The following is a 57,671-nucleotide window of genomic DNA, read 5'->3' as shown; positions in this document are numbered from 1 at the left end:
CGTGTTTCTGAACAGCCTGCATTAGAGGCGCATCCTCTAAAAAACTCAAATTCCTATGGTATGTAAACAAGTTGTCGCCGGAATAAATGCCTTGTTGTCCCTGAATGTTATTTACACATTGTTGTATGCCTTTGACGAACTCAGTCTGGTTGGATATTCCAAAAAACATTGTGGTCAGGTGGTTGAGCACTGCTGGAGGCGGCGGAGTTTTTGAGTGACTGGACATCTCAGCTTTCTAGGTTTGTGATGGGGGGGTCATTGTGCAAAGTGCTTCCAGTGTGGCCCGGGGTTGGAAGTCAAATTCATCGCGAATGCGCTCGACGTGGATTGGCATATAAGCGTGATGCGGTGCGCTTGGCACCACCTCATACTCGCAGCCTGTTGCCTGCACAATGCGCTGCAACCACTGGGCGTGGGTGACCTGCACACCGCTGGCGAAGTTGTAGATGCGCTGTTTGCTGCCCTGCGCAACGCGTTGCAACAAGCCCACCACATCGTCAATGTGAATATAGTCCTTGGCGGTCTGTGGATCACTGCGCAACACCACGCGACCCTGGTAAGCATCTTTTAGCAGACTGTAAACAAAACTCTCTGCATTGCCAGCATTACCACCCACCACGTTGGACAGGCGAGCCACCACGCAGGGCCGGCCTGAGTTCAGGGCCAGACTCTCACCCATGAGTTTGGAAAGCTTGTAAATGTCGTCTGGGTCTTGCGGTAGCACGTGCAACGCCTGGTCTTCATCGGTGTTTGCGGCAGCCAGATACACCCGTGTACTGGACAGATACACCAACCGTTCAAAGTGTGCCTCACGCAAAACCCGCTGCAGCAAGCCCACGTGCGCCTCAACCGTATCCATGGGTCGTGTCCGAAAATCAGCCGTCAGGCCCACGCAATAGAACACGGTGCCCAATTCCCCAAGCAAATAGGTTTCGTCCCCGCGTTTGGGCACATGGCATGTCCAACCCTGGGCTAGCAAATGCTGAACCAAGTGGCGTCCAATGTACCCCTGCCCGCCCAGAACAGTGCACTGTTTCACTGGCGTAGCCCGACTTGGCGCGGTGGTTCACCGGCCCACACGGTGTAGGCGGGAATTTCACCACGCACGACGGTACCGGCGGCCAGCACGCAACCCCGGCGCAGCACCGCGCCATCCAGTAACACGCAGTTGGCACCGATCCACACGTCGTCCTCCACCACAACGCCTCCGCGGCTGGGCAAAAAGCCTTGCTCGCGGATCAAGCGGGATTTGTCTTGGTAAGCGTGGTTGACCGGCGCAAAGGTGCAATTGGCGGCGATGGCAACGTGGTCGCCAATGTGAATGCCGTTGCCGGTATAGATCACGCACCCGGAGTTGATGGCGCAGTGCGAGCCGATGATCAGATCCCCCGAGCCACCCGCCGGCTTGACCTTAACGAAGCTGTCGATCACCGAATGCGCGCCCACCACGATGCGCGTACCGCGCACCGAGTCTTCCAAATCAGCCAACCGAGATACCTGGGCGCTGGGGTGTATCTCGATCACAGCAGCTCCAAACTAGGGACCATCGTGACAAACGTGCCACCCCATTCCCGCACGTAATGCAACTGCTCCATGACTTCGGTTTTCAGGTTCCAAGGAAGAATCAGCACATGGCTGGGGCGGTTGGCCTTCAGGTGCGCCTCATTCACGATGGGGATGCGGCTGCCGGGCAGGTACTTGTTCTGTTTAGCTGGATTCATGTCCACCACATAGGGCAGCAGGTGGGGTCGCACCCCGGCATAGTTGAGCAATGTGTTGCCTTTGGCTGCGGCGCCATAAGCCGCTACACGCCCTCCTTGATCGACTTGATTTACCAAAAATGATAGCAACTCACGTACTATTCGCGAGGGCTGGAGCTGGAATTGACTATAGAACTCTGGCCGTGTCATGCCTGCACCGCTTTCCACTGCCAGCAGCTCGGCAACTGCTGGCTGCACCAGGGCGCGCCCACTGTCCGCGCGCTGGGCAAACACGCGCAAGCTGCCACCGTGTGTAGGCAGCTCCTGTACGTCAAACACGCGCAAACCGTTGGCGGCAAAAATGCGGGTGACCGCTGTGAGCGACAAGTAGGAATAGTGTTCGTGGTAGGCAGTGTCAAACTGGCAGCCCTGTACCATGCGCAGCAGGTGCGGAAACTCAAAGGTGGCCACACCCTGGGGCTTGAGCAACAGGGCAAAGCCCGCCACAAAGTCGTTGATGTCGGGCACATGGGCCAGCACGTTGTTGGCAACGGTCAAATCAGCCTGGTGGCCCGCAGCAGCCAGTTCGGTTGCGAGTTCCACACCAAAAAAACGTTCGATGCTTTCAATGCCTTTGCCTCTGGCCGCTTGGGCGGTGCTGGCTGTGGGCTCCACGCCGTAACAGGGAATGCCGGCGGCTTGCACGTATTGCAACAGATACCCATCGTTGGACGCGACTTCCACCACGCAACTCGCGGCATCCAGTTGAAAGCGGCTGCGCATGGCCTGCACGTAGGCCTGCGCATGGGCTAGCCAACTGCTGGAGAACGAGCTGAAATAGGCGTAGTCTTCGGTAAACAGCGCCTCGCGCCCGGCATAGTCTTCGGTTTGTACCAGCCAGCAGCTTTCGCACGCCATCAACCGCAGGGGAAACCAGGTTTCGGCGGCCAGCAAGGCCTGCTCACTCAGGTAGGCGTTGGACGGCGGAGCACTCCCCAGGTCCAAAAAAGGCAAACGCAACGCGGCGTTGCAATGACGGCACTTCACGGGTGCACTCCTTCAAAATCAGCGGTCAGCCAGGCATGGGATGCGTCGCGGGACGACAAATCGGTTACCGGCAAAGGCCAGCCGATGGCCACCAGAGGCTCCAACGGGTGGATGCCAGCTTCGGCCAATGGGGCGTGGGCGGCAGAGTGGCAATACAGCAACTCCACGTCGTCGGTCAGCGCCTGGAAGCCATGGGCAAAACCCTGCGGTATGAGCATGGCGTCACCATGGTCAGCCACCAGGTGCTGGGCATGCCACTGCAAGAAGGTGACCGAATCCGGGCGCAGATCAACCGCCACATCCCACACCTCACCCTTGGTGCAGCTGACCAACTTGGCCTCTGCATGGGGTACGTTTTGATAATGTAAGCCGCGCACGGTGCCCCGCTTGACCGTGCGGGTGTGGGTGATCTGGGCAATGGGTTGGGTCCAGCCTATAGGCGCTAGCTCCCAGGCGCAAAAATGCGGCTCAATTCACCGCGACTATCGCTTAGCCGCTGGCGCTGGACCAGGTGCAGACCCGTCAGCGGAAGAGGCGTGAAGGTGAACCGACTCATGGCGGCCCCTCATAGGCGGCGATATCGGCTTCACACAGCGCGCGGGCATCTGCGCCTGCATGTTGCGCCTCGTACCACGCCATGGTGCGCTGCACCGCTTCGGTCAGCGTCCAGCGCGGATGAATCCCCAACTGGGTACGCGCCTTGGCGGTTTCCAGTGCCAGCCAGCCCGCTTCATGTGGTGAATTACTATCGATTTCATAGCTTACTGCGTATGTTTCACGAGGGCTACGGGCGAGTTCTACCACTGCTTTTACGGTAGCCGCTTCATCGGTGGGTGGGCCCAGGTTGTAGGCACCCGCCAAAGCGGGTTGTTGCCACAGTGCTTCAGCCAGGCGTAAATAGCCTGCTAGTGGTTCCAGCACATGTTGCCAAGGGCGAATGGCGTCGGGTCGTCGGATGACCAGGGTTTGCCCAGACTGCCACGCGCGTATGCAGTCGGGGATGAGCCGGTCTTGCGCCCAATCTCCGCCACCGATCACGTTGCCTGCTCGGGCGCTGGCCACGGCCAGGCCCTGCTGGGACAAAAAGGCATCGCGGTAGCTGGTAATGACCAGCTCGCTGGCTGCTTTGCTGGCACTGTAGGGGTCATGCCCCCCCAGCATGTCGTCTTCCCGGTAGGGATACGGATGCTCCAAATTGCGGTAAACCTTGTCGGTCGTGACCATAACCGCAACCCGCGTGCTATCGAGCCCCCGCAGGGCATCCAGCACGTGCGCCGTGCCCATAATGTTCGTAGAATAAGTCCGCAGGGGATCAAGATAGCTAGCACGCACGAGTGCTTGGGCAGCCAGGTGCAGCACAATATCTGGCTGGACATGGCGCGCCAGCGCTGCCAGCGCTTGGGCATCTCGGATATCACATACGTGGCTACGCATTGTGGACGCGAGCTTCGCCAGTTCAAACAAATTGGGTGTGGTCGGAGGTGCAAGTGCTATCCCGGTGACATCGGCCCCCAGACACTGCAACCACAATGCCAACCATGCACCTTTAAACCCGGTGTGCCCTGTCAGCAAGACGCGCTTGCCTTGCCAAAAAGACGCATTTGGTTGCATCACCACACTTTCCAGGGCGCATTGCCAGACTGCCACAACTCTTCCAGCAGATTCTTTTCACGTAGTGTGTCCATCGGTTGCCAAAAACCCTGGTGCTCAAACGCCATCAGCTGATTCTGGCTCGCCAGGGATTGCAAGGGAGTGGACTCCCATGGGGTGCTGTCCCCGTCAATCAGTGACAACACTTGGGGCGACAACACAAAAAATCCGCCGTTGATCAAACCACCCTCACCGTGCGGCTTTTCGCTAAAACCGCGCACTGCTGAACCCGTGAGTTGCAAGGCCCCATAGCGGCCCGGCGGCAGCACGGCCGTCACCGTGGCCAGCTTGCCGTGCGTTCTATGGAACTGAATCTGGGCGCTGATATCGACATCGGCCACACCATCTCCGTAGGTAAAGCAGAACGCTGTCTCGTCCTGAACATAAGGCGCCACACGTTTGAGCCGACCACCCGTCATGGTGTCTTCCCCTGTGTCCACCAGTGTGACACGCCAAGGCTCGGCATGGCGCTCGTGCACTTGCATCTGGTTGTTGGCCATGTCAAACGTGACGTCGGACATATGCAGAAAGTAGTTGGCAAAGTACTCTTTGATCAGGTAGCCCTTGTAGCCGCAGCAAATCACAAAATCATTCACACCATGGGCTGAGTAGCTCTTCATGATGTGCCACAAAATGGGCTTGCCGCCGATTTCTATCATGGGCTTGGGCTTGAGGTGGGTTTCCTCAGAGATACGGGTACCCAACCCACCGGCAAGAATGACCGCTTTCATCGAACATGCTCTCCAGAATTATGGGATCGGTCGAATATACGCGGAAAAATCGCAAATGAAGGAGGCCAACTGAAGCCCATTGCCCAAACATTTCATTCGTTGCAACTTCTTGTGTAAGGCCTCTGATAATTAAGGTCCAATGCCAGAGGGGCTGAAACCGACCTCCCCGTTTACACAAAATTGGGGACATCTTTCAGCCCTAATGCGCTCAAACGTTTCCCAAAACTTGGCATCCTGGGTGGTGGCGAAGTTGATGCGCATCAGCGTGCTGGGTTGGCGTTCCGCATGGAACAGGGCACCCGGCGCCAACAGGTAACCAACGTCAAGCATGCGCTGGGCCAGCGCATCGGTATCTACACCCGTCTCTACCCAGCCAAACAGGCCCGCCGGGGGTGTGGCAAAACTGCAGCCGTGGGCCAGCGCCAGCTGCACACAGCGCCCACGGGCCTGGTCCAGCCGGGTGCGGATACGCTCGGCGTGGCGGCGCAGCTGGCCCTGCTCAATGCAACCGGCCAGCGCTTTCTCCAATAAGGCAGGTGTGGTGAGTGTGGCCAGCAACTTGGTATCGATGAAGGCTTCCACCAAAGCGGGCGGCGCTGCCAGAAAACCGACACGCCAGCCCGGCGCCAAAATCTTGGAAAACCCCCCCACGTAAATGGTGCGCTGCAGGCCGTCCAGCGCACACAGGCGTGTGGCGTGGTCGGGCGCAATGTGGCTGTAGGTGTCGTCTTCAACAATGTGGAAGTTGTGCGCGTTGGCCAGTTGCAGCACGCGGTGCGCGCTGCCCGGCGACAGGCAGTACCCAGTGGGGTTGTGGAACACACTCACGCTAACAAACAGCTTGGGGGCATGCAACCCGCAGTAACGGGCCATTACATCCAGGTCGGGCCCATCTGCGCGGCGCGGCACCGGCAGTATGCGCATCCCCAGGGCAGTCAGACGGGCGAACTCAATGGCCCAGCCGGGCTCTTCTACCATCACGTAGTCACCAGCGCGCAGCAAGGTGCGGCTCACAATGTCCAGCGCATGGGTAGCGCCCACCGTGGTTACGATTTGCGCAGGGGTCGCGTGCACGTTGTAGGCCGCCAGCTTGTGCGACAGGGCCTGGCGCAGACTGGCGTCACCCGCCGGGTCACCGTATTGCAGTGACAACGACTGCAACGCCCAGCTATTGGTGACCTTGCGCACCGCCGCTGCCATGAAGCTGGTTTCCAGCCAGTCCGGCGGAAATACGCCAAGACCAGGTTGGGGTAAATCCGAAACACGGTGGAACATACCGCGAATCAAGGCGGTGGCGTTGATGGGCACATGCTGCGCTCCAAAGCCAGCATGTGCTGGCTCTTGTGCTATTGAATTTATAGCTTGCTGTGTAGGTTTGACGAGGGCTAGAGCCATTTCTCGTACATAGAAACCCCGGTTCTTACGGGCCTCCACCAGCCCGTGGGCCAGCAACTGGTCATACGCCGCCACCACGGTGGACGGGCTCACACCCTGCTGCTGCGCACACTGGCGTACCGACGGCAGACGCGCCCCCGGCGCCAGCAGCCGGGTACGGATGCGCTCGGCAAAGCGGGTGTAGAGCTGCTCGGTGAGCGTTTGTGACGCGGCTCTCATCAACATGGTGGCTCCTGGCTGTGTTGCCCAAGACAGCAATACAGATAAACTTTTTGACCGCTAAACTGTACTGCATCTGTGCTGGCTTCAACTATAAAGTGCGAACCATGAACTGGCAAGAGTTATCCGCGTTACTGGTGCTGGCAACGGCTATGAGCTTCACGCCGGGCCCTAACACGACTCTCGCAACCGCATTGGCCGCAAACCAGGGCTTTCGCCATGCGCTGCCGTTCGTCTGCGCAGTGCCAGTTGGCTGGGGCGCTCTGCTGCTGGTGTGCGCTTTGGGACTGGGTGCCTTGGTGCTGGCGCTGCCTTGGCTGGGCTGGGCCGTGCGGATCGGCGGCGTAGCTTACCTGTTGTGGCTGGCCAGCAAGTTGACCCGCGCACGCCAGTTGGGTGAGGCCAATGCGGAGTTGCTGCACGTTGGCTTCTGGCAGGGTGTGACGCTGCAATTTGTCAACATCAAAGCCTGGATGCTGGCCTTGGCCATTGTGGGTGGCTGGATTGCCGGGCGCGCCGACGCAACCCAGCGTCTGGTCCTGGTGCTCCCCATCCTGCTGGGCTTCGCCTTTGCCAGCAACTGCTGCTACGCACTGGTGGGCTCGGCGCTGCGGACCTGGCTGACTGGCCCCAACGGCGACGGCCAACGCCTGGTCTGGTTCAACCGTGGAATGGCTGTGGTGCTGCTGGTCACCGCGCTGTGGATGCTGGTTCTATGACAACAAGCACCAACACCCATTCAATCACCAAGGGGCTGTGGCTGGGTCTTTTGGGCATTGTCATTTTTTCTGTGACCTTACCCATGACCCGCCTGGCAGTGGGCACAGCGGCTGCGCCGCAAATGTCGGGCTTCTTCATTGCCTATGGCCGGGCCGTGGTGGCCGGCGTGTTGTCTGCTGGGTTACTGGTCGCCACCCGAGCCCCGTGGCCTCAACGCCCCGACTGGCTGCCACTGGCCATTACCGCAGCCGGCGTGGTTTTTGGATTTCCGTTATTTACCTCAGTGGCCATGCGTTATGTGGAAGCTGTGCATGCCAGCGTGATTGTGGGCGTGCTGCCACTGGCCACCGCTGCGGTGGGTGCCCTGCTGCATCGCCAGCGCCCGTCCATGGGGTTTTGGCTGTGTGCCGTGTTGGGCAGTGCGCTGGTGGTGGCGTTTGCGTTGTTGCGCGCCTCCCCCCATGCCGATGGTTCCCACGGCGGCCTGGATTTGGCCGACTTGCTCTTGCTGGCCGCCATGCTGTGCGCGGCAGTAGGTTACGGGTATGGTGCGCGCCTGTCGCAACACATGCAGCCGGAACACGTAATTTGCTGGGCCTTAATAATATCCCTGCCCATCACGGTTCCCGCAGCACTTCTAACCTGGCCACAGGCCAGCCTGCACACCAGCGCCTGGCTGGGGTTTGCCTACCTGGCGGTGTTCTCCATGTGGCTAGGTTTTTTTGCCTGGTACCGTGGTATGGCATTGGGTGGCACCGTGCGCGTGAGCCAGGTGCAACTGGTACAACCCTTTTTGAGCATGCTGTTTGCCGTCCCGCTGCTGGGCGAGCGGCTCGACGCCGTCACCATGGGCTTTGGCCTGGCGGTGATTGCAACCGTCTTTATTGGCAAAAAAATGCCGGTGAAGTAGCCAATTTTCTATTCATCAACGACACTCCCGACTCACCACCACACGAGGGCACTTTTGACCATGAAACCCAACGACCTCCCCACAGCCACTCCCTGGACCATGGCGCGCCGCGCCGCCCGCATGAACCCCTCTGTGATCCGCGAAATCCTCAAGATCACCGAGAAGCCCGGCATCATCAGTTTTGCAGGCGGTCTGCCCTCTGCCAAAACCTTTCCCATTGCCGAGTTCACCGCTGCTTGCAACCAGGTGCTGACCACCGACCCGCAAGCCGCCCTGCAATACGCCGCCAGCGAGGGCTTTGCTCCGCTGCGCCAAATGGTGGCCGACCGCCTGCCCTGGGACGTGGACCCAGCCCAGGTGCTGATCACCACCGGCTCACAACAGGGCCTGGACCTGGTCGCCAAAATCCTCATTGACGCCGGCAGCCGCGTGCTGGTCGAAACCCCCACCTACCTGGGCGCGCTGCAGGCCTTCACGCCCATGGAGCCGGAAGTGCTTAGCGTCGGCAGTGACGACGAAGGTGTAGATATTGCGGATCTGGCCAGCAAGGTTGGAGAGGGCGCTAGCAAAGCGCGCTTCCTCTACGTGCTGCCCAATTTCCAGAACCCCACCGGGCGCACCATGACTGAGGCCCGTCGCGCCGCGCTGGTGGCCAAGGCGGCCGAACTGCGCCTGCCCCTGGTGGAAGACAACCCCTACGGCGACCTGTGGTTTGACAAGGCGCCTCCCGCGCCACTGACCGCACGCAACCCCGAGGGATGCATCTACCTGGGCTCGTTCTCCAAGGTGCTGGCGCCCGGTCTGCGCATGGGATTTTTGGTGGCGCCCAAGGCTATCTTCCCCAAGCTGCTACAGGCCAAACAGGCGGCGGACCTGCACAGTCCGGGCTTCAACCAGCGCATGATCACCGAGGTGATGAAAGGCGGTTTCCTGGACCGCCACATCCCCACCATCCGCGCCCTGTACAAAGCCCAGCGTGACGCTATGCTGGAGGCCCTGGTCAAGGACATGCCCAGCGATGTCACCTGGAACACGCCCGATGGCGGCATGTTCCTGTGGGCGCGCCTGCCCGAGGGCATGAACGCCCAAGAGCTGCTGCCTGTGGCCGTGGACAAGGGTGTGGCCTTTGTGCCAGGTGCTGCCTTCTACAACGACCATGGCGATGCGCGCACCATGCGCCTGTCGTTTGTCACGCCCAATGTGGACGAAATCCGCACCGGTGTAGCGGCATTGGCCGCTGCCATCCGCGAACACCGCAGCGCATGATGGCAGAGCACCATGTCGTGCGGTTGTGGGGGCGCATCAGTTCGCTGAACGTGCGCAAGGCCGTGTGGGCCGCACAAGAGGTAGGCCTGGACTTCCAACGCACCGATGCGGGCGCCGGCTTCGGCATCACCACCACGGCCGAGTACCGGCTTAAGAATCCCAACGCGTTGGTGCCTCTGCTGGAGATTGGCGACTTTACGCTGTGGGAGTCCAACGCCATCGTGCGCTACCTGTGCGCACGCTACGGTGCTGCGCTCAACTTATACCCCACCGAACTGGAAGCCCGGTTCGACGCCGAGCGCTGGATGGACTGGCAGCAAACCACGTTCAACCGTGCCGCCGGTCCGGCCTTCATCCAGTTGGTGCGCACCCCGGCGGATACGCGCAATGCCGATGCCATACAGCAATCGGTGGCAGCCACCGAACCCTTGCTGGCCTTGATGGACGCGCACCTGAAAGACCACGCCTTTATGGGTGGCGACAGCTTTGGCATGGCCGACATCCCGCTGGGCTGCGAAATGCACCGCTGGTGGGGCATGCGCACAGCGCAGTTCGACGCCTATGGCATCACGCGCCAAGAATTACAGGCCTTCCCCAACGTACAACGCTGGTTTGGCCAATTGCAACAACGCCCGGCCAGCTGTGGCGTGCTGGATGTCACGTTAAGCTGATTCCAAAAGACCACCATGCAACAACGCCCCTTCAAACAAGTTGACGTTTTCACGGACCAGGCCTACCTCGGCAATCCGCTTGCTGTGGTGCTGGACGGCTCGGGCCTCTGCACAGAAGACATGCAGCACTTTGCGCGCTGGACCAATTTGTCGGAAACCGCGTTCTTGCTGCCGCCCACCCCTGAGGCCGCAGCCCAGGGCGCGGACTACCAGGTGCGCATCTTCACCCCCGGCTACGAGATGCCGTTTGCTGGCCACCCCACCCTGGGCAGTTGCCATGCCTGGCTTGAGCATGGCGGCGTACCGCAAAAGCCCGGCTTGGTGGTGCAGCAATGCAAGGTAGGGCTTGTCCACATCAACCAATCCAGCGGCCGCCCGGCCTTTGCCGCACCACCGCTGCGCCGAAGCGACGCAGCCCTCGAGCTCGTGGCGGCGCTGGCTGATGCTTTGGGCCTGCCGCGCACCAACATCGTGGCCAGCCAGCACCTCAACAATGGCCCGACGCACTTTGGCCTGCTGATCAATGACCATGGTGTCTTGCTGGGGCTGAAACCGGATGCCGCCACGCTCAACACCGTTATCCGCGCTGCAGGCATCAGCGGCGTGGGTGTGGCCACGGTGCAGGCCGATGCGCCTGCGACCGGCCTCGTTCCAGGTCTCATTGGCCGCTCCAACCGCGAAGCGCGTGCCTTTTCAAGCAGTGGTTCAACCGCGTCCCGCATCGCAGACACGACTGAGCAACCCACGGTAGAAGTGCGCTTTTTCTTTGACCATGGCAAGGCCATTGGCGAAGACCCGGTCACCGGCAGCTTCAACGCCAGTCTGGCGCAGTGGCTGATTGCCGAGGGACATGCGCCTCAGCAGTACACGGCAGCGCAAGGCACTTGCCTGGGCGTGCAGGGCCGCCTGCACATCCGCCAAGATGGCAGCGGCCAGGTCTGGGTGGGTGGCGATGCGGTGACCTGCATCAACGGCAGCGTGCTGCTGTAAAACCGAGCTTTCCACCGTGGCCTCACTAGACCATCTGGTCATCATGGCAACCAGCCTGGAGCAAGGTGTGGCCTGGTGCGAAGCTACGCTGGGCGCCACACCCGGCCCTGGAGGCGAGCATCCCTTGATGGGCACGCACAACCGGCTGCTGAAGATCGCCAGCCCTGGCTTCGCGGGTGCCTATCTGGAGATAATTGCTATTAACTCGATAGCTATACCGTCAATATCGACAAGGGAGAGACGCTGGTTTGATATGGATGACTTGGCGCTGCGCGCCCATGTGGCGCAGCACGGTCCCACGCTCATCCATTTTGTCGCCAAGGTGCCGGACGTAACCGACGCCGTGGCCGCACTGGCTACGCAAGGCATAGACCGAGGCACCGTGGTGCAGGCCGCACGCCAGACTGCCACCGGGCTGTTGCGGTGGCAGATCAGCGTGCGTCAGGACGGTCAGCGCCTGTTCGATGGCTGCCTGCCCACACTGATCCTATGGGGCGATACCCACCCGACCGACACCATGCCCGATAGCGGCGTGTCACTGCAGCGGCTGCAGGTGCAACACCCGCAAGCCGCCGCGTTAAATGCCGCATACCAAACCATTGGCCTGCAGCTGGGGCCCACTGCAGTGACCACCGGCCCCGCGCGCCTCAGCGCACATATGCAAACGCCCAAAGGCCTCGTTGAGATCCACACACCATGAACCTGCCCAACTTGCAAGACATAGAAGAAAGTGCCCAAGTGGTATACCGCGCATTCGCCGCCACACCGCAGTACGCCTGGGGGCAGTTGGGTGCCCAGCTGGGCGCCACCTGCTGGGTCAAACACGAAAACCATACGCCGGTAGGGGCCTTCAAAATTCGCGGAGGGCTGACCTACTTTGACCAACTGGCCCGCAGCGCAACCCTGCCCAAAGCGGTATTCAGCGCCACGCGTGGCAACCACGGCCAGAGCATTGGCTGGGCCGCGCGAGCCCATGGTGTGGCCTGCACCATCGTCGTCCCGCTGGGCAATTCAGCCGAGAAGAACGCCGCCATGCGCGCCCTGGGTGTGACCCTGATCGAACACGGTGCCGACTTTCAGGAAAGCCGCGAGCACGCTATAGACTTGGCCGCCGAGCGTGGTGCCCACATGGTGCCCAGCTTTCACATTAACCTGCTGCGCGGCGTGGCCACCTACTGGTGGGAGTTGTTCAAGGCAGTGCCCGATCTGGACGTGGTGTACGTGCCCATTGGCCAGGGTTCGGGCGCCTGCTCGGCCATAGCCGCCAAGCTGGCATTGGGCCACCGCGCCCGCATCGTTGGTGTGGTCAGCGCCCACGCCACGACCTACGCCGACTCGCTGGCCGCCGGCCACGTGGTGGAAGCCCCGGTGACCACGCTGCTGGCCGACGGCATGGCCTGCCGCGTGGCCGACCCCGAGGCCCTTGCGATTTTGCAGGGGCAGATCGACCACATCGTCAAAGTGACCGACGCCGAGGTAGCCCAGGCTATGCGCGATATTTTTGCCTGCACCCACAACGTAGCCGAAGGCGCCGGCGCTGCCGCCTATGCCGCTGCGTGGCAGGAACGTGCGACGTTGCGAGGCCAGAGCGTGGGTATTTCCTTGAGCGGTGGCAATGTGGACAGTGCGATGTTTGCAGAAGTACTACAAAAACAATAGCGATATACGTAATAATGACGAGGGCTGGTGGGCGATTTTCTTCAAAGCCTGGGGCTTCAAGACCATCACGACCTGTCCAGCTAGAACCCGGTCAGCGCAGCAAGATCAGCGTCGTTCCGCACACCGTCAAACCAGCGCCTAACCAAGCCCCCCAGGCTGGTGCGCGGCCCAGGTGCCACCACAACAGCGGCAGCACCAGAACGGGTGACACCGATGACAGGATGGCGACCATGCCCACGTCGCCCTTGTTCAGCGCCATCAAAATGAATGTCATCCCCAGGCCCATACCAATAAAACCGTTAAGCGCCGTTTGCGCCAGCACGCCAGCCGTGGGATGCCGGTGGGCGCGGGCCGCACGCAATCCGCCCCACAGCAACAGGTAGTGCGCCGCGCAGGCCACCGAAACGCGCACCGCAGACGCTGCAATCGGGTCCACCACCGCGCCAACCGCCTGGTTTGACATCACCGGCTTGGCAATCAGCGTGCTTACCGCTTGCCCCAGTGCCGCCACCAGCCCCAGTGCCACACCCCAGCGCAGCGAGCCATGATTAGCCTCCCAGGCGTGTTGGTCATCCTTGCGACGCCCCAGTGCAATGGCGCACATCACCCCGGCAATGGTCAAGGCGCCACCCAGTGCCGCCTGCAAACCCATGCGCTCACCCAGCATGGCAAAACCCAAGGCGGCGCTGAAGGCTGCATGGGTGGAAAACAACACGCTGGCACGGCGCGGCCCCAGGCGCTGCACGGCACCATACAGGGCGGTGTCTCCGATGAAGATGCCGACGATACCGCTGACGGCCAGCGTCATGGTCGCGTCCCAGGAAAGGCTGCGCCACGACCCCAAAGCAGCGACCACGCCCCACAGCATGCAAGCCACCAGCGACATGCGCCAGCGGGTGAACGCAATGGCTCCCAAATGGCGTACTGGTGTAACGGCCAGCAAGCTCGAAGTGGCCCAACAGGCCGCCGCCGCCAGGGCCAGAAGGTCATACGCCGCAATCATGGCTTCATTGTCGCTGCAACACCCACGCCGCCGCTGCACCCAATTTGACCGCGCTGTCGCAACCACGACATCGCGCACACCCTGCTTGCCGTAGATTCCTTGCATGGGAAATCTCTATTGGGAGCGACACGGGCAGGCGTCTTTTGGCGCTGCCGACTATGACAACCTCAGCGCGCTGGGGCAACGCCAAAGCGTGCGTCTGGGCGAGTACCTGGCAGCACGTCAAATTCATTTTGATGCCGTGCTCACCGGCACCCTGAAGCGCCAAGTCCAGACCTGGGCCGGCATTGCCAAGGGCGCAGGATTGGATAACAAAGCCCTGCAATGGCCAGGCCTGAACGAATTCAACGGCGATGCGGTGATTGCCGCTATCCACCCCGAACCCCTGCCACCCACCAATACGCCCGCGTTGTACAAGCAACACTTTCGCCTGCTGCGCGATGGCCTTACCCAGTGGATGAACGGCGTGGTCTCCCCGGCCGGCATGTCCAGCTACAACGAGTTTGTGCAGGGTGTCACCAGCGCACTGGACCATGTTCGCAAGGAAACCACGGGCAACGTACTCATCGTCAGCAGCGGTGGCCCCATTGCCACCGCCGTGGGGCACGTGCTGGGTACCGCACCGGAAACCACCATTGCGCTGAACATGCGTATCCGCAACAGCTCGATCACCGAGTTCGTTTTCAATTCCAAACGCCACACGTTGCAGACCTTTAATACGCTTCCCCATCTGGACGGTGCAGAATATGCGCCATGGATCACCTACTCCTGAACCCGCAAGCATGAAGCCTGGCACCACCTGTCGGTTCGTGTGCACCCTGGGCGCTGTGGCACTGCAGCAAGGCGCTCTTGCCGCACCCCTGCTGCGCTGCGAGGTGACTTACGCCGGCGCCACACAACAGGTGCAAGCCCGCATGGTGGACGACCCCTACTCGGTACCTTCGGTGGACATTGGCGGGCGCTTCCACTTCAAGGCGGTGATGGTGGGTCGCGGGGAGCACATCGAATCCATTGCGCTGTACGCCTACCTGGACACCCGCCACCAACCAATTCTGGTGCAGGAGGCCAAATACTTGCCGCCCTACCACAGCGGCGTCACGCCCTATTTGCTAACAGGCGAACAACACATCTATGCCGGTGAGGTAGAGCGCGAGCTGATCTACCACTGCACGCTCGAAGGTGTGGCGCCATGATGCGCCGCATACTGCAAACCGCTGTCGCGCTGGTGTTGGCCTGTGGCTTAAACGCGCACGGTGCCGACGGCTCGGCAACCCACAAAAGCGTGCGCCTGCTGTTTGCCGGCGACGTGGTGCTGGACGACCACGCCGGTACCGCCATCACCCGGGGTGGCGACCCGTTTGCCGACTTTGCCTCGCTGTTCGCCGGTGCCGATATTCGCCTGGCTAATCTGGAATGCGTGGTGGCCACCACGGGTACACCGGCTGACAAAAATTACACCTTTCGCGCCCACCCACGCGTCCTCGCGGTGCTCAAACACCATTTCGATGCCGTAGCCCTGGCCAACAACCATTCCGGTGACTATGGACGCGAGGCCTTTTCCGAAATGCTGAACTTGCTAAAGCAGGCCAATCTGGGGGAATTTGGTGGCGGCCACAACCTGGCGCAGGCACACACCCCGCTGATTCTGGAGCGCAAGGGTCTGCGCATTGCCTTGCTGGGTTACAGCGAATTCATGCCGCGCAGCTTTGAGGCCGACTTTGACGCGCCCGGCGTGGCCTGGAGCGAAGACGAACAGGTGCGCAGCGACATCCACAAGGCCCGCACTGTATACCGGGCCGACATCGTGATCCCGGTTATGCACTGGGGCTGGGAAAACGAGCCCACAGCCAACACCCGGCAGCGGCAACTGGCCCGCCTTATGCTGGACGCCGGAGCCGACGCGGTGATCGGAGGCCACCCGCACGTCACGCAAGACATCGAGAACTACGACGGCAAACCCATTGTTTACAGCGTGGGCAACTTTGTGATGAAAGAGACCGACAACGCCAACCAGCGCCGGGGTTGGGTGCTGGAGCTGGAGATCGACAAGACCGGTGTGCAAGCGCTTCGCACCCACATGGCCAGCATCGATATGGATGGCATTCCCAGCCGCGACCGCACAACCACCAGCCCGTGCTGGCGCCGGGGACAAAACGGCCTGCAGGCCTGCACCAGCGACTAACGGAGCACTAGGGAATGGAGTCGCTGTGGGAGTCGCTGAGCGTACTCAGTGGCAACTGGTGCACCTCGCTCAGCAGGCGCGCCAGTGCGCGTGCTGCGGCATCGACCACCGCATGCCCCTTGTCGATTGACGCACCCAGCGCATTGCCAACGGCACCCGCCGGGTTGTAGTCCTGCATCTGCCAGCCCAGCTTGGCGCTCTTGCCATTGCCCAGAATCTCAAAGCGGTTGGCCCGGTCTTCAGAAGTGGATGCAAAGTTGCGTGCCTGCTCCATGTCCACCAAGTGTGGTGCCAGCGCCAGCATCATGGAGGTTTCCATTTCACCGGCGTGGATGCCAAAGCGGTGTTCATGCGCGCTAAACAGAGCATTCACATCCTCGCCTTGCGGGCCCAGCAGGGGCAGGCCAAACCAGTTCACGCTGTAGACCAACATCCCCAAGCGTGCGCGCAGGTCGCGCGCCACGATATCCATCACCCCGACCTGGCCACCGTGGGAGTTGAATAGCACCAGCTTCTTCACACCGCTGGCGGCGACGCTCTCGCCAATGTCGGTCCACAGGCGAATCACGGTTTCAGCCTTGAGCGTGAGCGTGCCGGCAAATCGCGCGTGCTCGGGGCTCAGCCCAATAGCCTGGGTGGGCAAAAACAGGGCTGGCACAGCCGCATCGAGGTGTGCCAAGGCGGCACTCACCACGCCATCCACCAAGGCACTGTCCACCCGCAGCGGCAGATGCGGCCCATGCTGCTCAGTGGCGGCCACCGGCAACACGGCAATGGTCTGCTCCAGCAGGCCGGCAGCGCGTGCCTGCGCGAAGTCACGCGTGCTGCAGTCTGCCCAGTAGCGCGAGGGATACGGATGGGGCGTGGTGGGTGGTCGGGCGGCGGGCATAGTGGTATCGGGCTTTGGGAATGCCCATGGTACCGCGCACTGGCAGCCAGCAACAAGTGCCGCAGTAACATGGCACCATGCCTGCTACGCCCCCGCAACGCCACTGGTGAGTCCTTCTTTGCCTGGGATGGCGACGTGCTCATCGTCAATGTGCTGGGCAAACCCTCCGCCGCCAAGGACGCCATCGGCAAACCCAAGGGCACCCAGCTCAAGATCAGCGTCACCGCTGCACCAAAGGGCGGTAAAGCCACCGACTACATGGTGCGCTTTCTGGCCCCGCTGTTTGGCGTGACGGTGGCCGACATCGAGGTGGTCTTCGGCCAGGAAAACGTGAACAAGCAGTTGCGCATCAAGGCCCCCAAGAAACTACCCGCCGTATTCAACCAGGCCAGTCTGGACCTGGAGTGAACGCCAAGCAGGGGCGTGAACTGTAGGGGTTTGGGCTCTGAATGGCCCTTGCGGTGCCACAATCGGGGCGCCACCAGACTCCCCCTTTTCAGCCGACAAAAGCTCTCATATTGCAATGATTTTCACCAACAGTCTTAACGGGCGCAGCCCGTATGCCTTGCGTCGGGTTTTCCGCAGCTTGCAAATTACTACAATTTTTGTAGCGCTCTACGTATCATTGACGGGGGCTAATGCCCAATTAATTCAAAAAAATTCGGCACAACCGGGCAATGCAACAGCCGTCGTCCAAACCGAGCAGGTGCGCGCCGAGCTGTTCGCCCACGCGCCAGACGGCGTGGCACCGGGCAAGTCCGTGTGGTTGGGCCTGCAGATCCAGCACCAGCCCAACTGGCACACCTACTGGAAAAACCCGGGCGACTCCGGACTACCCACCGTACTGCAGTGGACGCTACCCGCCGGTGTGACAGCGGGCGAAATCGCCTGGCCCACACCACAACGCATCACGGTTGGCAACCTGGCCAACTTCGGCTTTGACGGCACCGTGCTGCTCCCCACCCCCCTGACCATTGCACCCGCGTTCCAAGCGTCACCGTCTGGCGATCTGGAAGTGCATCTGACGGCCTCCTGGCTGGTGTGCCGCCAGGAATGCATTCCACAAGAAGGCAACTTTGTGCTGCGCATACCGGCGCAGGGCTCCACCGGATCGCATGGCGCAGACTTTGACGCCGGGCGCGCCGCAAGCCCCGCCGATTTGACCGGCACCGCAAAGGCCGTAGCGGGTGCCGACGGATTTACGCTCACCGTAACGGGCCTGCCCACCGCCTGGGCCGGCAAGGCGCTGCAACCCTTCCCCGAAACTGAAGCGGTGGCCGAGCCAGTCAGCTCGCCCCATAGCGGTGACATGGTGGATAGCAGTGGCGCAGCGCCACGTACTGGCACACAAAGCTGGGCCAACGGTGTCTGGAGCGCCCACTTTCCTTACTCTGCTATGCGGGAATCTGCACCCACCAGCCTGCCGGTTGTGCTGGCACTGGGCACGCAAAGCCTGCGCACCGTAGCCAGCGTTAGTGGCCAGTGGCCGGCGATTAGCGCCCCCGGCCCCCTGCCAACGGCGGCCACAAGTACGGCACTCGCCACGTCGACCCCGGTGAACGCCGCCGGCGGCGGCTGGGGTAGCTTGGGCTTGGCACTGGCGGCAGCGCTGCTGGGCGGGTTGATCCTGAACCTCATGCCCTGCGTGCTGCCGGTGCTGGCCATCAAGGTGCTGGGCTTTGCCAGCCACGGCCACCATGGCCACGCGTCCCACCGCGCCCAAGGCTTGGCCTACACCTTGGGCGTGGTGCTGTCATTCGTGGCACTGGGCGCCTTGATGCTGGGCCTGCGCGCCACCGGCGAGCAACTGGGCTGGGGCTTTCAGTTGCAGTCACCCGCCGTGCTGGCGGTGCTGGCAACCCTATTTACCTTGCTGGGCTTGAATCTGGCCGGGCTGTTTGAAGTGGGCATGCTGTTGCCCCACAAGCTGGCCAGCCTGCAGGCCCGCCACCCGGTGGTGGATGCCTTTTTGTCCGGCGTGCTGGCGGTGGCCATTGCCTCGCCCTGCACGGCGCCGTTCATGGGTGCCTCACTGGGTTACGCCATCGGTCTGCCTGCCGCACAAGCGCTGGCCATCTTTGCCACCTTGGGGCTGGGTCTGGCTCTGCCGTTTTTGGCGGCTAGCTGGGTGCCGGCGGTGGTGGGCTGGTTGCCCAAACCGGGCGCCTGGATGGACACCTTCCGCCGCTTCATGGCATTTCCCATGCTAGCCACCGTCGTCTGGCTGGTTTGGGTGCTGGGCCACCTGAGCGGCGTGGACGGTGCCGGCGCGCTGCTGGCCCTGCTGCTGGCCATGAGTTTAGTGATTTGGGCACTCGGCCTAGAAGGCCGCAGTCGCATTATGTTTGCTACGCTTTCAATAGCGATATGTGTCGTGTTGCTGAGGGCTATCGGCCCATTGGTTATCAAGATCGAAGATGCACCCAACCCGTTGACAACAGCCACCACTACCAGCGCTGGCGTCACTTGGCAGGCATGGGCGCCCGGCAAGGTTGAGTCCGAACTTGCAGCCGGGCGCCCGGTGTTTGTTGATTTCACTGCCGCCTGGTGTATCACCTGCCAATACAACAAGAAGACCACCCTGAGCAATACCGACGTGTTGGACGACATGCGCGCCCACCATGTCACGCTGATGCGCGCCGACTGGACCCGCCGCGACCCCGCCATTACCCAGGCGCTGGAGCAATTGGGGCGTAGCGGCGTTCCGGTCTATGTGCTGCACCAGGCTGGCAAACCACCGGTTGTATTTTCGGAAATCCTGGACGCGCAGACCCTGCGAGCCAGCCTGGCCCAGTTGTAGAAGAGCCCTGTGCCAGAACCTATGTCCTCCAACGAAACCGCAGCCGATACCGCTGCCACCATGGCCCACATCCTGGGGCACTGCCGCACGGTGGCCGTCGTCGGCCTGTCGCCCAAACCGCACCGCGACAGCTATGAGGTGTCGCAGTACATGCAGGAAAACGGCTGGCGCATCATTCCGGTCAACCCGGTGGCGGCTGCCAGCGGTCAGCCCATTCTGGGGGAGCGCGTGTACGCCACACTGACCGAAGCCGCTGCTGCGGAGTCAATCGATCTGGTGGATGTGTTTCGCAACAGCGCCGATGTGCCGCCCGTGGTGGACGAGGCCATTGCCATTGGCGCCAGGGCGGTGTGGATGCAACAGGGCATTGCCCACGAAGCAGCCGCACAACGGGCACGTGCGGCCGGGTTACAGGTGGTAGAAAATAAGTGCCTGATGGTGGAACACGCCCGACTGAGATAGCCCCCAAAGTGGGCGAGAGGTGCTGGCGAACTGCGACAATAGGGGCTATGAACGCACTGCACACTCCCACTGGCGCCCCTGCCACCACCGCCCTTACGCAAGACCCCACTTTCGCCAACTTGCAGAACCCCACGTTTCTGCAGGCTTGCCTGCGCCAAGCCACTGACCACACCCCCATGTGGCTGATGCGCCAGGCCGGTCGCTACCTGCCCGAATATGTTGCCACGCGTGCCAAGGCCGGCAGCTTCATGGGCCTGGCCACCAACCGCGACTACGCCACCGAGGTAACCCTGCAACCGCTGGAGCGCTACCCGCTGGATGCCGCCATTTTGTTCAGCGACATTCTCACCGTGCCCGACGCCATGGGACTGGGCCTGTCTTTCGCCCAGGGCGAAGGCCCACGCTTTGCCACCGCTGTGCGCGATGAAGCAACCGTGGCCAAGCTGGCGGTGCCCGACATGGCCAAACTGCAATATGTATTTGACGCCGTGTCGTCCATCCGCAAGGCCCTGACCCAGGCCGATGGCAAAGGCCGGGTGCCGCTGATCGGGTTCTCCGGCAGCCCCTGGACCCTGGCCTGCTACATGGTCGAAGGTGCGGGCTCGGACGACTACCGCAAGGTCAAGACCATGCTGTACAGCCGCCCCGACCTGATGCACCGCATCCTGGCCATCAACGCAGACAGCGTGGCCGCGTACCTGAACGCCCAGATCGACGCTGGCGCCCAGGCAGTGATGATTTTTGACAGCTGGGGCGGCGTGCTGGCCGACGGCGCATTCCAGGAGTTCAGCCTGGCCTACACCGCGCGTGTGCTGGCACAGCTCAAGACCACGCACACCGATGGCAAGGGCGTCACGGTGCGCATTCCCCGCATTGTGTTCACCAAGGGTGGCGGTATGTGGCTACAGGAAATGGGAACGCTGGATTGCGAGGTTTTGGGCCTGGATTGGACCGTCAATCTGGGCAAGGCCCGCGCGTTGGTCGGTGGCCAGGAAAACGGCCCCGGCAAGGTACTGCAAGGCAATATCGACCCCAATGTGTTGTTTGCACCACCGGCCCAGATTGCCAACCAGGTCAAACACGTGCTCGACAGCTTTGGCAAACCCTACCAAGGCACGGGCACCGGCCCCACCCACATCTTTAACCTAGGACACGGTATCAGCCAGTACACGCCGCCAGACCACGTGGCCGCGCTGGTGGAAGCGGTGCACAGCCATTCCCGCGCGATACGGGCCTGAATTGCGTACCACTTTTGGGGCCGCAATAGATGCATCCTGTTGCACTTATGCACAAATGCGGGTGATAGCCACTTTCGGCATCCCCTGAATAGGGGATATGCGCTATGAAAGCAATAGCGCTTGTAAGTACTTGATTTATAAGGAAACGAAACTTTGCTTTTTTTAAGGGCATTTCAGTCGAAGCCTTGATTTTCAAGGCTTTACAGAGCGCCGGAGGTAGATATCAACAAAGTTATCCACAGAAACTCTTAGTTATTCATAAAGCATTTTTAAATCAAGCACTTAGCGGTACTTCCTAAGAACAACCTTAACAAATTCCTCCAAGTGTGCGCCAAATCTCCTTCACGCCACCCCATGGCGTCAATTGAACCGTGAGCCACTGGTTGTGCGTGCTGGTGCAAACCCCGGCACATGCCGCAATGGGGTCGGTGCTGAGCTACCGAAGTGAGTCGGCACTGCCAAGCGGCACGCTGGTTCGTGTGCCACTGGGCTCGCGTGAGACCCTGGGCGTGGTGTGGGATGCCCAGTCTGCACAAGCCACTGGAGAGTTTGATCCAGCCAAGATCCGGTCCGTGGCGGGCACTTTGGAAGGAATTGCCCCACTGAGCGCAACGTGGCAACAATTGGTTACATTTACTGCGAATTATTACCAGCGATCTCTGGGTGAAGTCGCCCTGGCAGCCCTGCCGCCCCAATTGCGCGAACTGTCCCCTGCCCAGGTGCAACGCCGACTGAAACGCAGCAAACCCACTCCAGCCCCTGGGGTGACCAACGCAGGCGACAGCGGCCTACCCCAGACCGAACCATGCCAGCGGACCCAGCCTCACTGCAGAACAAACCGCTGCCCTGGACCAGATCGAGTCCCAACCCGGCCCTTTTTTGCTGTTCGGCGCCACCGGCAGCGGCAAAACCGAGGTGTATTTGCAGGCCGTGCAGACCCTGCTGTCGGCTTCCCCGCAAGCACAAGCGCTGATCATGGTGCCCGAGATCAACCTCACGCCGCAGCTCGAAGCCCGCTTCAGGGCACGTTTTGCACCACTCTATGGCGACGATGCCGTGGTGTCCCTGCACAGCGGCATGACTAACCCGCAGCGCCTCAAGAGCTGGCTGGCCGCCCACAGTGGGCAGGCCCGCATGGTTCTGGGCACGCGCATGGCCGTGTTTGCTTCGCTGCCCCACCTACGCCTTATCGTGGTGGACGAAGAACACGACCCCAGCTACAAAAGCAGCGAAGGCGCACGCTACTCGGCACGTGACCTGGCCGTGTACCGTGGCCGGCTCGAAAATGCCAAGGTGCTCTTGGGCTCGGCCACCCCCTCACTGGAAAGCTGGCACCACAGCCGCCCCGCAGAAGCGGGCGGACGCTATCTGCGCATCGCGATGCCCAGCCGCATTGGCACGCTGCCCCCAGGCCCCAACAACGAAGCCACCCGTGCGCACCAGACCACCCGCACCAACGCCGGTACGCCCGATGGCCTGCCCCTGGTGCGCCGGGTGGACATGAACCACCAGCCCCGCAACGCGGTGTTTTCCATTCCGCTGCTGGAGGCCATCAAGGAGCGGGTGGCACGCGGCGAGCAAAGCATGGTGTTCTTGAACCGGCGAGGCTATGCACCAGTGTTGCATTGCACCGACTGCGGCTGGAAGAGTGAATGCCCGCACTGCAGCGCCTTTCGGGTGTTCCACAAGATCGACCGCACCTTGCGCTGCCACCACTGTGGCTTTACCGAACGGGTTCCCCGCGCCTGCCCCAGCTGTGGCAACCCCGACATTGCCCCGCTGGGACGCGGTACCGAACGCCTGGAAGAACACCTGGCCGAGCTGCTGGCCGATGTGCGACGGCCCCACACGATCAGCGCCGAATTTCCCGAGGGCGAGCCGGTGCGCGTGGCCCGCATCGACGCCGACACCACCCGCCTAAAAGGTGAGCTGCAAAGCCAACTGGCGGCAGTCCACGCAGGCGATGTGGACGTGCTGGTGGGCACCCAGATGATTGCCAAAGGCCACGACTTTCGCCGCATCACACTGGTGGCGGCAGTCAATCCGGACGGCGCCCTGTTCTCCAGCGATTTTCGCGCACCTGAGCGCCTGTTTGGCCTGTTGATGCAGGCTGGTGGCCGCGCCGGGCGCGACGCGAACCTGGGGGAGCGCAGCGAGGTCTGGATTCAAACTTTCCAGCCGGCCCACGCTCTGTACGCAGCCCTCAAACGCCACGACTACCCGGCCTTTGCCAACGCACAGTTGCGCGAGCGCCTACAGGCGGGCCTGCCCCCCTTTACCGCCCAGGCCCTGGTACGGGCCGAGGCACGCGACCAAGAAGCAGCGCAGGCCTTTCTCAACGCCGCCAGTGCTTCAGCCCATAACGAGATGGCGCAGTGGGAGGGATGGGCTACCGTACTGGACCAAATCACGCTGTACCCAGCTGTGCCCATGAGCATTCAGCGGGTGGCCAACGTTGAACGCGCCCAGATGCTGGTGGAGAGCCCCTCACGAAACGCCCTGCAACAATTTCTGTCGGCATGGCAGTCGGTATTGCACACTACGCGCAAGCAACCCGTAGGCAAAGGTCTGTTCCGTTGGGCCATTGACGTGGATCCGCTGGCTATCTGACAGCCGCCCAAGACATCACACCATTGGACCTTCTATGTTGGCTGCCACACGGGGAAACACCACCCGAACGCGGGTACCCTCATCCGGGGCGCTGTCCACAGTGACTTGACCACCCAGCACGCGGGTGGCAATTCCGTGCACAATATTCATACCCAGGCCTGTGCCGCCACGCCCCATTCTGGTGGTGAAAAATGGATCAAAAATGCGCGAACGCACGGCGTCGGACATGCCCACACCGTTGTCCGCTACCACCAGCTCCACCGTGTCAACATCCACCGCCGCGATACTCACCGAAATGCGCCCGGTCTTGCCGGGCTCAAATGCATGGATGGATGCGTTCATCACCAGGTTGGTCAGTACCTGCCCATAGCGCCCAGGAAAGCTGTCGCACACCAGGCCACCACACAGATCCTTGTGCACCTCGCACCCCGACATGCGCATGCTGGGTTGCAACATGTTGAGAATTTCGGAGGTCACTTCGGCCAGATCGAATTCGCGGCGCTGGTCGCTGGTCTGGTCCACCGCCACCTGCTTGAAGTCCGAAATCAGGTGGGCCGCCCGCTGAAGATTGCTCATGGAAAGTGCCATGCCTTCTTCGGCCCGGTCAAAAAAGGCGGTCAGCGAGGATCGACGCAGTTTCCCAGCACCAAACTCAGCCTTCATCTCCTCCACTTCCGCCTGGATCGTGGATGCGACCGTCAGCGCATTGCCAAGGGGCGTATTGAGCTCGTGCGCCACACCCGCCACCACACGACCCAAAGACGCCAGCTTTTCGGTCTGGATGATTTCTTCCTGCGCGCGCTCCAGCGTACCCAGGGTTCGCTCCAGGGACTCGGTGCGTTCGGTGACACGCTGCTCCAGGTGCTCATTGGCGTCAGTCAACTCCAGATTACGACTTTCCAACTGTGTGATCAGGTCGATCAGCGCCAGCCGCGTGGCTTCCAGGCTGTCGGCCAACGCCCCCACTTCGTCGCGAAATACCCGCTTGATGGGCACGTCCAACTGGCCTTTTTCGAGGCGACCGGAGGCCTCAACCAAATACTCCAGCGGCCGCACCAGCCGCCAATGCATGATCAACAAAATAACCAGCAGCGCCCCGAAGGAAATTTCCAGACCTTGGCGCACATACTGCATGCGCACCTCGTTCACCTTGCGCACATAGCCGGCGGTGGACATTTGCAGCTCCAGCTTGCCCACAAGGGTCTTGTTGCGCTCCACCACACGGGTGACGCGCTCTACCAGATTGGCATCTACCGTGTCCCGGGTACGGGTCGCAAAGGGCGAACCCTTATCGTCCCAGATGGCAATGGAGACTACGTCCGGATTGATGAAGGCGGCCTCCATGATGGAGTTGGCCTGCTCGGCTTCAAACTGCCACAGTGGTTCGCGCAGTGCCAGCGCTGTCAGCGTGCTCAGATGGTCCATTTCGGTACGGATCTGGACAATGTGCTGTTCACGCAGATCGGACGTCTGCTCCAAATAGGAGAAGAACGAAGCCAGTAGTACGCCCACGACCACCGTCAATGCAATCACCACCCGCAGGGAGTGCAGACGCAACCACAGCGCGCCAAGTCTGCCAATCTGAGGGGGGGTGTTGGGCATGGTGGATGTAATCCTTTTAGCCACTGTAACGCAAAGGCAGTGGCGCCCAAATCCGGTCACAGCAACTTGCGCGAGGGTCGCTGTGGCAGCGATTAGGTGTGCAACGACACGCCATCCACCTAAGGCATGCGCGGGTAGCCGGTGATGTGCTGAATGGTGCGGTACAGCGGCTGCAACCTGCCATACATCTTTTGGTAGACACCGTGGTACAGCGCGTTGTATGTGGCATGGTGGGTGGCATTGGGCGTGAAGGTCTTGCCCATGCGGGTCATGGCTTTGACGGCGGTATCAAAGTCCGGGTGCAGGCCCAGCCCCACAGCCGCGTCAATGGCCGCGCCCAGGCCAGAAGTTTCGTAGATGTGGGGGCGTGCGGTGGGCAGGCCAAAGATATCGGCAGTGAGCTGCATGGCCGCATCGCTTTGCGAACCGCCACCGGAGATGCGCAATTCGGTAATCGGTACACCACTGCGCTTTTCAATGCGCTCTTTGCCTTCCCGCAAGGCATACGCCAGACCCTCCAGGATGGCGCGGTACACGTGGGCACGGGTGTGCACGTCGCCAAAACCGATGATGGCGCCCTTGGCCTCGGGGCCAGGGATTTTGATGCCGGGTGACCAATAGGGTTGCAGCATCAGTCCCATGGAGCCCGGTGGCACGGAGCTGACCAGTTCATCAAACAATACTTCGGGCGCTATTCCGGTTTGCAGCGACTGGCTTTGCTCGTGGTGGCCAAACTGCTGCTTGAACCAGTTGACCATCCAGTAGCCACGAAAAATCTGCACTTCGGTGCTGTAGGCACCCGGTATAGCAGAGGGGTACGGCGGGATAAAGGGCGTGACCTCCAGGTATTTGGCGCTGGTGGTGTTGATGGTGGCAGTCGTGCCGTAACTCAGGCAACCGATATGCGGTTGCTGGCAACCCGCACCAATCACCTCGCAGGCCTTGTCGGCCGCTGCCGCCATCAGCGGCGTGCCCTCGAGGATGCCAGTAGCCGCGCTAGCAGCAGCATGGATGCTGCCCATGCGTGTGCCGGGTGCCACCAGTTCAGGCAGCCATTCGGGTTTGACGGCCAGCGCCTGCCACTTCCAGTCCTTCTTGCCGGCCCAAGCCAGGCGTTTGTAGTCAAACGGCAGGTAGCCAACCTGCGAGCCAATGGAGTCGATAAAGCTGCCGCACAGGCGGTGGTTCAGGTAACCCGAGAGCATGACGTACTTGTGGGTCTGCGCCCAAACGTCTGGCTGGTGGGCCTGGATCCAATTGGCCTCGGCCTCACCGCGAAAGTAGTTGATGGTGTGGGATACCCCTGCCAACTTGAAAGCCAGCCGCCAGAAGGCACCTATGGGTGGCACGGTATCGGTTCGGCGCTGATCCAGCCAGGTGATGGCGGGACGCAGCGGCTGGCCGTCGGCACCTAGGTTGATCATGGTGCCACGCTGGGTGGTCACAGCCACGCCTTGCACCGTAGCCCGTGCCGCCGGATTCTCGGCCCACAGGCGCTGGCAGGCGGTGCACACAGCATTCCAGTAATCCAGTGGGTCGTGTTCGGCCCAGCCCGGGTGTTCTGAAAAATAGGCCTCCAGATGCACTTGTGTCTTGGCAACGATATTGCCCTGCAAATCAAACAACAGGGCCCGCACGCTTTGCGTGCCGTTGTCGATGGCCAGAATGGTGGCGTCAGACATGCTTGCTCCCAGAGTCGGTTGGGGTGTCCTGCGGCAAACTGTAATGCTGCTGCCACAGCGCCAGGTAGGCGGCTTGTTCCTGCACCCAGCGCGCATCGCTCCAACCCAATTCGCCTTGGCAGATAGCGCGAATCCGGGCCAGGTGCTCGATACCGCCGCCGCGCAGCAACAGGCCCAGGCGGGTACGGCGCAGCAGCAGGTCCTGCAAATGCACCACCGTCTCGGTGCGGGCCGCCCAGCGCAACTCCACCCACAGGGTTTCGGTGCCGGAGATGGCGCTCAATTCACCGGCTTGCGCGGCAGCGACCACCGCGCCAGCCAGCGAACCATAGTGGCCCTGCAAGCGCTGGCGCTGTTGCGTGGCCAGCCCACCTTGCACGGGCAGTGGCGAACTGGGTGCCAGCACGGGGGCGTCAGGCTGAGTGGGGTTAGGCGGCGGCAACAGGGATTCCAGGTGCCGCAAGGCATCCAACGCAATCAGCCGGAAGGTGGTGAGCTTGCCACCCGTTACGGTGAGCAGGCCTTGCTCCATCCAGACGGCGTGGTCGCGCCCCTCTTTGGACGGATCAGCCTTGCCGGTATCAATCACCGGGCGTACACCGGCATAGGTGGCGATCACATCGGCCCGCGTAAGCTGCAACTGCGGAAACTGAAAGTCCAGCGCGGCCAACAGATAGCGCACTTCCGCTTCGGTGATGCGGGCCTCTTGCTGCAAATCGGCGCCGTGGTCCACGTCGGTCGTGCCCACCAGTGTGGCGCCCTCCCACGAAAAGGCAAACACCGGGCGACCATCCTGCGGGTGCATCAGGCTGACGGCCTGCGCTACCGGCAATCGCCAGGCTGGCAGCACCAAGTGGCTGCCGCGCAAGGGCCGCAGCCGCCGTGGCGCGCCCTGCTGCTGGCGCAAAATATCGGCCCAGGCCCCGGTGGCGTTGACAACCACCTTGGCGTGAACCTGGTAGACCCCACCGCCCGCAGCGTCCCGCAATTGCACGCCGCTGACCCGACCGTCTGAGGAGTCATCGGCACGCAGAAGTTGCTCTGCCCCCAGGTAATTGATGGCCACACCGCCCAGGCCTCTGGCCTCCTGCAACACCCGCAGCACCAGGCGGGCGTCATCGGTCTTGGCGTCGGTGTAGCACAGGCCGCCCTTCAAGTCGGTGCGAGCGATGTGCGGGGCCAACATCAAAAATTCGTCCGCCGGGTAGTGGTGGCGGGCGCGCTGACCAGCCAGCCAGTCGTACACGGCCAAGCCGAGCTGGAATAACCAGCGACCGGGTTTGCGACCTTGGTAGTCGGCAAAGGCAAAACTCTGCGGCTCTACCAGGCCGCGCGCCTCGCGCAGCAGGTTTTGGCGCTCGCGCACCGAATCGCGGGTCAGACCCAACTGGCCTTCTTTGAGATAGCGCAGCCCGCCATGCACCAGCTTGGACGAACGACTGGAGGTTCCCCAAGCGAAGTCGCGCTGTTCCACCAACAAGGCCTTGTAGCCACGGCGAGCGGCCTCCAGCAGGATGCCGGCGCCGGTGATGCCACCACCGATGATGACCATGTCCCACTCTCGATGCGCCAGTGCTTGCAACGCCTGTGTGCGTTGTACGTCGGGCAGGGCTTTAGGGTCGAGGGTCATGGTGCTGCAGGGCCTACCAGCTTGCCGGGGTTCAACATGCCGTCGGGGTCAAAGTGGCGAAACAGGCTGCGCATGGCTGAAATCCCCAGACGCCCTTTTTCTGCTTCCAGGTAGGGCGCATGGTCCAGCCCCACGCCATGCTGGTGGCTGATGGTGCCACCGTGGGCCACGATGGCCTGGCTCACCGCTGCCTTCAGGCTGCGCCAGCGGGCCAGGTCCTGGGCATAGTCCCCCGCAAGCCGGAAGGCAAAGGTGGTGTACACACTGGCGCCCTGGGCGTAGATGTGCGAGAGGTGGGTGTAGGTATGCACCTTTTCGCCACTCTGCGCCAGCGCATGGGTTGCGGCATTTTCCAGCGCATGCATCATGGGCGTGACGCGGCTCCAATCACAGGCCGTTTCCACGGTATCGATGGCATAGCCTTTTTGCCACAAGGCGTTGCGCAAGTACACATTGCGAAACCGGTTGGCCTTCCACTTGTTGCCCATGGCCTGCCCTATGGCCACGCCCTTGTAGCCCCGGGCAATGCGCAGTGCACCACGCAGGGCGTGGGCCACGGTATCGCTCTGTCCGCTGGCACCCAGCATCAGCAGGCATTTTTGCTCATTGCAACCACGCCAGCCCAGGTAGGTTTCGAGCAGACCAATCAGGCGTACATGGCCCGCCATGGTGAGTGTGGTCAGGGTCTCGATCGGGTTGGCCAAGCGCAGCATGGACAGCGGCAACTTGGCCTGCGCCAACGCCCGTACTGCATCGTGCGCCTGCTCCCAAGTGGGGAAGAAAACCGCATGAAACTCCTCGCGCTGCGGCAGCGGTGACACGCGCACCGTGGCCTCCGTCAAGATGCCCAGACGGCCTTCCGAGCCCAACACCATCTCGCGCAGGTCGGTGCCCGCTGCAGAGGCCGGAAAGGTCGCAATCTGTAATGTGCCGCGCGGCGTTTCCACGGTGCCGCCAGCAAACAATTGTTCGATGCGGCCATAGCGCAAGGATTGCTGGCCAGAAGAGCGCGTCACCACCCAGCCGCCCAGCGTGGAATATTCAAACGACTGCGGAAAATGCCCCAGTGTGTAGCCGTGCGCGCGCAGTTGCGCTTCCAGATCCGGGCCAAGCACGCCGGCACCAAAGGTGGCCAACTGCGCCTCGCGGTCCAGGTTGATGAGCTGGCACAGGCGCGACAGATTGACAGTGAGCACCGGTTGCTGGCCTTCTGGCACGGTCAAATGCCCCACTACGCTGGTACCACCGCCCAGGGGAATGATGGCGACACCGCAGTCCCTTGCATAGTCCAGCAACTCACGCACCTGTTCACCGCTTTCGGGAAAGGCCACGCCGTCGGTCACCGTGCCGACCTGGCCGCTGCGCAGCTTCAACCAATCCGGCAGGCTTTGACCCAGGCTGTTGCGCAGGCGTATTTCGGCTGTGGTGTCCACCAGCCGATGGGGCGGCAGGCGGCTGGCCGGGATGCCTGCACAAGCTTGTTCCAAGGTGGCATCCACCGGTGCAACGCCTGCGCCCAAGCGCTGTTGCAAGAATTGCATGGCTTCTGCCGGAAGGTCCAGCTCTACCGCATCGTCACCCCAACCGTTCCAGCGCTTCATCGTCGACTCCTTGTGCATGGGTGCAGCGGGCCGTTGCTACACTGACCGCCACTGTAGTCTTGCAACTGTCTGGTGTCTTGCGCATTCATGCCAATGGATTTGTTCAATCATGCCAACCCGCTCTCCCGCGTCCGTTAAACCGACTGCGGGCCGGGTGGCAGGCGCCTATGTGCAGCCCCTGCTGGAACTCGCCGTGGAGCGGGGGGTGGCGCTACCGGCCCTGGCACTGGCGGCCGGTTTGCCAGAAACCTCCCTGTCCCCCGTACCCGAATCGTTGGCCGCTGCCGACTACGTGCGCCTGCTGGACGCTGGCGCCCAACTGGCCCAACACCCACACTTTGGTCTGCACGTGGGCGAGCGGGTGAAGCTGGGCACCTACAGCGTCTACGGCCTGATTCTGTTGAGCTGCCGCGACTTGGGTCAGGTGTTCCAGCAAACCCTGCGCTATGAGAGTCTGGCCCATGACCTGGGTCGATCAGCCCTGCAGGTTCAGGGCAGCATAGCCGAATACCAATGGCACAGCCATTTCCCCCAGGCCAGCCGGCATCTGGCCGAAAGCGTATTTGCCGGGGTGCGGGTGTTTGGTAACTGGCTGGCCGGCTCGCCCCTGCCGCCTGCCGCTGTGTCCTTCACCCATTCGGCACCAACGGACACCAGCGAATACCGGCGTATTTTTGGTACGGATGTCACCTTTAGTGCCAGTTTGAATGGCGCCAGGTTTAACGCAGCCTTGTTGGCGCTGCCAGTTCCCAATGCCGATGTGGGCTTGTACCCGGTGCTGCGACAGCACGCTGAACAGTTGTTGCAAGCAAAGCTGCGGTTGCAAGATAACGCCAGCATCACCACCCTGGTGCGCGCCAGCCTGTCCCGACATTTGGCGCAAGACCGGGCCAACCTGGCCAGTGTGGCGCAGGATTTGAATCTGACACAGCGGACGCTGCAGCGCAAACTCAGCGCAACAGGCACCAGCTTTCAGCAGGTGCGGGACCAAACCCGCCAGGAATTGGCCCTCAGCTATCTGGGCCAGCGTGACCTGAGCCTGACAGATATCGCGTTTTTACTTGGCTACCAGGACCAAAGCGCTTTCACCCACGCCTTCAAGGAGTGGACCGGGGGCACACCCGGCGGCTACCGGGACAAATTGGGCAAACCCTGAAACGGCAAGACGCTGCGGCCAGACTCCTGTTACTCAGGTCATCAAAGCCACTGCCCCGGAAAAGGTAAAAAATGCCGCCGCTGTCGACACCAAAATGATGCGCGCAATACGACCGTTGTCGGCATCAAAACGCTCGGCCAGCAGCGATACATTGCTGGCACTGGGCAGCGCGGCCAGCAACACCAGCACCGTAAGGGCGAAGCGGTCCATGGGCACACCCAATTGCACCGCCCCTGCGCCGACGAGCAACACCAACAAAGGGTGCAGGAACAACTTGATCGCCGCCACTGGCACCACTTCCAGCCAATGCACAGGGTGCGCTTCGCCCGAGCGGGCCATGATCTGCGAACGGGCCAGCACCGCGCCAATGGTAAAAAGCGCCACGGGAGATGCCGCATCCGCCAACAGGCCCACGGTCTGTTCCACGGGCTTGGGAAGTTCCAGTTGCACGGCCGAAGCCAGCGCACCCAACAATATGGACCAGGGCATGGGATTGGCGGCGACACCCTTGAGGGCATTTTTAGCCGCCCGGCCTGCCGAGGCGCCATCATGACCATCCAATCGGGAAAGGGCAATGCACAAGGAGGTGGTAATCACCATGTCCACCAATATCGTCACGATGGCCGGTCCTGCCGCCTTGGGCCCAAGCAGAGCCACCAACAACGGTACCCCCATGAAACCAGTGTTGGGAAAGGCTCCCACCAGCGCACCAAAGGAAGCATCATTCCAGCCAATGCGACCATGCAAGGTAACCGCCACCACAAAGCCAACCATGATCAGGGCGCACAGCAGGTAGGTCAGCGCCACACTCGGGTCCAGCAACTGGGCAATCGGGGTGCTGGCGCCAAACCGGTACAGCATGCACGGCAATGCAAAAAACAGCACAAAGGCGTTCAGACCGGGAATGGCTGGCATGGGCAACATGCCACGGTGGGCCGCGATAAAGCCACACAGGACCAAGGCGAAAAAGGGAAAGGTGATGATGAGAATGTGCAGCACATCTCCATTGTCGGGTCATTTCCACCGCCCGGCTGTCACCCGTTAAGATGGCGCGATTGTCCGCAAGCTTTGCCTGAATGTCTTCTACCTCCCCTTCTGCTGCTTCCATGTCCCACGGCCTCAACCTGGCACAACAGGAGGCAGTGAACTATATGCACGGCCCCTGCTTGGTGCTGGCTGGTGCCGGATCGGGCAAAACCCGGGTCATTACCCACAAGATTGGGCGTTTGATCCAGGCTGGATTGCCGCCTCAGCGTATCGCCGCCATCACCTTTACCAACAAGGCCGCCGCTGAAATGCGTGAACGCGCCAAGGGGCTGATTGGCAGGGCCGCCAAGGACGTGCTGGTGTGCACCTTTCACGCGCTGGGCGTGCGCATGCTGCGCCAGGACGGTGATGCACTGGGGCTTAAACCGCAGTTCAGCATTCTGGACACCAATGATGTCACCAGCGTTCTCAAGGACGCCGGCGGCAGCACGGATGCGGCCACCGCCCGCCAGTGGCAATGGACCATTAGCGGCTGGAAAAGCGCCGGCCTGAACGCTGCTCAGGCCCTTGCGCTGGCACAGGATGACAACGCCCGCATCACCGCAACGATCATGGCGCGCTACGAGGAATGCTTGACCGCCTACCAGAGCGTGGACTTTGACGATCTGATCAGCCTTCCCCTCAAATTGCTACAAAATTATGAGCATGTCAGACAGAAGTGGCAAGGGCTGATGGGCCATATTCTTGTAGACGAATACCAGGACACGAATGCCACGCAGTACGAAATGCTCAAGTTGTTGGTGGGCGGCAACCCGGCCGGCCAGGCCCGCTTTACCGCAGTGGGCGATGACGACCAATCCATTTACGGTTGGCGTGGCGCCACGTTGGACAACCTGCGCAGGCTGCCGGTGGATTTTCCAGCGCTCAAGGTCATCAAGCTGGAGCAAAACTACCGCTCCACCAGCGCCATCCTGCGCGCCGCCAACAATGTGATCGGGCCAAACCCCAAGCTGTTCCCCAAGAATTTGTGGAGTGATCTGGGCGAGGGCGAACCCGTGCGGGTAGTGGACGCTGACAACGAAGAACATGAGGCGGAACGCGCCGTGGCCCGTATCCAAAGCCTGCGATCTGGCGGTGCACTGGCACAGGCAGGGACGCAACACAGAGAGTTTCGGGATTTCGCCATTTTGTACCGGGCCAACCACCAGGCCAAGCCGTTCGAGAAGGCGCTGCGCAAGGCCGGCATTCCGTACAAGGTGTCGGGCGGACAGAGCTTTTTTGACCGCGCCGAAATACGCGACCTGTGCGCCTGGTTTCGCCTATGGGCCAACAACGATGACGACCCCGCGTTTTTGCGTGCCATTACCACCCCCAAACGCGGCATTGGGCACCAGACCCTGGGTACGCTGGGCGTGTTTGCCAGCCAGTTCAAGCTGAGTCTGTTCGAATCGTTGTTTTCCAGTTCCCTGGGCGCCATGTTGCCCAACCGCGCGCTGGGTAGCCTGCACGAATTTGGCCGCTATGTGAACGACCTGGAGTACCGCGCCCGCCAAACGGAAGGCGCCGAAGGCCGCCAAGGCATTCATACTGGCCTGGCTCAAGGAAATTGGCTATGAGAAGCATCTGCTTGACGGCGAGGACAGCGACAAGGTGGCTGCCGCCAAATGGGCCAATGTGCTGGAGTTTTGTGACTGGATGGCGCAGCGCTGCGGAGGTGAACTGGACGACGTCGCCGGCATATCCACGCGTGAGGTGAAGAATCTGCTAGAGGTGGCACAAACCATCGCCCTGCTGTCCACCATCAATGAGCGTGAGAAAGACCAGGACGTGGTGACACTCTCCACCCTGCACGCCTCCAAGGGTCTGGAGTGGCCCCACGTGCAATTGGTGGGGGTGACCGAGGGCATGCTGCCATTCAAGCTCAGCGATGGTGCTGAATCAATGGGCGGCTCCAGTCAGACACACGAATCAATTAATGAGGACCTGGCTGTGCGGCTGCAGGAAGAACGCCGGCTGATGTATGTGGGCATTACCCGTGCCCAGTGCAGTCTGGCGGTCAGTTGGACGCGTCGCCGCAAAAAAGGGCGCGATCTGGTGACGGCACTTCCCAGCCGTTTCATTGCTGAGATGGGCCTGAACCAAGCAACGGTGAAAGAAGATCCGCGCGAAAAACTCCGGGCACTGCGGGCTGAATTTGCCCAGAAAGCCGCCACTACCGCTGCGGCGGCAGCACAAATCCGCTAAAAGACGTCGGTTTTAGCGCAACGCATCGTATCCGGTTTTGACGGAAAACGCGGAGTTAGCAGACGGCCCCACAGCACCAAACAGTGCGTCATGCAGGTCGGCAAGCACCATCATGGCATCTGCCGCCTCTTGATTGAAGCCGATACGAGCCTTGCCCGTGTCATCACTACCGCTCAATATCAACTTGGAGATATAGACACTGCACTCCTTGTTACCCCACAGCGTTCGTATGGTGTTGGCAATGCGGTGGTGATGGAGCTCAACAACCTGCATCGCGTCTTCCTTGCGCTGCTCCATAGTGCGTTCTTCGCGTGAGACTGGTGGCACCGGGTCGGGGTCAACCAACGGCAAGGGCTCCGTGCGCAAATAAGCATGCGCACTGACAGGTGCATCACCGTCACCCGATTGAAGGGCACTGAAACGCGAATCTTGTTCGGCGACCGCATTTTCCCAGAGGCCCCAACTTGTGTCGGGATCGTCTTCCCGCACTTCCAAGCCACGCGAGTCTGCCGCGTCCTTGGGTGTAGAACCATCTGGTTTTTTGCCTTTGCCGAGAAAACCACTGAACATGGGAGTTCTCCGAAATGTCTATCTATGCTACCTCAGCCAGAAAAACTTCGCTACCCCCCCATCCACTCAGGTTAACCGCCTGTCCTAGAAACCGCATCGCCTTACCTAAGGATATCACCCTCCACTCAGGCACTCTGTTATGTAAACCTCTCCTAACTCCGACAGACGCCGATAACTATTCTGGCTCTATTCCAGCCGCTTGTAACGATTGGCGCATCGGTGACGCAGAGTCCATGCCTGCACGGTCCACGCCATAGTCCAAATCAGATGCAGGAAAACGAGCAGCAGGCGCTTCCCAAAAAGCCAAATATCAGTCAGTTCCTTGTAACTGTAGGGGAGTCCATATAGGAATGGTTAGGCGTAGGTTGCTTCGGTTCATGCCTGCTCTGGCATGCTGTGCCACCAGATGCGCGCGTCCGAGCACAAGCCAGCGCTGAATGAGGCTTCGAGGATGCCGTCGAGCACCATTCGCGGCAGCGGGTCTCCTGGCCTGCGAGCTACGAGGTTTGTGCCAATGGACCTAGCCCAAACTTGGAACAGCTCCTCTGAGGCGACTTGGTAGGTAACGTGCCAATGGGCAATGCCCGATGTTGGCTTGCTGGTTAAGACTGCAAACGCGAGCTGGACGTCTTGTTGGAGTTGCACCCGCTTCCAATACTCGACGAGTTGCTCGGTGCCACGTTGAACTTGGAACGGCGTATTGCGATAGGTCCCGTCGAGTGCGAAGAGCGCGGCGAACATTGATGGATCGCGTCGCTCCCAGGCTGCCTTGTAGCTCTGCATGAAGTCTTGGATGGTCATTGCGATTCCGTTGTGAAGAGTACTTTGACGATCTATTGGAAATGTGCGGCGGTCGCGCAGCGCGTGTCCGCACGGTTGACTCTGTCTGTCGCAGATCGCAATACGTCTTGGCACGTTTCCTGTCCATTCACAACCGTTCCCTTTTTAAGAGCCTACGTCGCTGCGTTACTTCGTCAGCGTCAAAAGCTAGCTTTTGTCTGTGCACTGCGTCGCTGTTACGTACGCTACCAGAAAATTGGCTCTTTATAAATACAGTTTTCAACTTGGCTGATGTTCAGTAGGCCCGCGATCTTTGATGTGTCGCAAATACGACCTATTGGTCAATCAGCTTCACTGATCATCAAATTTTGCAGTTTGACTGCAGCGCAGATGACAATAGGTTCTCCACTATGCAAAAGGCGAAATAATGATCGATGGCTTAGTCGCTGGCAAGATACTCGGTGATCCAGAAGAGCGAAGAGGCAAGGGCGAAAAATTGTTTGTTGTGGCCAAAGTTCTTGCCCAAACTGGTGAAGGTGAAACATTGATCGTCAATGTCATCGCTTTTGATGACGCGCCTTGTACCGCCTTGCTTCAATTGCAGGAGGGTGACTCGCTGGCAGTTGCTGGGAGCCTTACGCCAAAGGTCTGGACGGACAAACAGGGGAATACCAAGCCAGCCTTGGATATGGTGGCTCAACGCGTGCTGTCGGTGCAGCCGGGCTAACGATCACGCTGTGGGCACTTAACCCCCACTCAGGCACTCATTCGTCTTCCGGAAAATCACTTCCCCCGTAGGCGTATGCACCACCCGGATCTCGCCGCCACAGGGAACTGTCCGGGTCTTCGCTGCCATTGCCACCGCCAAAGACCGGTCATGCACCAGCAACTCTTTGCCTGCGGACACGGCCCAGTGGGGGTTACGCAAGGTGCGGTTGCTCTCAATCCTGAATTCGCACCGTGTATGGTTCTTGATTTGTCTCATGGGTATGTCCCCTCGTCGTTATAGTTATTTGTGAAGCCACTGGCACAACTCTGAGAGTCGCCACCGAACGCGTGCCGAACTCTCCCTGGCCAATGGCTGAAAAGCCAATGACTAAAAAGCCAAAGGCAAAGCCCTGTCGCAATGAACAGGGCTGGTTCAATAGGAGAAATATGGAGCGGGATAAGAGGCTCGAACTCTCGACCTATACCTTGGCAAGGTATCGCTCTACCAACTGAGCTATTCCCGCAGAATGACCACCGGAGTGATCAATGAAAAACCTATCCAGCAGATGGGCCTTCAATTTGGTGGCCTGGGGCGGAATCGAACCACCGACACAAGGATTTTCAATCCTCTGCTCTACCGACTGAGCTACCGGGCCTAAGCCTTAAATTATAGCAGCGAAATTCATGCATTCCGTCGCCTTGCACATCAAATTCCGTTGCGTTTGCCGCGGGTGAGGTCCACTCCAAGCTGTTTGAGCTTGCGGTACAAATGGGTGCGCTCCAAACCAGTCTTCTCTGCCACCCGGGTCATGGAACCGTTTTCTCTGGAGAGGTGGTATTCAAAATAGGCCTTCTCAAACTCGTCGCGCGCTTCGCGCAAGGGCTTGTCCAGCAAAAAATTCTGGCTGGCCTGCAGGCCGGCCTCCACCGGTCCAGCTACTACCGGTTGGACATAACCCATGGTTTCCACCGGGGCTACCAAGGGACGAGGCGCAGCCGCAGCCGCCAAGGACTTATTGAGAATGCTACGTGCCAACCCCTGTTCCACGGCCTTGAGCAACTTTTGCAAAGTAATGGGCTTTTCCAAAAACGCTAACGCGCCGATCTTGGTGGCTTCTACCGCGGTATCGATCGTTGCATGGCCGCTCATCATGATCACCGGCATGGTGAGGACACCTGCCGAGGACCATTCTTTCAGAAGGGTCACACCGTCTGTGTCGGGCATCCAGATGTCCAGCAACACCAGATCCGGACGTTCGCGGGTACGTGCTGCACGCGCCTGTGCCGCATTCTCGGCCAGCTCAACGTTGTGACCTTCGTCATTGAGGATTTCCCAAAGCAAATCCCGAATGCCGTGTTCGTCATCAACAACCAGTATGTTTGCCATGTTGTTTGTGTTGTCCCTTAGGTGCCACTGTGCGGTGCCGCAGTCGCTGTGTCGCCGTCTGCGACCGCCAATGATAACGATACTTGCGCACCGAATACATTTCCGTCTGCAACGCGGTTGACAATGTCGATTCGTGAGCCATGTTCATCGACAATTTTCTTCACTACAGCCAGCCCCAATCCGGTGCCTTTGGTTTTGGTGGTGACATAGGGCTCAAACGCACGTTTGAGAATGTGCTCTGGAAAACCGCCGCCGCAATCCAGCACACTCAAACGAACCCGTCCCATGGAGGGCAGAAACTGCGTTCGCAATATGATGCTGGAATCGCCAGCATCAATGGTCTTGGACGATTCACTGGCGTCCTGTGCGTTTTGCAGCAAGTTGTGAATGACCTGGCGCAGTTGCTGCACGTCCCCCAACACTAGAGGGCTGGCTGTATCCAGTTCGAGCCTGATAGGCACGCCAGGCTTTTCGCTGTCATAGAGTTGCAACACATCCTCCACCAGTGCATTCAGATCCAACGGTTTCAATTCTGCAGCGGGTAAGCGGGCGTAATCGCGGAAGTCGTTTACTAGGCGCTTCATCGCGTCCACCTGGTCCACGATGGTCTTGACCGACTTGGTCATGATCGCGTGTTCAGTGGGCTCCAGTTTGCCAGCAAGCTTCATCTGCAGACGCTCCGCCGATAGCTGAATCGGGGTGAGTGGGTTTTTGATTTCGTGTGCCAGCCTGCGTGCAACTTCGCCCCACGCCTGCGCCCGCTGGGCCGACACGATGTCGGAGATGTCATCAAACACCAGCAGGCGCTCGTCGCCAGGCAACTCGGCTCCCCGGGCTACCAGGGTCAATGTCTTGTCAAACGGCCCGTGTTGTGGCGAAGTGCCAGCGCCCAGTTCAAAAGAACGCTGCCAGTGATCCACCCCCTGCTCGGTTCGCTGCACCAAAAAGTCGGCAAACTGGGTTTGCACGGCATTTCCAAATTCCTGCAGTCCTTCGATGCCCGCCAATGACTGCCCCTCATGCTCCATCAGCGGTACCTGGAGGATGCGCGTCGCCCCCGGATTGGAAGACCGGATGGTGCCCTGCGCATCCAGCACAATCACCCCGGCAGTTAGGTTGTCCAAAATGGTTTGCAGATTAGCGCGTGCGGCATCCACCTGCGCCATGCTTTGTTGCACGGTCTGGCGTGCATCGGCCAGTTGCTTGGTCATAGAGGCGAACGCGCGGGTCAGCCCCCCCAGTTCGTCATTGCCTTGCAGGGTCAGCTTTGGCGTTAGATCGCCGGCGGCAACCTGGCTGACGCCTTCGGCCAGCATCAATAGAGGCCGCGCAATTTGGTCCCCCAGAATGACCGCTAACAAAACTGCACCAAACACGGCCAAGAATAGACTCAGCGTGAGGGTTCCGATGTACATGCGCTTGAGGCCTTCACGCCCCAAGGCTCTTTCCTGGTATTCACGATTTGCACTTTCCACCGCCAGCGCATTGGCGACCAGGTTGGGTGGCAACACTCTGCTTACCTGCAAATAGCGCACTTGAGGTGCCAGCCCCAATGCAGTGCTGGAGAGCGGCACCAAGACCTTGATGCGCACACCACCCGGATTGCTGCCGGCAGCTTCATCCAAGCCTTCAATCCAGGATAAGGACCGCTCGGCCCTGGCTGTGCGGAACTGCGAAAAAGTAGGCTTGTCTGGACTCAGCTGGAAACGGGACTGCCCCGAGTAGGCCAGTGCCGTTCCGTTGGCATTCCAGATCGTGACATCGACCGCACCCATTTGTTCGCCCAGTCTGTCAAGTGCCAGGCCCACGGTGCCTTCGGGCACTTCGGCCAGTTGGGCCGCAGCTGTCCGGGTCTTGGCGGTCAGGTCGTTGGACAGGGCATCCAGGGTAGCGCGCCCCAAATTCAAACCAGCTTCCAGCGCGCCCTCAACCTTGACATCGAACCAGGTTTCAATGGAGCGCGATACAAACTGGTAAGACACCACATAAATCAACAAACCGGGTGCCAGCCCCACCAGCGCAAAGATCATGGCCAATTTGACCAGTAGGCGGCTACCAAAGCGGCCTTGGCGCAAACGCGCCAGCAGGCGATAGCCGACCCACACGATGGCGGCAAACAGCACGGATGCCACCACCACGTTGATGTAGAAAAGACGCGCGTAGTTGCGCTCGTACATTTCCCGGTTGTTGGTGGCCTGCATCAGCAGGTAGAGCAATACCAACCCAATGATTACCATGCTCAGGGCACCCGCCGCCAATGTCCAGCGCAAGGCCGGGGAACGCCGCAAAAGTGGATCAGGCGTGCCAGTGTGCACGGAGTCGGTCATTTAAATGGTGCCAGAGACACTACCGAGCTGGCGGTTGCCGCAATGTCCCAATCTGATTGACCCAGGGCTCCGATCTGAAAGGGGCGGGGGAGTTGGCTCAAGTCCAAACTGAAGCTGAAGTTCACCCGATATTTGGGACTGCCATCCAAATCGGGGACATCGGCAATCTTCCAGCGGGAAACCCGCTTCACAGCAGCCAGTGCATCCGCCAACGATTCGTAGTTCTGGGTCAAGGCCAGCCCCAAACTGGTGTCCCGGCCCGGGCCAGCCGTGACATTGATCCGCCAACGCCGCATCAGGGGCTGGTAAGCCAGACGGATATGGCGCTCGACGACACTGAGCTTCTTGTCGGACCAGTACCAGCGCTCCCGCAGGACCTCGGCCTCGGTGACGAAAAACATGGGGATGCCTTTGAGCAAAGCTTCCTCCACCGCGGAAGGCAGCTCAAAGGCGATTTGCGCGGAGAGCAAGACTTCGTCGTCTACACGTTCCACCTGGTATTGCAAAATATCGGTGGCGGTATCTGCCTGTGCCGGCACGCCAAATAGAACCATCCAGCCCAAACACAACGCACGCAGGGCCTTTTCAGGCCATTCTCTTCTGCAGCAACGCGTAATAAAAACCATCGTGATCACAAGGTTCATTGTCCGGGACAGCTCCCAGTTTGGCACCATTTCGGGGTATTAAATGACCTGGGGATGGCATCAAAACTGCATCGGTGTTGTGTGTGAGGAACGTTTGGGTCTGCCCATCACCTTCGGCTTTGAATAGCGAACAGGTGCAGTACAGAAGGCGGCCACCAGGTCGCAAAAGCCCCCACAGGGTCTGCAACATGTGTTGCTGGATGGCCGCTAGTTGGGCCACGTCAGACTCACGGCGGAGCCAACGCACATCCGGGTGACGGCGCACAATGCCCGACGCTGTGCACGGGGCATCGAGCAAGATGGCATCGAAGGGACGACCGTCCCACCAGGTTTGCGGTTGCGAAGCATCTGCAGTCACAATTTCGGCGTGCAGACCCAGGCGCTGCAGATTTTGGCGAATGCGGTCGGTCCGGCGGCCATCAATTTCCAAGGCCAATACATGTCCATCCGACAGCTCCAACAGATGCCCGGTCTTTCCGCCTGGCGCGGCACAGGCGTCCAGAATACGCTGGTCTGTCCCCCTGGGCATTCCGTCCAGCAACAGCGTGGCTGCCATCTGGGCAGCGGCATCTTGCACCGACACCAACCCCTTGGCAAAGCCGGGGAGCTGTTGCACCCCCACCGCACGTTGCAGAACAATGGAGCCCCCAGTCTGCAATTTGGCAGCAATGCCCGCCTGTTCCAACATCATGCAATAGTCCGCTGCGTTGGTTTTTCGCTGGTTGACCCGCAGCACCATGGGTGCTTGTCCATTGGCGGCCTTCAGAATGGCCTGCCAATGTTGGGGCTGCTCACGCTGAATCTGCTTGATCCACCACAGGGGATGATTCCATAGAGCAACCGGATCGACGTCCGTGCTGACCACCAAGGCGTCGCGCTCACGCAGGAACCGGCGCAGGCAGGCATTCAAAAAATTGGCCTGCGCCTTGGTATCTGGCTGGCGTTTGGCAGCCTCCACCGACTGGTTCACCAGGGTGAAACAGTCGTACGGCGCCTGCGCCTCATCCCACGCCAGTGCCAGGGCAGAGCACAGTAAGGCATCTGCGGCCGCAGGCGGCGTGCGGCTGGCCAGTTTGCCACGCAAGGCCTCGGCACGCCCCAAATTGCGCCAGACATGAAAGACCAGCGCCTGCACACCGGGACGCAGCTGCGGCGCCACGGCTTCTAAGGCAGCGGTACCAGACACCCCGGATCGCACCGCTTGCACAATGCTTGCCGTTGCGCTGAGCTGGCGCCACAAGGGCAGTGCTACTTCTTTTTGATTCATGTCGCCCTTAGAGCATGCCACTTGGTTTGAAGCCCATGATTGCGACAACCAGGCGGGCGGGGAATTGTTCCAGCGATTCGTTGTATTTCGCTGCGATCTGATTGAAACCACTGCGCGCGGACTCAACCCGTTGGGTAATGGCTTCCCAGCGAACCTGCATGACCGCGGGAACAACGGCACCAGCCAGATCGGCGGGCATCTCATGCAGTTGCCGCCAGGCGGATTGCAGCGTATCGATGGCTTGCCGCAATCGGGTCAGCCCCTCTGCCGCCAACGGCGCGGACTTGGCCGCTTTCAGCGCATGATCCAGTCCTTGTAGATCGGTCAGCAACTGATTCCACGGGCCCAGTGACCTGTCGGCGCTATCGCCGTCCAATCCGTGCTCATACACCACTTCCGCGTACTGGCGCACATGCTTGTCCACAGACCCCAGTGCGCTCAGACCGCGGGCGCGCATGCGCATCAGGCGGTTGTACAGGCCCACACACCAGAAGGTGAGCAAAGCCAGCGACATCCACAAAATCAGCGAGCTGTTCATGCTATCTCTGTGAGGTTCCTAAAACAAAAAAACACCCCGAGCCCTCGTCAGATGGGCTTGGGGTGCTATGTTTAGTGTAGTAACGGTAGCTTATTCGCCGTCGCTACCTTCGCTTGCGTGGGACTCGGCGGCAGCCTCGACGTCACCTGCAAGTTCGGCGGCTTCGGCATCGGCAATCGCGCGCCGCTCGGCGTCGTCCATGCTTTCACGGATTTTGCGGGCCTCGTGGTAAGCCAGTCCGGTGCCAGCCGGAATCAGGCGACCCACAATCACGTTTTCCTTCAAGCCACGCAACTCGTCGCGCTTGCCCATGATGGCGGCTTCAGTCAACACACGGGTGGTTTCCTGGAACGATGCCGCGCTGATGAAGCTGTCCGTGGACAAGGATGCCTTGGTAATACCGAGCAGCAAGTTGGTGAAGGTAACGGGAATCTTGCCGTCAGCACGCAGCGCATCGTTGGTGTTGAGCATTTCGGAGCGCTCCACCTGTTCACCATTGATGTAGGCGGAATCACCAGCATTCTCGACCACCACACGGCGCAGCATCTGGCGAACAATCACTTCGATGTGCTTGTCGTTGATCTTCACGCCCTGCAAACGGTACACGTCCTGGACTTCGTCCACGATGTAACGCGCCAGCTCTTCGGCACCCAGCAAACGCAAGATGTCCTGCGGATCGGCCGGGCCGTCCACCACGGACTCACCCTTGTTGACCACCTGGCCTTCGTGCACCAGCATGTTCTTTTCCTTGGGAACCAACTCTTCCCAGACCTTGCCATCGGGATCGGTGATCTGCAGGCGAATCTTGCCCTTGGTCTCTTTTCCGAAGGACACGGTACCGGTAATTTCAGCCAGCGTGCCCTTGTCTTTGGGTGTACGGGCTTCAAACAACTCGGCAACCCGTGGCAGACCGCCGGTAATGTCGCGGGTCTTCTGGCCTTCGATGGGAATGCGGGCCAGTACCTCACCAGGACCAACGTCCTGGCCATCGCGCACCTGAACCAGCGAGCCGACAGGGAAGCCAATCGTCACCGAGTGGTCGGTTCCAGGAATCTTCACCTCATTGCCGGTTGCGTCGATCAGTTTGACCTGGGGACGCACCACCTTGGTCGCACCACGGCGCTTGGGGTCGATAACCACCATGGTGGACAAACCGGTCACTTCGTCGACCTGTTTGGCTACGGTTAAGCCCTCTTCCACATTCTCGAAGTGGGCCTTGCCGGCAAACTCGGTAATGATGGGGCGGGTCAGCGGATCCCAGTTGGCCAAAATGGCACCGGCTTTGACGGTCTGATCGGCCTGCACAGTCAATATCGCACCATATGGCACTTTGTGACGTTCGCGCTCACGGCCATGCTCATCGTGAATGACGATTTCGCCCGAACGGGCAATCACCACCAACTCTTTTTTGCTGTTGGTCACATAACGCATGGTGGCATTGAAACCGATACTGCCGTTGGACTTGGCTTCCACGCTGGAGGCGATGGCCGCACGCGACGCCGCACCACCGATGTGGAACGTACGCATGGTCAGCTGGGTACCGGGTTCACCAATCGACTGGGCAGCGATCACACCGACGGCTTCGCCACCGTTGATCAGACCGCCACGACCCAGATCGCGACCGTAGCACTTGGCACAGATGCCAAAGCGGGTTTCGCAGGTCAATGCGGTGCGCACCTTGACTTCGTCCACACCCGCAGATTCCAGCTCGTCAATCAGGTCTTCATCCAGCATGGAGCCGGCAGGCGCCAGAACGGAGCGGTTTTCCGGATGCAACACGTCTTCAGCAGCCGTGCGGCCCAGCACGCGATCGCGCAGGGACTCAATCACTTCACCACCTTCGACAATGGCGCGCATCAAGTAACCACCGTGTGTTCCGCAATCTTGCTCGGTCACCACCAAGTCTTGCGTCACGTCAACCAGACGGCGTGTCAGGTAGCCAGAGTTGGCAGTCTTCAACGCCGTATCGGCCAGACCCTTACGGGCACCGTGGGTGGAGATGAAGTACTGCAACACGTTCAGACCTTCACGGAAGTTGGCGGTAATGGGCGTCTCAATGATGGAGCCGTCAGGCTTGGCCATCAGACCCCGCATACCGGCCAACTGGCGAATCTGAGCTGCAGAACCACGGGCACCGGAGTCGGCCATCATGTAGATGGAGTTGAAGGATTCCTGGTCCACTTCCTTGCCATGGCGATCAATCACCTTTTGCTTGGAAAGCTGGGCCATCATGACCTTGGATACTTCGTCACCCGACTTGCCCCAAATGTCCACCACCTTGTTGTAACGCTCGCCAGAAGTCACCAGACCGGACACATATTGCTGCTCGATCTCTTTGACTTCCTTTTGGGCACGGGCAATGATGCCGTGCTTTTCTTGCGGCACAAGCATGTCGTCAATGCAGATGGAAATACCGGCTTTGGTCGCAAGACGGAAACCGGCTTGCAGCAACTTGTCAGCAAATACCACTGTTTCCTTCAAACCGCACTTGCGGAACGACACGTTGATCAGCTTGGAGATTTCCTTCTTCTTCAGAGCTTTGTTCAGGTTGGAAAATGGCAGTCCCTTGGGCAGGATCTCGGACAACAACGCGCGCCCTGCGGTGGTTTCCCACAGCTTGGTCGAGGCAGTGAATTCACCGGTTTCCTTGTCCTTGGTGTACTCGGTCAGACGCACATTGATCTTGGCATTAAGTTCGACCTCACCCGCGTCAAAGGCGCGCTGCACTTCACCGGTATCGGAAAAGATCAGTCCCTCACCCTTGCCGTTGATACGTTCGCGGGTGGTGTAGTACAAACCCAGCACCACGTCTTGTGAAGGCACGATGGAAGGCTCGCCGTTGGCGGGGAAGAGTACGTTGTTGGAGGCCAGCATCAAGGTGCGGGCTTCCATTTGTGCTTCCACCGACAAAGGCACGTGAACAGCCATCTGGTCACCGTCGAAGTCGGCGTTGAAGGCCGCGCAAACGAGGGGGTGCAGTTGGATCGCCTTGCCTTCAATCAGGATGGGCTCAAACGCCTGGATACCCAAACGGTGCAACGTAGGCGCACGGTTCAGCATCACGGGGTGCTCTTTGATGACCTCTTCCAGAATGTCCCACACGACGGGCGTACCGGATTCCACTTCCTTCTTGGCGGCTTTGATGGTGGTCGCAATGCCCATCGTTTCCAGCTTCGCAAAGATAAATGGCTTGAAGAGTTCCAGCGCCATCAGCTTGGGCAGACCGCACTGGTGCAGCTTGAGTGTTGGGCCCACGGTAATCACGGAACGACCGGAGTAGTCGACGCGCTTACCCAGCAAGTTCTGGCGGAAACGACCGCTCTTACCCTTGATCATGTCAGCCAAGGACTTGAGCGCACGCTTGTTGGCGCCGGTCATGGCCTTGCCACGGCGACCGTTGTCCAGCAAGCTGTCCACGGCTTCTTGCAACATGCGCTTTTCATTGCGGGCAATGATTTCGGGCGCTTTCAATTCCAGCAAACGGCGCAGACGGCTATTGCGGTTGATCACGCGGCGATACAGATCGTTCAGATCAGAGGTCGCGAAACGACCGCCATCCAGCGGCACCAACGGACGCAGATCCGGTGGCAGCACGGGCAACACGTCCAGCACCATCCACTCGGGCTTGATGCCGGACTTCTTGAACGCTTCCAAGACTTTCAAACGCTTGGCGTTCTTCTTGATCTTGAGTTCAGAACCGGTCAAATCGTTGCGCAGCTTCTCAATCGAGCCTTCGATGTCGATGCTTTGCAGCAGATCTTTGATGCCCTCAGCACCCATCTTGGCCTGGAATTCGTCACCATATTCCTTGAACTTGGCGTCGAAGTCGTCTTCCGACATGATGCTGAATTTCTTCAACGGAGTCATTCCAGGGTCGGTGACAACGTAGGCTTCAAAGTACAGCACGCGTTCGATATCGCGCAGGGTCATGTCCAGCACCAGGCCTAATCGGCTGGGCAGAGACTTCAAGAACCAGATGTGCGCGCACGGCGCCGCCAGATCAATATGGCCCATGCGTTCGCGGCGAACCTTAGTTTGTGTGACTTCAACGCCGCACTTCTCACAGATCACACCACGGTGCTTCAGGCGCTTGTACTTGCCGCACAGGCACTCGTAGTCCTTGATGGGGCCAAAAATCTTGGCGCAGAACAGACCATCACGCTCGGGCTTGAAGGTACGGTAGTTGATGGTTTCGGGCTTGCGCACCTCGCCAAAAGACCACGAACGGATCTTCTCGGGCGAAGCCATGCCAATTTTGATGGCACCAAAATGCTCATCGGGCGTGAACTGCTTGAACAGGTCGAGTAATGATTTCATGGGTTAAATCCTTTTCTTGTCCGCTGATCAGCTACGCTCAAGTTCAATGTCGATGCCCAAGGAACGGATTTCCTTGACCAACACGTTGAACGATTCCGGCATGCCGGCTTCGATAGAGTGCTCGCCCTTGACGATGCTCTCGTACACCTTGGTACGACCTTGTACGTCGTCGGACTTGACGGTGAGCATTTCCTGCAGGACGTAAGAGGCGCCATACGCTTCCAGCGCCCACACTTCCATTTCACCGAAACGCTGACCACCGAACTGAGCCTTACCACCCAGCGGCTGCTGGGTAACCAGGCTGTAGGGGCCAGTCGAGCGGGCGTGCATTTTGTCGTCCACCAAGTGGTGCAGTTTCAGGTAGTGCATGTAGCCTACCGTGGTAGTGCGCTCAAACGGATCACCGGTTCGGCCATCGTACAACTGGGCTTGGGTGCGCGTAGGCGTTAGCCCCTTGGCCTTGGCCACGTCATCCGGGTATGCCAACTGCAGCATATTGCTGATTTCTTCCTCGGTGGCCCCGTCAAACACGGGCGATGCAAAAGGCACGCCACTGGTCAATTCCTGGGCCATGTTGCGGATTTCTTCGTCCGACAACAGCCCCAGATCTTCCTTGCGACCTGTTCCGTTGTATACCAGGTCCAGGAAGCCACGGATCTCGGTGGCAGCTGCTTCGCGCTGCAACATGTCGCCGATGCGTTGGCCCAGGCCCTTGCCGGCCCAGCCCAGGTGCACTTCCAGCACCTGACCAATGTTCATACGCGAAGGCACGCCCAGTGGGTTCAGAACGATGTCCACCGGAGTACCGTCAGCCAGGTAAGGCATGTCTTCCACGGGAGTGATCTTGGAAACCACACCCTTGTTACCGTGGCGACCAGCCATCTTGTCACCGGGCTGCAGACGGCGCTTGACCGCAATGTAGACCTTGACCATCTTGAGCACGCCGGCAGGCAATTCGTCACCCTGTGTGAGCTTCTTGCGCTTTTCTTCAAAAGCGAGGTCGAAGCTGTGGCGGGTTTGCTCCAGAGAATTTTTGATGCTCTCCAATTGGCCTGCCACTTCGTCATCTGCAGGACGTATATCGAACCAGTGGAACTTCTCGACCGAGGCCAAGTAGGCCTTGTCGATTTTGGTGCCTTTGGCGAGCTTTTGCGGGCCACCATTGGCAGCCTTGCCAACCAAAAGTTTCTCGATCCGGTCAAATGCGTCGGCCTCGACGATACGAATTTGGTCGTTCAGATCCAAACGGAAACGCTTGAGTTCGTCGTCGATGATCTGCTGGGCGCGACGGTCGCGGGTAATACCTTCGCGGGTAAAGACCTGTACGTCGATCACCGTGCCTTGCGAACCCTGGTCTACGCGCAGCGATGTGTCTTTCACATCGCTGGCTTTTTCACCGAAGATGGCACGCAGCAGTTTTTCTTCTGGCGTCAGCGTGGTTTCACCCTTGGGGGTAACCTTGCCGACCAGCGTGTCGCCGGGCATGACTTCCGCACCGACGTAAATGATGCCAGACTCATCCAGACGGTTAAGTTGCTGCTCGCTCAGGTTGGGAATATCGCGGGTGATTTCTTCCGCGCCCAACTTGGTGTCACGTGCCATCACCACCAATTCCTCGATGTGGATCGATGTGTAGCGGTCTTCAGACACAACACGTTCACTGATCAGGATCGAGTCTTCGAAGTTGTAGCCATTCCACGGCATGAACGCCACCAGCATGTTCTGACCGATGGCGATTTCACCCAAGTCAGTCGATGCACCGTCGGCTATCACATCACCCTTGGCCAGTTTGTCGCCCTTCTTCACGATGGGGCGCTGGTGGATGTTGGTGTTCTGGTTGGAGCGCTGGTACTTGATCAGGTTGTAGATGTCCACGCCGACTTCGCCGGCCTGTGCTTCTGCGTCATTGACACGAATCACCACACGGGTTGCATCCACATAGTCCACGATACCGCCACGGGTTACCGTCACCACGGTGCCGGAGTCAATTGCTGCCACGCGCTCGATACCCGTTCCCACCATGGGCTTTTCCGGGCGCAGTACGGGCACGGCCTGACGCGACATGTTGGCGCCCATCAAGGCGCGGTTCGCATCGTCGTGCTCAAGGAATGGCACCAGCGAAGCCGCCACCGACACGATCTGCGCGGGCGACACGTCCATATACTGGATGCGCTCTGGCCCCACTAAAATAGATTCGCCCTTTTCGCGGGCAGAAACCAAATCGCCGGTCAACGTGCCAACTTTGTCCAGGGCCGCATTGGCCTGGGCAATCACGTACTTGCCTTCTTCAATGGCGGACAGGTAATCGATTTCCATCGTCACCTTGCTATCGACCACGCGACGGTACGGCGTCTCAATGAAGCCATACTCGTTCAAACGGGCGTACAACGCCAGCGAGTTGATCAGACCGATGTTGGGTCCCTCAGGCGTTTCAATAGGGCACACGCGACCATAGTGGGTCACGTGCACGTCACGCACTTCAAAGCCGGCACGTTCGCGGGTCAAACCACCTGGGCCAAGGGCCGAAACACGGCGCTTGTGCGTGATTTCGGCCAGTGGATTGGTTTGGTCCATGAACTGGGACAACTGCGAAGCACCAAAGAACTCCTTCAACGCAGCCGAGATGGGCTTGCTATTGATCAGATCGTGCGGCATCAACGGCTCTTGTTCGGCTTGACCCAAACGCTCTTTCACCGCCTTCTCAATGCGTGCCAAACCCGTGCGGTACTGGTTTTCGGCCAGTTCACCGACGCAACGCACGCGGCGATTGCCCAAGTGGTCGATATCGTCAACATCGCCGCGGCCATTGCGCAGATCCACCAAAATCTTGACAACAGCCAGGATGTCTTCGTTGGTCAGAACCTTGGGACCTGTCGATTCGGCACGGCCCATCTTGGCGTTGAACTTCATCCGGCCCACGCGCGACAAGTCATACGTGTCAGGGTTATAGAACAGGCGCTGGAACAGAGCCTGTACCGCGTCTTCCGTCGGCGGCTCACCAGGGCGCATCATGCGGTAGATGGCCACCCGGGCAGCGAATTCGTCCACCGTTTCGTCGGTCCGCAGGGTCTGAGAAATGTAGGCTCCCTGGTCCAGTTCGTTGGTGTAAATGCAAGGCACATCCTGCACGCCGGCCAAGCGCAGCTTTTTGAGCAGGGCTTCGGTCAATTCTTCGTTGGCTTTGGCTACGATTTCGCCGGTTTCGCCATCGATGACGTTGCAGGCCACGACGCGACCAATCAGGAAGTCTTCCGGCACACTGATGTGCGTGGTATTGGACTGCTCCAACTCACGGGTGTGGCGCGCGGTTACCCGCTTGTCTTTGGCCACCACGACCTTGCCACTCTTGTCAGTGATATCGAAGCGTGCTACTTCACCGCGCAGACGCTCGGCCACAAATTCCATTTGGGCACCACTGTCCATCAGGCGGAAGTTGTCGTTGACGAAGAAGTTGGCAAGGATGGATTCGTTGGTCAGGCCGATGGCCTTCAGCAGAATCGTGACCGGCATCTTGCGGCGACGATCCACCCGGAAATAAAGCAGGTCCTTGGGGTCGAATTCGAAGTCGAGCCAAGAGCCACGGTAGGGAATGATGCGCGCGGAGAAAAGCAGTTTGCCCGAACTGTGGGTCTTGCCCTTGTCGTGCTCAAAAAATACACCAGGAGAACGGTGCAGTTGGGAAACGATCACGCGTTCCGTGCCATTGATGATGAACGAGCCTTTGCCCGTCATCAGGGGCACTTCGCCCATGTAGACTTCTTGTTCCTTGACTTCCTTGACGACCTTGTTCTGAGACGTCGAAGACTCACGGTCATAGATGATCAATTGGACTTTGGCACGAACGGCAGACGCAAAGGTCAAGCCGCGGGTCTGGCATTCACGCACATCGAATGCGGGCCTGGCCAGGCTGTATTCCAGATACTTCATCTCGACAAAACCGTTGTGCGAGACGATAGGGAATGCCGCTTCAAATGCGGCTTGCAGTCCTTCGATGGTTCTCTTTTTGGGAGCAACATCTGCCTGCAAGAACGCCGTATAGGCGTCTTTTTGCATTTGTAGCAGGTAGGGGATTTCGAGTACGCTGTCGCGGGTACCGAAGTTCTTGCGAATCCGCTTGCGTTCTGTGTATGTATAAGCCATTAGATCTCCGGGCAAAGACTAAAGGAACCTGGGGGTCCTTGGCGACTGTGTCGTTGAGCATCACTCTCAACAGGCTTGGCGATTGGCCACTACCAATCATTGGCGGACGGCTGCGCATTGCACGCAACCCGTTCCAAGGCATCTTCTGCAGTCGGGGTCAGAAGACACTAAAAAACAGTGGGGCCACGGTTTTTTGGTGTGCACTAACATGAAGTCCACAAGCAGCAAAGGCTGGGAGCCCTTTGGGAGCATCCCAGCCCAGCCACAATGATCGATTACTTGAGTTCGACTTTGGCGCCAGCTTCTTCCAGCTTCTTCTTGGCAGCTTCAGCGTCAGCCTTGGCGATGCCTTCCTTGACGTTCTTGGGTGCGCCGTCAACCAGGTCCTTGGCTTCTTTCAAGCCCAGACCGGTGATCTCGCGAACGGCCTTGATGACCTGCACTTTTTGCGCGCCAGCTTCGAGCAGAACGACGTTGAACTCGGTCTTCTCTTCAGCAGCGGCAGCGGGGCCAGCAGCGGCAGCGGGGCCGGCCATAGCGGCAGCGCTCACACCAAATTTCTCTTCGATGGCTTTCACCAGGTCGTTGAGTTCCATGACCGTCATGCTGTCCAGCGCGGTCAAAAATGCGTCTTTATCGAATGCCATTTTTATTTCCTAACAATATTGGTTACTACCGACAATGGAGCGATTACGCCGCAACTGCCTCTGCGGGTGCAGCTTCTGCTGCGCCAGCGCCACGCTGCTCCGCCAATGCGGCCAGCACACGGGCTGTACGCGAAATGGGGGATTGCATCAAGCCCAGCAACTGCGCCAACAACACTTCCTTGGAAGGGATGCTTGCGAGCTGTTTAACGCCGTTCACGTCCAGAACTTTTCCGCCGTACGCACCAGCACGGATCACCAACTTGTCGTTGGTTTTCGCGAACTCGGCTACCACTTTGGCGGCAGCCACGGCGTCTTCGGAAAAGCTGTAGATCAGAGGACCGGTCATCTGGTCAGCCACCACTTCGAAACCGCTACCTGCTACAGCACGGCGAGCCAAGGTGTTTTTCAACACACTCAGGGTCACACCGTTGCTGCGCGCGGCAATGCGCAGTTTGGTCATGTCAGCGACCGTGATGCCACGGTATTCCGCGATCACGAGCGTTTGAGCTTTAGCGGCGAGGCCGGTCACATCACTGATGACCGCTTCCTTCTCACTACGATTCAAACTCAAGGTCTACTCCTTTAAATGCGCTTTGCAGCTTGCGCCACGCCACGCTCCACATTGCAGCGACCAACTGTTAACAGAAATTCTCATTCCATCTGCAGCGGGATCGCCATCTGCGTTGGTTTTTGTATTAAGTGCATTAAATTGCACACCAACGGTCTTGGATGACTCGCATAACCCGAAGGCCATGCGACCCACCACATCAAGCAGCCGTTGCCGGCCACTCAAATTTTTTACAATTACGCCGCGATGGATTGAATGTCCACACGGACACCCACGCCCATCGTGGACGAAACTGCGACTTTGCGTAAATACAAACCCTTGCTGGTAGCCGGCTTGGCTTTCTGCAAAGCGTCCACCAATGCCGCCAGGTTGCCCTGCAGCTGGGCAGAGTCAAACGAGCGACGTCCAATAGTGGAGTGCACAATACCGGCCTTATCGACACGGAACTGCACCTGACCTGCCTTGGCATTCTTCACAGCAGTCGCAACATCGGGCGTCACGGTGCCAACTTTGGGGTTAGGCATCAGACCACGTGGGCCGAGGATTTGACCCAGCGTACCCACAATGCGCATTGCATCGGGAGCTGCGATCACAATGTCGAAAGGCATGTCACCAGCCTTGACCATGGCAGCCAGATCGTCCATACCGACGATGTCAGCGCCAGCTGCCTTGGCTTCTTCAGCCTTGGCCCCTTGGGCGAACACGGCCACACGCTTGGTCTTGCCAGTGCCGTTTGGCAGCACGACAGCGCCACGCACAACTTGGTCAGACTTCTTGGCATCGATGCCAAGTTGCACCGCAACGTCGATGGATTCATCGAACTTGGCATTGGCAAACTCTTTGACCAAACCGAGCGCGTCACCCAGCGGATACAGCTTGTTGCTGTCAATTTTGCCAACTTGGGCTTTTTGTTTCTTAGTGAGCTTGGTCATTTATACGCCCTCCGTAGTCACACCCATGGAACGCGCGGTACCTGCGATGGTGAGAACAGCGCCCTCCAGGTCGGCAGCATTCATGTCCTTCATTTTGATCTTGGCAATCTCTTCGAGCTGTGCACGGGTGATCTTGCCAACTTTGTCTTTCAGCGGATTAGCAGAACCCTTGTCCAGCTTGATGGACTTCTTGATCAGGACGGTCGCAGGCGGCGTCTTGATGATGAACGTGAAGCTCTTGTCAGCAAACGCGGTGATCACCACGGGCAAAGGCAGACCTGGCTCAACACCTTGGGTCTGCGCATTGAACGCCTTGCAGAATTCCATGATGTTCAAACCACGTTGACCCAGGGCCGGGCCGATGGGGGGTGATGGGTTGGCCTTACCGGCTGGCACTTGCAGCTTGATAAAACCGACGATTTTTTTCGCCATGATTTCTCCTTACGGGTAAAACGCTGCGGTACTGACCTATTCAGCCCACAGCTCCCCGGGGTTAACGACTTTTCTCTGCTGTTCGCACCAAGTCGGAAAATGCGAACCTTCTATTCAGTTGGGGTCAGAGCACATTGCTTCGCAAGTGGTCTGACCCACAAATACTCACACTAAGTTGGGGTCAGAGCACATCGCTGCGCGAGTGGTCTGACCCACAAGAATCACGTTTTTTCGATCTGAGAGAACTCCAACTCGACGGGCGTGGAACGTCCAAAGATGGTGACGGCAACCCGCACCTTGCTCTTCTCGTAGTTCACATCTTCAACCGAGCCATTGAAATCAGTAAACGGACCTTCCTTGACCCGAACAAACTCACCCACCACAAACTCAACCTTGTGCCGTGGCTTCTCCGTACCTTCCTGCATCTGATTGACGATCTTCATCACTTCAGCCTCGGAAATTGGGGCTGGACGGTTCTTGGTGCCACCGACAAAGCCAGTGACCTTGTTGGTGTGCTTGATCAAGTGCCAGGTATCGTCATCCATGATCATTTCCACCAGCACGTAGCCAGGGAAAAATTTTCGCTCGGTCGTGCGTTTCTGGCCATTTTTGACCTCAACCACCTCTTCCATGGGAACCAGAATCCGGCCAAATTTGGTCTGCATGCCAGATCGCGCAATACGCTCCAAAATGTTGCGCTCAACCGTTTTTTCCATACCCGAATAGGCATGCACTACATACCAACGCAGATCTGGATTGGCGGCCGGAGCAGCCATAGATTGAGGCACGGAGTTTTCTGCGACGTCGGTCATCATTTTTTCCATCCCAAAATCAGGTCGTAAAACAACCATTCCAAGGTCTTGTCCGTCAGCCACAAGAATAGCGCCATGATCAGCACGAATCCGAACACGTAGGCTGTCATCTGGATCGCTTCCTTGCGTGCGGGCCAGACGACTTTTTTAACCTCGCGCCACGCGTCGCGTCCAAACGCCGCCAACTGACGACCGGACTCTGCAGTAAAGAACAGTGCCACCGCAACGCCCAGACCCACGAGCAAAGCCGCCCACTGGATCAAGGAACCCTGCTTGTCCAGCATGTAGAAAGCGACCAGCGAAGCCACCACCACGGCAGAAGCAGCGCCCAGCTTGGCTTTGTCTGCCCCTGTATTGACAGTTTGTATTTGTGAAGTGGCCATATTCTTTGTCATTCGCGTTTCTACATTGATTCAAAATCATTCTGCTCAAGACGCCAAAGCCCGCTACAGCGTAGCGGGCCTGAGTGCCACCAGTTTTATCTCAACCGGGTGGCAGGGGCAGTAGGAATCGAACCTACAACCTTCGGTTTTGGAGACCGACGCTCTGCCAATTGAGCTATACCCCTTCGCAATTCTTACGCAATGATCTTGGCAACCACACCCGCACCCACGGTACGACCGCCTTCGCGGATCGCAAAGCGCAGGCCTTCTTCCATGGCAATCGGGTTGATCAACTTCACAGTGATCGACACGTTGTCACCCGGCATGACCATTTCCTTGCCTTCTGGCAACTCGATCGCACCAGTCACGTCCGTTGTACGGAAGTAGAACTGGGGGCGGTAGTTGTTGAAGAAGGGTGTGTGGCGGCCGCCCTCGTCCTTGGACAAGACATAGATCTCGCCCGTGAAGTGGGTGTGTGGCTTGATGGAGCCGGGCTTGCACAGCACTTGGCCGCGCTGCACGTCTTCACGTTTGGTGCCGCGCAACAGAATACCGACGTTGTCGCCTGCTTGACCTTGGTCGAGCAACTTGCGGAACATTTCGACGCCTGTGCAGGTTGTCTTTTGGGTGTCAGCAATACCGACGATTTCGATTTCTTCGCCGACTTTGACCACGCCACGCTCGATACGGCCGGTCACGACGGTGCCACGACCAGAGATGGAGAACACGTCTTCCACGGGCATCAGGAAAGCACCATCCACTGCACGCTCGGGCATGGGAATGTAGCTGTCCAGAGCTTCGGCCAGCTTCATGATGGCTTCTTCACCCAAAGGGCCTTTGTCGCCTTCCAGGGCCAGCTTGGCTGAACCGTGGATGATGGGGGTTGCGTCGCCTGGAAAATCGTATTTGTCCAGCAACTCGCGAACTTCCATTTCGACCAGTTCCAACAGCTCAGCGTCGTCCACCATGTCGCACTTGTTCAGGAACACGATGATGTAAGGAACGCCAACCTGACGGGCCAGCAGGATGTGCTCGCGGGTCTGGGGCATAGGGCCATCAGCTGCGGAGCACACCAAAATAGCGCCGTCCATCTGCGCAGCACCGGTGATCATGTTTTTCACATAGTCGGCGTGTCCAGGGCAGTCCACGTGGGCATAGTGACGGTTGGCCGTTTCGTATTCGACGTGGGCGGTGTTGATCGTGATGCCGCGCGCTTTTTCTTCTGGCGCTGCGTCGATCTGGTCGTAACCCTTGGCAGTTCCGCCATATTTGGCTGCCAGCACGGAGGTGATGGCAGCAGTCAGCGTGGTCTTGCCGTGGTCAACGTGGCCAATGGTGCCCACGTTCACGTGGGGCTTGGTACGCGTGAATTTTTCTTTTCCCATTGTCAGACTCCGAAAAGTAATGAGGTCAAATCAACAACTGTCACCGTGCTAAACGCACCAGCAACACAAAACTGGTGCCCTTTGCGGGAATCGGACCCGCGACCTCTCCCTTACCAAGGGAGTGCTCTACCACTGAGCCAAAAGGGCAAAAACTTTCACAAACATCCTGCGACAACAGACTGTGGAGCGGGGTAGGAGAATCGAACTCCTCGCTTTAGCTTGGAAGGCTAAGGTATTACCACTATACGAACCCCGCATAGGCTCGCCTTGCAAGCAACTACTGCAATGTTTTTAAATCATCAAAAACAACGCGGCAGCCATTTACCAATCCGTTATCACTGGTGGAGAGGGCTGGATTCGAACCAGCGTACTCGTAAGAGGGCAGATTTACAGTCTGCTGCCATTAACCACTCGGCCACCTCTCCTAAGGTGAACCCCGGATTATGCCATGAACTCTTGGCACTGTCATATCCGGCGCCCAAGATTATTCCAATATTTCTTATTTGACTGCATCACTGCAGTCCATTTCAGCTGTTCGCTGCATGCCCCTCCCGCCAGGCTTGTGCCTGTGAGAAATGGCCACACCCGATAAAGGGCAGCGGCGGGCGCAGAGCCGACAAGGGTGATGGGTGGTTGGCAACGAGCACCAGATGCCGCGTGGCGTCGATCAGGGCCCGTTTACTCTGTGCGTGGGCACCCCACAGCATGAACACCGTCGGTGCCGCATCCTGCGAGACGCGGCGAATCACGGCGTCGGTCAACGCCTCCCAGCCCTTGCCAGCGTGGCTGG

Annotated in this window: 48 protein-coding genes, 6 tRNA genes and 2 pseudogenes (2 of these 56 cut by a window edge); 18 read left to right on the top strand and 38 right to left on the bottom strand. The window is 59.5% G+C overall.

Features of this window, described 5'->3' with window-relative positions; genetic code table 11:
- The 8 genes from IPI80_RS18695 to IPI80_RS18660 all read right to left on the bottom strand — a co-directional run.
- On the bottom strand, positions 1-169 hold the 5' end (the start) of the coding sequence (locus IPI80_RS18695; protein WP_413862607.1) for a class I SAM-dependent methyltransferase. The gene continues 566 nt to the left of window position 1, outside the view; the window shows 169 of its 735 coding nt (coding positions 1-169); its start codon is at positions 167-169; its stop codon lies beyond the left edge, outside the window.
- Positions 170-235: 66 nt separating this feature from the next.
- Positions 236-1,039, bottom strand: a complete 804-nt coding sequence (locus tag IPI80_RS18690; protein ID WP_413862606.1) for an NAD-dependent epimerase/dehydratase family protein — start codon at positions 1,037-1,039, stop codon at positions 236-238.
- On the bottom strand, positions 1,036-1,524 hold the full coding sequence (locus IPI80_RS18685; protein ID WP_413862605.1) for an acyltransferase: 489 nt from the start codon (positions 1,522-1,524) through the stop codon (positions 1,036-1,038). Before IPI80_RS18685 ends, IPI80_RS18690 begins: the two co-directional genes overlap by 4 nt.
- Positions 1,521-2,747: a methyltransferase domain-containing protein gene (locus IPI80_RS18680; protein ID WP_413862604.1), complete on the bottom strand. Its 1,227-nt coding sequence runs from the start codon at positions 2,745-2,747 to the stop codon at positions 1,521-1,523. The genes IPI80_RS18685 and IPI80_RS18680 overlap by 4 nt, the downstream gene beginning before the upstream one ends.
- Positions 2,744-3,157, bottom strand: coding sequence for a dTDP-4-dehydrorhamnose 3,5-epimerase family protein (locus IPI80_RS18675; protein ID WP_413862633.1), 414 nt, complete (start codon positions 3,155-3,157; stop codon positions 2,744-2,746). Before IPI80_RS18675 ends, IPI80_RS18680 begins: the two co-directional genes overlap by 4 nt.
- A 142-nt stretch (positions 3,158-3,299) precedes the next feature.
- Positions 3,300-4,358: a CDP-glucose 4,6-dehydratase gene (gene rfbG, locus IPI80_RS18670; protein WP_413862632.1), complete on the bottom strand. Its 1,059-nt coding sequence runs from the start codon at positions 4,356-4,358 to the stop codon at positions 3,300-3,302.
- Positions 4,358-5,128 carry a glucose-1-phosphate cytidylyltransferase gene (rfbF, locus tag IPI80_RS18665; protein ID WP_413862603.1) on the bottom strand — a complete coding sequence of 257 codons (771 nt, stop codon included), beginning with the start codon at positions 5,126-5,128 and terminating at the stop codon, positions 4,358-4,360. The genes rfbG and rfbF overlap by 1 nt, the downstream gene beginning before the upstream one ends.
- Before the next feature lie 129 nt (positions 5,129-5,257).
- Positions 5,258-6,748: a PLP-dependent aminotransferase family protein gene (locus IPI80_RS18660; protein WP_413862602.1), complete on the bottom strand. Its 1,491-nt coding sequence runs from the start codon at positions 6,746-6,748 to the stop codon at positions 5,258-5,260.
- Between the two features lie 101 nt (positions 6,749-6,849).
- Here IPI80_RS18660 and IPI80_RS18655 point away from each other — a divergent pair, with 101 nt between their 5' ends.
- The 7 genes from IPI80_RS18655 to IPI80_RS18625 are packed head-to-tail and all read left to right on the top strand — an operon-like array spanning position 6,850 to position 12,958.
- Positions 6,850-7,461, top strand: coding sequence for a LysE family translocator (locus IPI80_RS18655; protein ID WP_413862601.1), 612 nt, complete (start codon positions 6,850-6,852; stop codon positions 7,459-7,461).
- A complete protein-coding gene (locus tag IPI80_RS18650) occupies positions 7,458-8,372 on the top strand; it encodes a DMT family transporter (protein ID WP_413862600.1) in 915 nt (304 codons plus the stop codon). The genes IPI80_RS18655 and IPI80_RS18650 overlap by 4 nt, the downstream gene beginning before the upstream one ends.
- Positions 8,373-8,432: 60 nt before the next feature.
- Positions 8,433-9,638: a PLP-dependent aminotransferase family protein gene (locus tag IPI80_RS18645; protein WP_413862599.1), complete on the top strand. Its 1,206-nt coding sequence runs from the start codon at positions 8,433-8,435 to the stop codon at positions 9,636-9,638.
- Positions 9,638-10,309 (top strand): glutathione S-transferase family protein, encoded by a 672-nt coding sequence (locus tag IPI80_RS18640; RefSeq protein WP_413862598.1) that lies wholly within the window; start codon positions 9,638-9,640, stop codon positions 10,307-10,309. Before IPI80_RS18645 ends, IPI80_RS18640 begins: the two co-directional genes overlap by 1 nt.
- A 15-nt stretch (positions 10,310-10,324) precedes the next feature.
- Entirely contained in the window at positions 10,325-11,299 is a 975-nt protein-coding gene (locus IPI80_RS18635) for a PhzF family phenazine biosynthesis protein (RefSeq protein WP_413862597.1), read from the top strand.
- Between the two features lie 16 nt (positions 11,300-11,315).
- Complete coding sequence (locus tag IPI80_RS18630) at positions 11,316-11,999, top strand: VOC family protein (RefSeq protein ID WP_413862596.1); 684 nt, start codon at positions 11,316-11,318, stop codon at positions 11,997-11,999.
- On the top strand, positions 11,996-12,958 hold the full coding sequence (locus IPI80_RS18625) for a threonine dehydratase (RefSeq protein WP_413862595.1): 963 nt from the start codon (positions 11,996-11,998) through the stop codon (positions 12,956-12,958). The genes IPI80_RS18630 and IPI80_RS18625 overlap by 4 nt, the downstream gene beginning before the upstream one ends.
- 91 nt (positions 12,959-13,049) lie before the next feature.
- Here the strand turns inward: IPI80_RS18625 and IPI80_RS18620 are convergent, their stop codons facing one another.
- Positions 13,050-14,066, bottom strand: a complete 1,017-nt coding sequence (locus tag IPI80_RS18620; protein WP_413862594.1) for a DMT family transporter — start codon at positions 14,064-14,066, stop codon at positions 13,050-13,052.
- Between IPI80_RS18620 and IPI80_RS18615 the strand changes: the two genes are divergently transcribed.
- Genes IPI80_RS18615 through IPI80_RS18605 form a run of 3 tightly spaced genes read left to right on the top strand, consistent with a single transcriptional unit; the run spans position 14,065 to position 16,143 of the window.
- Complete coding sequence (locus tag IPI80_RS18615) at positions 14,065-14,733, top strand: histidine phosphatase family protein (RefSeq protein WP_413862593.1); 669 nt, start codon at positions 14,065-14,067, stop codon at positions 14,731-14,733. The two genes, IPI80_RS18620 and IPI80_RS18615, sit on opposite strands and share 2 nt — an antisense overlap.
- A gap of 10 nt (positions 14,734-14,743) precedes the next feature.
- Entirely contained in the window at positions 14,744-15,154 is a 411-nt protein-coding gene (locus tag IPI80_RS18610; RefSeq protein ID WP_413862592.1) for a hypothetical protein, read from the top strand.
- Positions 15,154-16,143, top strand: coding sequence for a CapA family protein (locus IPI80_RS18605; protein ID WP_413862631.1), 990 nt, complete (start codon positions 15,154-15,156; stop codon positions 16,141-16,143). Before IPI80_RS18610 ends, IPI80_RS18605 begins: the two co-directional genes overlap by 1 nt.
- Positions 16,144-16,150: 7 nt before the next feature.
- Here the strand turns inward: IPI80_RS18605 and IPI80_RS18600 are convergent, their stop codons facing one another.
- A complete protein-coding gene (locus IPI80_RS18600; RefSeq protein WP_413862591.1) occupies positions 16,151-17,032 on the bottom strand; it encodes a creatininase family protein in 882 nt (293 codons plus the stop codon).
- Positions 17,033-17,101: 69 nt separating this feature from the next.
- Between IPI80_RS18600 and IPI80_RS18595 the strand changes: the two genes are divergently transcribed.
- From IPI80_RS18595 to priA, 5 genes and pseudogenes are all read left to right on the top strand, one after another.
- Entirely contained in the window at positions 17,102-17,440 is a 339-nt protein-coding gene (locus tag IPI80_RS18595) for a DUF167 domain-containing protein (protein WP_413862590.1), read from the top strand.
- A 115-nt stretch (positions 17,441-17,555) separates the two neighbouring features.
- Positions 17,556-19,832 carry a protein-disulfide reductase DsbD family protein gene (locus tag IPI80_RS18590; RefSeq protein WP_413862589.1) on the top strand — a complete coding sequence of 759 codons (2,277 nt, stop codon included), beginning with the start codon at positions 17,556-17,558 and terminating at the stop codon, positions 19,830-19,832.
- Between the two features lie 21 nt (positions 19,833-19,853).
- The gene (locus tag IPI80_RS18585) at positions 19,854-20,294 is read left to right on the top strand and encodes a CoA-binding protein (RefSeq protein WP_413862588.1); all 441 of its coding nucleotides are present in this window, start codon (positions 19,854-19,856) and stop codon (positions 20,292-20,294) included.
- A 47-nt stretch (positions 20,295-20,341) separates the two neighbouring features.
- Positions 20,342-21,532 carry a uroporphyrinogen decarboxylase gene (gene hemE / locus IPI80_RS18580; protein ID WP_413862587.1) on the top strand — a complete coding sequence of 397 codons (1,191 nt, stop codon included), beginning with the start codon at positions 20,342-20,344 and terminating at the stop codon, positions 21,530-21,532.
- A 419-nt stretch (positions 21,533-21,951) separates the two neighbouring features.
- Positions 21,952-24,142 (top strand): annotated as a pseudogene (gene priA, locus IPI80_RS18575) (primosomal protein N').
- A gap of 15 nt (positions 24,143-24,157) precedes the next feature.
- On the opposite strand, the gene IPI80_RS18570 reads toward priA, so the two are convergent.
- From IPI80_RS18570 to IPI80_RS18555, 4 genes are all read right to left on the bottom strand, one after another.
- Complete coding sequence (locus IPI80_RS18570; protein ID WP_413862586.1) at positions 24,158-25,744, bottom strand: sensor histidine kinase; 1,587 nt, start codon at positions 25,742-25,744, stop codon at positions 24,158-24,160.
- A gap of 119 nt (positions 25,745-25,863) precedes the next feature.
- Positions 25,864-27,426 (bottom strand): FGGY-family carbohydrate kinase, encoded by a 1,563-nt coding sequence (locus IPI80_RS18565; protein WP_413862585.1) that lies wholly within the window; start codon positions 27,424-27,426, stop codon positions 25,864-25,866.
- Positions 27,419-29,056, bottom strand: coding sequence for a glycerol-3-phosphate dehydrogenase/oxidase (locus tag IPI80_RS18560; protein WP_413862584.1), 1,638 nt, complete (start codon positions 29,054-29,056; stop codon positions 27,419-27,421). The genes IPI80_RS18565 and IPI80_RS18560 overlap by 8 nt, the downstream gene beginning before the upstream one ends.
- Positions 29,053-30,657 carry an FAD-binding oxidoreductase gene (locus tag IPI80_RS18555; protein WP_413862583.1) on the bottom strand — a complete coding sequence of 535 codons (1,605 nt, stop codon included), beginning with the start codon at positions 30,655-30,657 and terminating at the stop codon, positions 29,053-29,055. Before IPI80_RS18555 ends, IPI80_RS18560 begins: the two co-directional genes overlap by 4 nt.
- 109 nt (positions 30,658-30,766) lie before the next feature.
- Between IPI80_RS18555 and IPI80_RS18550 the strand changes: the two genes are divergently transcribed.
- On the top strand, positions 30,767-31,813 hold the full coding sequence (locus IPI80_RS18550) for an AraC family transcriptional regulator ligand-binding domain-containing protein (RefSeq protein ID WP_413862582.1): 1,047 nt from the start codon (positions 30,767-30,769) through the stop codon (positions 31,811-31,813).
- 33 nt (positions 31,814-31,846) lie between these two features.
- Here IPI80_RS18550 and IPI80_RS18545 read toward each other — a convergent pair whose 3' ends face one another.
- Positions 31,847-32,812 carry an AEC family transporter gene (locus IPI80_RS18545; RefSeq protein ID WP_413862581.1) on the bottom strand — a complete coding sequence of 322 codons (966 nt, stop codon included), beginning with the start codon at positions 32,810-32,812 and terminating at the stop codon, positions 31,847-31,849.
- 107 nt (positions 32,813-32,919) lie between these two features.
- Between IPI80_RS18545 and IPI80_RS18540 the strand changes: the two are divergent.
- Positions 32,920-35,044, top strand: a pseudogene (locus IPI80_RS18540) (ATP-dependent helicase).
- Between the two features lie 12 nt (positions 35,045-35,056).
- Here the strand turns inward: IPI80_RS18540 and IPI80_RS18535 are convergent.
- Both IPI80_RS18535 and IPI80_RS18530 read right to left on the bottom strand, forming a co-directional pair.
- Positions 35,057-35,614 carry a hypothetical protein gene (locus IPI80_RS18535; protein ID WP_413862580.1) on the bottom strand — a complete coding sequence of 186 codons (558 nt, stop codon included), beginning with the start codon at positions 35,612-35,614 and terminating at the stop codon, positions 35,057-35,059.
- Between the two features lie 375 nt (positions 35,615-35,989).
- Positions 35,990-36,415 carry a nuclear transport factor 2 family protein gene (locus IPI80_RS18530; protein ID WP_413862579.1) on the bottom strand — a complete coding sequence of 142 codons (426 nt, stop codon included), beginning with the start codon at positions 36,413-36,415 and terminating at the stop codon, positions 35,990-35,992.
- Positions 36,416-36,821: 406 nt separating this feature from the next.
- On the opposite strand from IPI80_RS18530, the gene IPI80_RS18525 reads away from it, so the two are divergent.
- Positions 36,822-37,121, top strand: coding sequence for a single-stranded DNA-binding protein (locus IPI80_RS18525; protein WP_413862578.1), 300 nt, complete (start codon positions 36,822-36,824; stop codon positions 37,119-37,121).
- A gap of 429 nt (positions 37,122-37,550) precedes the next feature.
- On the opposite strand, the gene IPI80_RS18520 is transcribed toward IPI80_RS18525, so the two are convergent.
- The 21 genes from IPI80_RS18520 to IPI80_RS18420 form a co-directional block, all read right to left on the bottom strand.
- Positions 37,551-37,626 (bottom strand) — tRNA-Gly (locus IPI80_RS18520).
- Between the two features lie 56 nt (positions 37,627-37,682).
- Positions 37,683-37,758: transfer RNA gene (locus IPI80_RS18515), tRNA-Phe, on the bottom strand.
- 50 nt (positions 37,759-37,808) lie between these two features.
- Positions 37,809-38,489, bottom strand: a complete 681-nt coding sequence (locus IPI80_RS18510; RefSeq protein ID WP_413862577.1) for a response regulator — start codon at positions 38,487-38,489, stop codon at positions 37,809-37,811.
- Positions 38,490-38,506: 17 nt separating this feature from the next.
- Entirely contained in the window at positions 38,507-40,816 is a 2,310-nt protein-coding gene (locus IPI80_RS18505; RefSeq protein ID WP_413862576.1) for an ATP-binding protein, read from the bottom strand.
- The gene (locus tag IPI80_RS18500) at positions 40,813-41,442 is read right to left on the bottom strand and encodes a DUF4390 domain-containing protein (protein WP_413862575.1); all 630 of its coding nucleotides are present in this window, start codon (positions 41,440-41,442) and stop codon (positions 40,813-40,815) included. The genes IPI80_RS18505 and IPI80_RS18500 overlap by 4 nt, the downstream gene beginning before the upstream one ends.
- Positions 41,402-42,727: a 16S rRNA (cytosine(967)-C(5))-methyltransferase RsmB gene (gene rsmB, locus IPI80_RS18495; RefSeq protein ID WP_413862574.1), complete on the bottom strand. Its 1,326-nt coding sequence runs from the start codon at positions 42,725-42,727 to the stop codon at positions 41,402-41,404. The genes IPI80_RS18500 and rsmB overlap by 41 nt, the downstream gene beginning before the upstream one ends.
- A 7-nt stretch (positions 42,728-42,734) precedes the next feature.
- Complete coding sequence (locus IPI80_RS18490) at positions 42,735-43,265, bottom strand: LemA family protein (protein ID WP_413862573.1); 531 nt, start codon at positions 43,263-43,265, stop codon at positions 42,735-42,737.
- A gap of 90 nt (positions 43,266-43,355) precedes the next feature.
- Entirely contained in the window at positions 43,356-47,582 is a 4,227-nt protein-coding gene (rpoC, locus tag IPI80_RS18485) for a DNA-directed RNA polymerase subunit beta' (RefSeq protein WP_413862572.1), read from the bottom strand.
- Between the two features lie 27 nt (positions 47,583-47,609).
- Positions 47,610-51,722 (bottom strand): DNA-directed RNA polymerase subunit beta, encoded by a 4,113-nt coding sequence (rpoB, locus tag IPI80_RS18480; RefSeq protein ID WP_413862571.1) that lies wholly within the window; start codon positions 51,720-51,722, stop codon positions 47,610-47,612.
- 275 nt (positions 51,723-51,997) lie between these two features.
- Complete coding sequence (rplL, locus tag IPI80_RS18475; protein WP_413862570.1) at positions 51,998-52,369, bottom strand: 50S ribosomal protein L7/L12; 372 nt, start codon at positions 52,367-52,369, stop codon at positions 51,998-52,000.
- 43 nt (positions 52,370-52,412) lie between these two features.
- Positions 52,413-52,940 (bottom strand): 50S ribosomal protein L10, encoded by a 528-nt coding sequence (gene rplJ / locus IPI80_RS18470; protein WP_413862569.1) that lies wholly within the window; start codon positions 52,938-52,940, stop codon positions 52,413-52,415.
- A 233-nt stretch (positions 52,941-53,173) separates the two neighbouring features.
- Entirely contained in the window at positions 53,174-53,869 is a 696-nt protein-coding gene (gene rplA / locus IPI80_RS18465; RefSeq protein WP_413862568.1) for a 50S ribosomal protein L1, read from the bottom strand.
- Positions 53,870-54,301, bottom strand: coding sequence for a 50S ribosomal protein L11 (gene rplK, locus IPI80_RS18460; RefSeq protein WP_413862567.1), 432 nt, complete (start codon positions 54,299-54,301; stop codon positions 53,870-53,872).
- 221 nt (positions 54,302-54,522) lie between these two features.
- Complete coding sequence (gene nusG / locus IPI80_RS18455; RefSeq protein WP_413862566.1) at positions 54,523-55,116, bottom strand: transcription termination/antitermination protein NusG; 594 nt, start codon at positions 55,114-55,116, stop codon at positions 54,523-54,525.
- Positions 55,113-55,496, bottom strand: coding sequence for a preprotein translocase subunit SecE (gene secE, locus IPI80_RS18450; protein ID WP_413862565.1), 384 nt, complete (start codon positions 55,494-55,496; stop codon positions 55,113-55,115). The genes nusG and secE overlap by 4 nt, the downstream gene beginning before the upstream one ends.
- Positions 55,497-55,605: 109 nt before the next feature.
- Positions 55,606-55,681, bottom strand: a tRNA-Trp gene (locus IPI80_RS18445).
- A gap of 9 nt (positions 55,682-55,690) precedes the next feature.
- Positions 55,691-56,881 (bottom strand): elongation factor Tu, encoded by a 1,191-nt coding sequence (tuf, locus tag IPI80_RS18440; protein ID WP_413862564.1) that lies wholly within the window; start codon positions 56,879-56,881, stop codon positions 55,691-55,693.
- 72 nt (positions 56,882-56,953) lie between these two features.
- A tRNA-Thr gene (locus IPI80_RS18435) sits at positions 56,954-57,028 on the bottom strand.
- A gap of 35 nt (positions 57,029-57,063) precedes the next feature.
- Positions 57,064-57,137: transfer RNA gene (locus IPI80_RS18430), tRNA-Gly, on the bottom strand.
- Positions 57,138-57,220: 83 nt separating this feature from the next.
- A tRNA-Tyr gene (locus IPI80_RS18425) sits at positions 57,221-57,306 on the bottom strand.
- A 102-nt stretch (positions 57,307-57,408) separates the two neighbouring features.
- Positions 57,409-57,671: the end of a uracil-DNA glycosylase gene (locus IPI80_RS18420; RefSeq protein WP_413862630.1), read on the bottom strand. It continues 466 nt past the right edge of the window; only the last 263 of its 729 coding nucleotides appear in the window; its start codon lies beyond the right edge, outside the window — the gene reads right to left on this strand; its stop codon occupies positions 57,409-57,411.

It is taken from the genome of Candidatus Aalborgicola defluviihabitans, assembly GCF_016705985.1.
GTDB classification, from domain to species: Bacteria; Pseudomonadota; Gammaproteobacteria; order Burkholderiales; family Burkholderiaceae_C; genus Allorhodoferax; species Allorhodoferax defluviihabitans.
Note: the sequence above shows the minus strand (reverse complement) of the source record. Positions and strands in the feature narration are given on the sequence as shown.

Coding starts and splice junctions, on each gene's coding strand:
- rfbG (WP_413862632.1), bottom strand. CDS start 4,358: ATGCAACCAAATGCGTCTTTTTGGCAAGGCAAGCGCGTCTTGCTGACA.
- rfbF (WP_413862603.1), bottom strand. CDS start 5,128: ATGAAAGCGGTCATTCTTGCCGGTGGGTTGGGTACCCGTATCTCTGAG.
- IPI80_RS18660 (WP_413862602.1), bottom strand. CDS start 6,748: ATGTTGATGAGAGCCGCGTCACAAACGCTCACCGAGCAGCTCTACACC.
- IPI80_RS18655 (WP_413862601.1), top strand. CDS start 6,850: ATGAACTGGCAAGAGTTATCCGCGTTACTGGTGCTGGCAACGGCTATG.
- IPI80_RS18650 (WP_413862600.1), top strand. CDS start 7,458: ATGACAACAAGCACCAACACCCATTCAATCACCAAGGGGCTGTGGCTG.
- IPI80_RS18645 (WP_413862599.1), top strand. CDS start 8,433: ATGAAACCCAACGACCTCCCCACAGCCACTCCCTGGACCATGGCGCGC.
- IPI80_RS18640 (WP_413862598.1), top strand. CDS start 9,638: ATGGCAGAGCACCATGTCGTGCGGTTGTGGGGGCGCATCAGTTCGCTG.
- IPI80_RS18635 (WP_413862597.1), top strand. CDS start 10,325: ATGCAACAACGCCCCTTCAAACAAGTTGACGTTTTCACGGACCAGGCC.
- IPI80_RS18625 (WP_413862595.1), top strand. CDS start 11,996: ATGAACCTGCCCAACTTGCAAGACATAGAAGAAAGTGCCCAAGTGGTA.
- IPI80_RS18615 (WP_413862593.1), top strand. CDS start 14,065: ATGGGAAATCTCTATTGGGAGCGACACGGGCAGGCGTCTTTTGGCGCT.
- IPI80_RS18620 (WP_413862594.1), bottom strand. CDS start 14,066: ATGCAAGGAATCTACGGCAAGCAGGGTGTGCGCGATGTCGTGGTTGCG.
- IPI80_RS18610 (WP_413862592.1), top strand. CDS start 14,744: ATGAAGCCTGGCACCACCTGTCGGTTCGTGTGCACCCTGGGCGCTGTG.
- IPI80_RS18605 (WP_413862631.1), top strand. CDS start 15,154: ATGCGCCGCATACTGCAAACCGCTGTCGCGCTGGTGTTGGCCTGTGGC.
- IPI80_RS18600 (WP_413862591.1), bottom strand. CDS start 17,032: ATGCCCGCCGCCCGACCACCCACCACGCCCCATCCGTATCCCTCGCGC.
- IPI80_RS18595 (WP_413862590.1), top strand. CDS start 17,102: ATGGCACCATGCCTGCTACGCCCCCGCAACGCCACTGGTGAGTCCTTC.
- IPI80_RS18590 (WP_413862589.1), top strand. CDS start 17,556: ATGATTTTCACCAACAGTCTTAACGGGCGCAGCCCGTATGCCTTGCGT.
- IPI80_RS18585 (WP_413862588.1), top strand. CDS start 19,854: ATGTCCTCCAACGAAACCGCAGCCGATACCGCTGCCACCATGGCCCAC.
- hemE (WP_413862587.1), top strand. CDS start 20,342: ATGAACGCACTGCACACTCCCACTGGCGCCCCTGCCACCACCGCCCTT.
- IPI80_RS18570 (WP_413862586.1), bottom strand. CDS start 25,744: ATGCCCAACACCCCCCCTCAGATTGGCAGACTTGGCGCGCTGTGGTTG.
- IPI80_RS18565 (WP_413862585.1), bottom strand. CDS start 27,426: ATGTCTGACGCCACCATTCTGGCCATCGACAACGGCACGCAAAGCGTG.
- IPI80_RS18560 (WP_413862584.1), bottom strand. CDS start 29,056: ATGACCCTCGACCCTAAAGCCCTGCCCGACGTACAACGCACACAGGCG.
- IPI80_RS18555 (WP_413862583.1), bottom strand. CDS start 30,657: ATGAAGCGCTGGAACGGTTGGGGTGACGATGCGGTAGAGCTGGACCTT.
- IPI80_RS18550 (WP_413862582.1), top strand. CDS start 30,767: ATGCCAACCCGCTCTCCCGCGTCCGTTAAACCGACTGCGGGCCGGGTG.
- IPI80_RS18535 (WP_413862580.1), bottom strand. CDS start 35,614: ATGTTCAGTGGTTTTCTCGGCAAAGGCAAAAAACCAGATGGTTCTACA.
- IPI80_RS18530 (WP_413862579.1), bottom strand. CDS start 36,415: ATGACCATCCAAGACTTCATGCAGAGCTACAAGGCAGCCTGGGAGCGA.
- IPI80_RS18525 (WP_413862578.1), top strand. CDS start 36,822: ATGATCGATGGCTTAGTCGCTGGCAAGATACTCGGTGATCCAGAAGAG.
- IPI80_RS18510 (WP_413862577.1), bottom strand. CDS start 38,489: ATGGCAAACATACTGGTTGTTGATGACGAACACGGCATTCGGGATTTG.
- IPI80_RS18505 (WP_413862576.1), bottom strand. CDS start 40,816: ATGACCGACTCCGTGCACACTGGCACGCCTGATCCACTTTTGCGGCGT.
- IPI80_RS18500 (WP_413862575.1), bottom strand. CDS start 41,442: ATGGTTTTTATTACGCGTTGCTGCAGAAGAGAATGGCCTGAAAAGGCC.
- rsmB (WP_413862574.1), bottom strand. CDS start 42,727: ATGAATCAAAAAGAAGTAGCACTGCCCTTGTGGCGCCAGCTCAGCGCA.
- IPI80_RS18490 (WP_413862573.1), bottom strand. CDS start 43,265: ATGAACAGCTCGCTGATTTTGTGGATGTCGCTGGCTTTGCTCACCTTC.
- rpoC (WP_413862572.1), bottom strand. CDS start 47,582: ATGAAATCATTACTCGACCTGTTCAAGCAGTTCACGCCCGATGAGCAT.
- rpoB (WP_413862571.1), bottom strand. CDS start 51,722: ATGGCTTATACATACACAGAACGCAAGCGGATTCGCAAGAACTTCGGT.
- rplL (WP_413862570.1), bottom strand. CDS start 52,369: ATGGCATTCGATAAAGACGCATTTTTGACCGCGCTGGACAGCATGACG.
- rplA (WP_413862568.1), bottom strand. CDS start 53,869: ATGACCAAGCTCACTAAGAAACAAAAAGCCCAAGTTGGCAAAATTGAC.
- rplK (WP_413862567.1), bottom strand. CDS start 54,301: ATGGCGAAAAAAATCGTCGGTTTTATCAAGCTGCAAGTGCCAGCCGGT.
- nusG (WP_413862566.1), bottom strand. CDS start 55,116: ATGATGACCGACGTCGCAGAAAACTCCGTGCCTCAATCTATGGCTGCT.
- secE (WP_413862565.1), bottom strand. CDS start 55,496: ATGGCCACTTCACAAATACAAACTGTCAATACAGGGGCAGACAAAGCC.
- tuf (WP_413862564.1), bottom strand. CDS start 56,881: ATGGGAAAAGAAAAATTCACGCGTACCAAGCCCCACGTGAACGTGGGC.